Below are 57671 nucleotides of genomic sequence, written 5' to 3'. Positions count from 1 at the left end.
CTTGAGACGTTTGGTGACGAGGTCGAATGGTCTTCGATGACTATCGTCGTGCTGCCTTACGTGGCACTTACGGCTGAGATGGAAGAAGCCGTCAGCCTCTATGCCCAAGATGGAGCGCGTGTGATCCGCCCCACTCCGGGTCAGGGAGACTGGCCTACATCACTGCGCGGCACCGACGGCGAAGGCGATCGACTTAACAGTCTGTACCAAGAAATTTGCCGGGAGCTAGGATGGACAGGCGTAGCCTCGTTGGCACAACGCTTTGAAAGCTCGGCCAAGCGATGTAGCGACTACATCCTTGTGGGGGATGCACTCGAGCGGTGCGATGAGATCGACCCGTCGCGGCACAGCTTTGTAAAAACCTCTGCCGATCTTCTTGAAAAGTTCTGCAAAAAGAAGGGGCGCATTGAGATGAACCTGGAAGCTTTCTTCAAACAGATGAACATCGAGCTAGCTCAGTCTGGCGGAATCAATACCTGCGTGCGCCTGATGAAGGGTGCCAAGCAGATTGCGCGTTGCGACTCGAATATGCACCTTAAGCAAGGTGACGCAACGACACAAGCTGCTGCCGCACGGATCTATTTCCAGCACCTAGATAGGAGCGATCAGTTCAGGCTGTTCTTGCTGTATGTCGGCCCTCACCCAAGCAATGACATTGATCGGATGGTGGCATGGCATCACAACTAGCGGAGTCGCTCTAAACCAGCGCAGGCTTGGCACAGCAAGGCAATATCCGGCCTATTGCCGACATCATTGTGAATCGCCCAGGGTTCCGTAGACACCTCGCAGCCATAGACTATGGCTCGATGTCCCCCCGAGATTGAGTAGCGAAGCGGTTTGGAGTCCAATCCTCAATGACAAGGAGATTGGACGTGAAGAAGCGCTTTGACCAGACATTCGTCTGTTGAAGAGCCCGAAGAGCGGCCCGAAGAGCAGATCATCGGCTTCCTACGCGAAGCTGAGGCCGGCATGCCGATCAAGGACCTCTGCCGCCAGCATGGCTTCAGCGAGGCCTCGTATTACCTGTGGCGCAGCAAGTTCGGCGGCATGAGCGGGACTCTAAACCCGCCCACTACTCAAGCCGGGGGACGTCGGGCTACAGGACTTATCCAACGAGCACCCCGTACTGAACTTTCCCCTTGCTACGATTCAATCTTTTGAAGCGGCTCAGGAATCTGACGTTCGGCTACCAACGAGCTGATTGAAACCACAACCCACCTGGAGACGCGGCGGTCGGGATGCCGCCTGCGTGAGGTTCAGACAGGCCTTGCCAGCAAACCAGCCCGTAAATTGCCCTGACTACCAGTGAAGGTTTCAATGCGGGCCAAGCCGCCGATTGCTGAAGGCGGATCCGAATTCTCGATGACGATGATCTGTACGTGGTCTTTGAGGCTTGCAAGGTGCTTGTAAAAATGCTCTGCAAGCGCGGTTCCTTTGATCTCAGCCTCATCTTCTGATAAGTCGCCATGCCTTGAAGTTAACGGCTCGCGATACGTGAGCAGCGGCGTGTCGAGCACGAGAAAACCCGGATGCGGAAGGTTGTTCTCGATGCAATGAACGACCACTGCGACGTTAAACGCCGCGTGGAGAATTGCGCGCACTCCCTTGCCGTTAGCTGCTCGGGATTTCCCAGCGACGGTGATGTCATACGCCTTGCCATCGAACTGAACCTTGTTGGCGTCGGGGAACTTCCAAGCCTTCAACACCGTTTTCACCGTCTCACCGAAGTCGAAAATGGTCGTTGAGTCCGGACCTACAGGCGCTGGCTCGCCCTCACGCTTCGTAGAAACGGCTCCGATCTCGGCTCGTCGCGTGGCGAGCCTCTCGCGTCGTTGATAGAGGTCCAGCACTTTCGAGATGTCGCTGCGCATTGAGTTGTAGAGTTCGTAACTCTCTCGAAGCGAAGCTTCTCTTGGGCGAAGCTCCTTGATAGCAAAGTCAAGCTTCTCGGTATCAGTCTTGAGCTTGTCAATGGCATTAGTCAAACCGACTGACTCGGCCTCAAGCGAGCCGACCACTTGTACTAGCTCTCGCTGCTCACGCTCAATCTTGCGGGCCTCCGCGGCAGCGGCCGTATGCGCCATCAGGATTTCATCAGCCGCGTGATTGTGGTTCTGGGCGTCGGGTGGGGCACCACATACCAAGCAGTCACGCCCGGCCATGGTGGCCAGCACGTAGCCGCCTTCCTCGATGGAGTGCAGACGATCCAAGTCAGAGTTGTAGACAGCGCGCAACTTGGCGAAGCGTTGTAACGTCAGCTCCAGCTCGCCGTTGCGTTCCTGTAGCTCTCTTTCGTGGTGAATCATGATGCGTCGCTCAACCACCAGTCCGTCCAGCTGGTTTTGCGCGCTCTGCAACCGTGCCTCCAAACCATTGGCACTCTGCTCTAGACGCTCTAGCTGCTCCCGGGCCTGAGTTTCGCCCGGAGGATCCTCGCCAAGCTCAGCATCGAGCTGCGCAAGCAGTTCGTCAACCAGTTCGATCTTTGCGGCCTTGGCTGCCTTGCGCTCCGTCTCTTTTTGGACAGTAACGACGGCTGAATCGTCGTTGCCAGTCAGCAGGAGTTTGAAGAGATTCTGCTCGAAAGGCCGCTCCGATGGGCTGCCCGACAGATATACAGGACTGGTCTCGGACATCATGTCCTGCTCGCCCACCACGGCATACTTTGACAACAACCGGATCGAGAGCGAATCCTTTTTTCCATTACCGTCCCGGACAACCTGCTTGTTGGCAAGGCCAATTGCATCAAGCATCCGATGGGAAACGGTGTCGACGCGCGTCTGATCGTGAGCTTGGCGCAGCACTTCCCAATTGCCACTGGGCGCGCCTTTGCATAGGCCCTCGTAGAGTTTGAGATGACCGCCCCGTGTCGGCCGATAGAGCGTGAAGTCGCCCTGACCTGCCAAGGTGATGCCAAGCCAGACACCGTCGTAGACCGCAACTTCATGAGTCTCGGGCAGCTTCGTAGATGCTCCAATGGTGAAAAGGATGGCCTTAGAAGCAAATGATTTCCCGGTGTTAGATGCACCGTAGATGATGTTCAGGCCATCGTCGAACTCAAGCTCGGCAGGTTCGACGTTCGGACCAGTGAAAAGTAGATGACGCAGACGGATTCCGTTCATTTCAGTAGCCCCGTGGGCAGCTCTTCTGCCCGAAATTCCGCTGTCCAGCGTCCGATGCGCCCTTCGATCAGCGCTCGAATCTCAACTGTCTGCATGCCTGCGAATCGGTCCACTATCCATTCTGCGCGCTGCTTTAGGGCCAGGGAATACGGTGCTTGCAGTAAATCCAAGTAGCTGGGAGCATCCTCACCGGCGGCGAACGAGATACCATCCTCGGTTTCGAACACCTCAACCAGATGCATCTGCTGCATCAGGCGCAGGCTCTTTTCAACAAGTTGGCGGCGCACGAGCAGCTCGCCCGCTCGGTTGGGCAGATCTGGATGCAAGCTTTCCGGGACGTCCTGGCCGTCGAAATCCCCGGTGTGCACTACGAGGTGGTCGAGCCAGGTCATCTCAAGGAGATCGCAGCGTCGAGGATAGAAGGCCTCCAAGACCACCAACGCCCTAATGCCCGTCTCGAGCGTACTGTTGAACGGATGCGTGCCCGATTCATTGCGCTCTAGCGATCCCACGGCAGGAGTCCTTCGTTGGCAAACTGGTGGCAGGTCCCTTGCTTGACTTGGGGGCCCGCATGCTTGCCGAGCACCCCGGAAGGCTGCAGAACCGCTGCTTGCTGCATAACTTGGCTTAGCCGCATGAAGCGGCCATCGTGCATGCCGGCATGGACATCTACAACCCCGTGGTAAATCTCATCCTTGAAATTACGCAGGTAATCATCGGGTGTGGAATCCCGGTAGAAGCGATCAAAGGCGACGGAATCAAAGAAGCGAGTACGCTGGATACGCAGATGCGAACCAAATTCTGGGCAGGCGAGCGCCGCCGCGGCATCGGGATAAGGCCCTGGCCTCTTTTCATCGTAGATCTTGAGGAGCTGACCGATGTAGGCGGACTCGCTGGCCTGAATCTCGTTGGGCACCACGCCTCTTGGGCCAGGACCTGGATCAGCACCAAACCAGGCCACCAGCGCCGGTTTGCATGCCGGATCGTTAACAAGACGCACTGCATCGAGCCAGTTAACCTTCTTGAAGTCGAACGCCCGGATCATGGCCTCGATAGCGGGTGTCAACTTGACTGTCTGATTCTCTACGAGACGTTCTGCAACGTCGCTATCCCATTTGTCTAGGAAGGCCTGCCTAAACTGCTCGGGATGCGCGACAAAATGCTGCACTCGCCGGACAACACCTAGCGGCGCGACATAGGTGTAGGCGCGCGGCAGCGAGAACATGCCGTCGGCCGCATGCTTGAAGATCTTGCCGAGCTCGACAAAGGCCGCAAGCTCAGACAGCTTCGAACTGAGCTGCTTACACTGGAAGTTGTCCCATGGCCCCTCCATGCGCCGGTCGGTCACGTACCCGGTTGCGTCGCGCCCCATGTCGCCGGTTCCACGCCAAAGCTCGTGAGCGTGATAATCCTTGCAACGTTGCGCGAGCCAATCGGCGACAAATTCCTCTAGATCAGACGCTGAAAGCGCGCAGACCTGGGCAGCGTGGTTGATGCGCAAAGGATGGTCCCCCAAGTACCGTTCTGTGGTCCCAGTATGCTAACTGACGCGGCGGCTGTATACGAATCGAAAATAGCGGCCAGTCTCATAAGCTCGCTAGGCGGTACTCCGTTATGACTATTTAGCAGACTGACTCCCATTCCCAACCGGCGTTGCGCGATGCACCATACTCACATGTCTCGATGCTGGCACACTTGGGGGGAACGGACACCGGCAGCTGCACCAATCTGGCAGTGTGGCCAACTACAGATCCGCCACCAGCCACAGCACCACGGATCCGCGGGCAGGGCATTCCCGTAACCGGGGCCGGGGCCGGGGACGGGGACGGGGACGGGCAGCATGCTCGATGGTCGCGGAGCCGGCCATCTCGGCACTCGGGCAGCAGCAGGCGGAATCGGCAGAGGCACTGCATGCACGGGTTCACGCTAACGCCCAGCCCATCAGCAGTAGCCAGAAACGATGTCTGCGGGGACGGGCGGGCCACGCGCTCGCCTGCGGCAGCTGGCGTATAGGCTACGACGCCCAGCAGCTGCTGCACCAAGCCGGGCAATTTGGCCACCAGCAGATCTGCCACGCCAACCAGGTGCAATATCAGGGCAGCGCATTTCAGCCTTACCCGCAGCCTCTCCCCAGCAAAAGTTTACTAGACTAGGGCTAAGGTATACGCGTTGATCGCCGCGAGTAAATCTCGACGTGGATTGCAGGCTTTGTAGTTGTGTTCAGAGCATTCATCACTCTGAAGAATGGCAAGCGGCTTTATGCCGCCGCCATCGGCAAGAAGGCCTTCCCGATCTGGGTACCCGACAAAGGCGAGCGTAAGGAGAAGTGAAGCTAGGCGAGGGGACTAGTTAGCCCCCTCGCCGGTTTCCCCTGGATGGATAAGAGCCCAGACTGATGATCGCCAATGAAGTGGTCTGCCTTGATGCTCATTCACCTGTCCGCGCACTCAAGTTCTCTGCGGAGGGTCGCGATCGGGGACACACGGCAGCGGAACGGATTGTTCACTAGCTGAACTGCAGTGAATAGTTTAACTGCTACTATCGCATGCCACATGGATGAGGGATTGAAAATGCGGATTTCACGCGTCAGGCTATTCAATTTCGCCAACTTCTCTGACGTGGATGTCGAAACCGGCGACAGCATCGTCATCGTGGGCGAGAACAAGGTCGGCAAGAGCAACTTCATTCGTGCCTTGCAACTGATCCTCGATCCGGGATTGTCCGAGCGTGACCGGCAGTTGGGGCTTGAACACTTCTGGGATGGCCTCGGGGCAGACAAGCTCGGCGAAACCATCGAGGTATCGGTCGACCTGACAGACTTCACGGACGACCCGCGGCTGATGGCCCACCTCAACGACTGCGTCATCCATCCTGGGCCGCCCATGGTGGCGCGCCTGACCTATCGCTTTCAGCCTAAGGCCGGACTGACCGGGGTACCCGAATCGCTCAGGGACTACGAGTTCGTGATCTTCGGCGGCAACGACCCGGAGATGCGTATCGGCGGCTCACTCCGTCGCATGCTGCCGTTGGACGTCCAGGTTGCCCTACGTGATGCCGAGAAGGATCTCGCGAGCTGGCGACACTCGCCGTTGCGGCCGCTCATCGAAGACCTCGCGGCATCGCTCGACGAAGATGCCCGCGAGGAGATCCAGCAGCAGGTCGACGCAGCGCAGCAGGAACTTGCCAGCCATGATGAGGTGATCGAGGCGGCAGAACGGATCAGCGAGAGACTGGTTGCCCTCGCGGGTGAGCAGCACGCTGTACCACTGGACCTGGGGCTTGCACCGACCCGGGTCGATGCCCTCTTGCGCAGCCTGCGGCTGCTGATCGACAACGGGGCGCGCGGCATCGGCGACGCGAGTCTCGGGACGGCGAACCTGATCTTTCTGGCGCTCAAGAGCCTGGATCTCGACCGGCTGGTGTCGGATGGCGAGCGCGACCACACCTTCTTCGTGGTGGAAGAACCGGAGGCGCATCTGCATCCCCATGTGCAGCGGCTGGTGTACCGCTACTTCCTGGGCACCGGTGCACAGGGCGACGAGGATGTGCCTCCGCTGACGACGATCCTGACCACGCACTCGCCGCACATCGCCAGTGTTGCGCCGATACGGTCGATAGTCCTGCTGCGTCACGACGCGTCAGAGGGCAAGACCGTGGCGGTTTCTACGGCGAAGGCTCCCTTCACTGAGCGCGACGAGGAAGACCTGCAGCGCTACATCGATGTGACGCGCGGCGAAATTTTCTTCTCACGGGGCGTCATTCTTGTCGAGGGAGATGCTGAGCGCTTCCTCATTCCTGCATTCGCGGAAGCGCTTGGCATCCCGCTCGACATGCTGGGAATCACGGTGTGTTCAGTGGGTGGCACCAACTTCACGCCTTACGTGAAGTTGCTGGGGCCTCATGGCCTGGACATCCCGCACGTTATCTTGACCGACCGCGATCCCGTAGCTGGAAATCCGCCGCGCGTGCGTCGGCGACTCGCCAACGTCCTCGACGTGGTCGAGCCCGATGAAGACCACAAAGGGTGGGATGTGGACGATATTCTGGAGCGTGCCGGGCAACTCGGATACTTTGTCAACGAGAACACGCTGGAGCCTGAATTGTTCGCAGGGGGCTTGGCCGAGTCGATGCAGCAGGTAATCGAACGAGAGTTGCCTTTGAAGCAGGCGAGCTTGGACGACCTGCAGTCTTGGGTCGATGATCCCGATGATCTCGACGTAGAGCGTTTGCTGGGGATGATCGAGCGCATTGGTAAGGGGCGGTTTGCACAGGCGCTTGCGGCTTCGGTATCGGAAGAGAACTGCCCGGACTACATCCGCACTGCGCTCGAGTACATCCGTGATGCCGTCGTCTAGCGTCAGCTCGGCCTACTTGGCGCAGGCCGCGGACCTCGCTGGTAATCCCGGCCAGTTGGCCGCATACGAATCCCAGGGGCACTGCGTGGTGCTCGCCGGGCCGGGCAGCGGGAAGACTAAGACCCTGGTGCTGAAACTGGCACACATCCTGGCCGAAGATGTTCGTGCGCCCCGGGGAGCGGCATGCATCACCTACAGTCAGGAATGCGCCCGCGAACTGACCCGCCGCCTCGAAGGCCTGGGACTGCGAGAGGCTCCGAACTTGTTCATCGGCACGGTGCATGGCTTCTGCCTGAGGCATCTGTTGATGCCGTACGGGCGACTGGCTGGACTGCCGATTCCGTTTCCATTGGCGGTCGCGACGCAGCAAGTGAGCGACCGCCTGCTGCGGCAGTCGGGGGACGCGCTCTTCGGTCCGAGGCATCCCCACAAGGTCATCGATCTGGGTCGGCATCGGCGCTCGGTCCTCGATCGCAACAGTGCCGCCTGGCGTAGCGAGGAGGAACTCGCCGCATGGGCGATCGCCTACGAGGCGGTGTTGCACAACGAGGGACTGATCGACTACGACGACATGGTCATCCTCGGGGAGCGGTTAATTACCGAGCACGACTGGATATTGCCGCTGGTGCAGGCGAAGTTTCCAGTGCTCGCCGTCGATGAGTACCAAGACCTGGGCGTCGCGCTGCATCGGATCGTCAAGCGCTTGGCGTTCGACGGCGGGGTCCGCCTGTTCGCAGTCGGCGATGCGGATCAGTCGATCTATGGTTTCACGGGAGCCGACGGCGGCTTGCTCATGGAGTTGGCTGCACGGCGCGATATCGAGCGGGTCCAGCTCCAGTTGAACTACCGATCTGGCGCCAGAATCGTCGGCGCGTCGGAGCTAGCACTGGGAGAGGACCGCGGTTACCGGGCAAACGACCCGGGACGTCAGGCATCCATCGCGTTCGTGATGCGTCCTGGCGGATTGGCGGACCAGGCAGCCCATGCCATTGCCCAGATCATTCCGGCGGCGCTGTCCGCCAAGCCTGGTCGGACGCTCGGCGACATCGCCATTCTCTATACGGACTATCGCGCCGGGGATGTCGTCGCCGAGGCGGCGACGGCTGGCGGCCTCGACTACATCCGGGTCGACACCGCGGCTCCGTATCGCAAGGTGGGTCTGACGAGTTGGGTCGAGGACTGCGCGGCCTGGTGCGCCGGCGGCTGGCGCGTCGGCCGGCCTCAGCTGCGGGGTTTGATCGACCGCTACCTTGCCTTCCGCCGCGCGCATCTGGACGAGCGCGAGGCCAGACGCGAAGGCCAAGCGCTGACCGCGCTGTTGTGGTCGCTGCGCCAGGATGCTCAACCCGCGCGTGAGTTCGTTGCGGCGCTTCGGGCTGGCATCCTCGATGGCCTCCTGGCCGCGGAGACCGCGCTCGCCGACCAGAAGGAGCAGCTGGACCGCATGTCGGCGGCACTCGCCGAAGGCGGCGCACTGGCTTCGCTGGATATCGTGAGCCTTGGGGGGCGAGACGGGTCTCCAGCACACTTGAATCTGCTGACCTTGCACTCGGCCAAGGGCTGCGAGTACGACGTGGTCATCATGATAGGTCTCGATCTTGGGAGCCTGCCATGGAACAAGGCGACCGCCGAAAAGCTGCATGAGAGCCGGCGCCTCTTCTACGTGGGCCTGACCCGTGCGCGGGATGAGGTACACATGCTCTATTCGGGCTTCGTCGACACCCCCTATGGTGTTAAGCGGCATGGGCGTTCACCGTTTCTCAACGAGTTGGAGGAACGAATGCGTCTCGCGGGCCTCTAGCAATTCTCGTGACAAGCTAGGTTCCGCGTCCGGTCGGGGTGCACGATTCGCGCAGGAACATTTCGCCGCCTTACCATCGCGGACTAGTGCAAGTTGCCCCTTTCGCCCTGCGCAATCTGAATTCCGAGTGGATTTGAACTCGAACTCTCATGAGTAAAGGAGATTAGAACTCCGATGTTGTTCCCCGAAGAACCAACAGTTGCGTGGGCCTGCCACGAATGCCGCAGGTCCCAACCGCGTGTAATCTCTAACGCCTACGACATTTTCAGCGGCAATGAGCATTCCGGCTGGCGGCAATCTACAGCGGCTAGTGGCAGGGTCGATCGCGTGTAATCGCTAACGCCTCATCGGCATGCCAGTGTTGCTATCTGCGCCGCCCGGCCTGGAAATGATGGGTTGGTAGCTGATGCATGCCTGGGAAGCAACCAACTGTGCCTTGATCAGCAACGGTTGCATCTTCCCGACATCAAATCACGCCAGCAGCGTTAGCGTGCTTTTGACTGAAACAATGATGTGAGCGAGCCAAAGCTACTTACAACGGATCACGATCGGGAACGCACAGCAGCGGAACCACGGTGTACTCATCTTCCTGGTACTGCATGTCTTGGGCAGCGTCCTTTGCAGCTGCAGCCGTAGGCTCAAACGTTGTGTGGTCGATTCCCCCCAGAAGCCGCAAGGTGTACCCGGTCGGTTTCTCGACTGCAGCAGCAAGGGCGGTGAGCACAATCGCAAGGTTGGGGTCGGCGATCCCGGCTTGCAGTGCGTCCGCTGCAGCGCGAAGGTCGGTGGAAAGCGGGGTTGATTTGTTCATCGAACGTGCTCCTTGTTAGGCAGGTGGCTAAGGAACTGAGTGGCGTTCACTCTGACGTAGCTATCGAGTTTAAGGAGAAACAGCTTTCCAACTGGCTTCCTTCACTCATCGCGCAGTTTCCTTCTCGATAATTTTCGCTGAGCCCTGGTGGCGCCAGTGGCAAGCTTAGTCTCGAAGTCCATCATATGCTTCAGCAATCGTGTCCACAGGCCTTCGACCAAGTGGGCCTCCGCCCTCGCCATGCGCTCCTCACCTCGCAGATCTTCAATGTTGGCCGGCAGCTTTGTAGGCTGATGTCGCACGGTCAGTGGGCCAAGCAGCCATTGAGGAACCTGAGAGCTCCCACCCCAGGGTGCTTGCCCGTCATACGGAAATTGATTAAGCCAACGCGAGATGTCAGTGCTGGACATACGTGAGCGCGATGTGTTCCGAACCTGGCAGAGAGGAAACTCGGCATCGTCTGCCCTACGAAGGACTTCAACCAGATACGTGTACTGGTCGGCGACCTGAAGTTCAAGTATGAGGAAGTAGCGAGGTACCGGACCAGCGATCACAAACTGATCGACAGAGTTGTTAAACATCATCTCTGCTGTCCAACGCCAACCTGCTGGATGAGGGTTGTCGTGAACATACTGGATTATTGCTTGGTAAGCAGCGCGGCTTCGCTCGAAAAGCGCAGCGGGGTCCTCTGGAGGTTTGGCCGGCGCTGCCGGCGACTCGATGCCGACGGCTAAAATCGTCTTGTCAGGCTTGCCCTCCGTCACCAAAGACGCAGCCTCTAGAACTATGGTTGGATCAGGCAGAACCAGAGATTGCCCGATCACTTTGGAAGAAGGGCGTTCATCTATGCGTGTAGTCTCATTGACGTCTTCCGCGGTGTAGTCAATGAAGGTCATGCCGTTCATTCGAGGCCCACGACGCCTCCGCCCACCAGCCTGCCCGCTCACAAGAGGAAGAGGCTTGTCTGGATCAGGCACTGCAGGCCCATTTTGGGCTATGGTCGGCGGCAGGTTCTCGGTCGCTGGCTCGGCCGTTCGCTGACGAACCACCTCAAAGGTGTCGTACGGAAGCGGCAGGTGTGCCCCCATCAGATGAAGCAGTAGCCAACGGGGCTTGCCGTTAACCGTCTTCAACGGCTTCATTCGGAACGCCCACTTCGCCGGTACTGAATGAGGCGGACGCGGCATCGGAAGAAACTTTGACTTGGACTCCAGAAGCTTCTTCCAAATGTTCATTCCATAACTACGTGCCTGTTGATCAAAGAGCAGCCTGGAGAACTGCTTGGCAACCGGTACTGAGATGTGCTCAGGCAAGTGGTAGGTTACAGCCCTCTCCACACATGCCGTTCCAGGCAGCCATGGGACATCCGTACCATAGTCTTTGGTGACATCAAGCATGCCCGCTAGGACAGTAGCCATGACCTCGCGATCAAAGAGGTACCAAGCCTGCAATATTTGCCAGCCTGGCACCACCAGCTCAACACCCTCCGTCGTATCGAAAACCCAGCAGGAGGAAACCATGTAACGTGAGTAAAGCGGATATTCGGCCTCAGTGAACGGCGGATCCTCGCTCATCGTCGCGTAGCGGGCTGAGTCAGGTATCACCGTCAGATGGTGAACCGGAAAAGTCCTTTCGCTGTATCCCTGAAAGCGTCCATTCCTCCAGGAAGCCTGCGGTGCCAGCAATGGCAGCTCTTCGATCGGACGCTCATCCACCACCCACGGCCGGTAGGCCCGATGATCAACCGGATGTTTTAGGAAGATGGCCTCTACTCGGAGTGGTAATGCTGCATGCGCATCACGAATCAGACGCCCGAGCCACATCAACCGGTAGTCACCATCCTTGATCTTTTCAATGAAAACGGCTTGCGTCACTGCATCCTCAGCACTTTGATGGCCATGAACTCTTCATCCCGCAGCATCGCCGCAGTATGCCCAGTATCATTAGGCTGAAGTCTTAGCGCAAACGCGAGTGCCATCCCCTCCGGGCCGCGCACTGAACTGTGGCGCGCGTCAATATTCTGTAGCCCGACGGTTTGCCCAGCGAAGCTCGAGATTCGCGACAGGGCGCTCCAGACGGACCAAGGCCAACTCTAGCCATGCCGGATGCGACACGCGAGATCGTCCGTCGAAGTGACGTCTGTACATTCCCGCGCTGGTCGCGGACTGAACGAATGAATCAGGCCAGGCAAGTAGACTCCTACGTATCACGTCAAGAATGTACCGCCGTTCAGAGGCCCGACAATGCTCTATTCCCATTCCCATATTTATGGGGCGAGCCCGATAGACGTGCGATGGCATCAAGTCAACTAGCCCAACATCCCTGCGCGTAGTTGAGGCGCCACGCGCCATCGCGCGCAAACCCTCAAACACGTCGATAGATGACTCAAGGTTCCCGCACCATTGAACGGCGCCTGTCTTGTATGCACGCTCCAGTAGACGCTGGAATCTAACGACGGCTCTCGGGGCTGGTTGGCCAGCCGCAGCTAAATCCCTGCCACAGTGGCTACAAAGCAGCCCTCTCAGCGGATGGGAGCTAACACGATGTAGCGTGATCGGACTTTGGCAGTGGGGACAACAATCCCTCAGCCATACTTGGTGGCGAGTGCATACTGTTGCCCACGCAAATCGCCAGGCCAACAGCAACCAGGGTCCTGCCGTTCGTAGACACTCAGGACAGTACTGCTGTCCAAAGGCCGTTCGCTTTCTAGCGCGAATTCCCTGTGGCAACACCCATTGCAGCTCCCCGCGCATGCGATATTCTGGAAACACCACGCCCTCAGCTGCGGACAGTACACCTAGCCGCAGGCGATCGAGCGGCTCCCCTGTAATGGAAGCCACCAGCTCCAGTAGTGCGTCATCCGTGAAGCGATCCAAGTCCCTGTTCCACCCAGCACGGCCTCCCAGCACGTGACGGCAGAACGTGTGATCGGCCATTCCATTGGCCTGGGCGAATCTGTGAAGCCACGACGAAAGCGCCTCTCCCTGATGGATATGGGGGTGGGCCAGCCAGTAGCTTCGGCCAACCTGATTCATCACGCAACCACAGGACGCCGATGTTGCCGTCGCTGGGAAGGGGGAACGTAGTCGAGTCCTCGTAGAAGCTGCTCGTCCACCCGCTCGACACCGCTCCGCATTGCCTCCTCAACGGCCTTGCAGAGCAGCAAGTTCATCTCGCCAAGCAGACCCTCAGTCAGTTCCAAGATCAAAGCCGCGACACGCCGGTCTTGAAGCGGTGACTTCTCACGGAGTGGTAGCGTGGCTTGAAAAGCGGCCATCAGCCGACGGTACTCAGAGTCAAGCCTCCACATAGGCATCCAGACTGGATGCAGTCGATTGGCCAGCTGCTCATCCTTACTGATGGCTACGTGTGCTTCAGCTGTTCCGATAGCTACTATGGGAACCTGTAGCGTATTACTCAAGTGCTTCACAACCTCCAGAACTAGTCTCCGGCGATCGTTCCTCGTGCTTAGCACCGCCTGGAACTCATCGAAAACGAGCATACGGGTACCCACAGTAACCAGGACGGCCTTCACTTGCTTGGCCTTTGCGCTAACCGAGTCCTTCGACCGAGCTGGCTGCAGGAGCGCCGCCAAGATCTCATCATAGATGCGCGCCTCATCAGGATTTGGCGGGATCTCGATTCGAAGTACGGGAACTATGGCAGCGTCGCCTTCAGGATTTGGATCCATTGGATGACGACTAATGAACTCCAATCCTAGCGATGTCTTTCCACTATTGGAGTCACCGAGAAGCAATAGGCCCGGCATTCGATGTGTCGGAGGGTGATCCAACAGCGTCTCCATCCTCTGAAGGATCGCCTCGCCCGCAGCGTAGTTGAACCATTTGGAGCGCTGCATCTGCCGCAGGCGAATGGAAGCCGGCTCATCAATGACGGCTCGAATCTCCGGCAAAAGGTGGTCTAAGTCGGTCATGGAGCCAGCTTGATCCCATAGGGTGATAGCTCCTCCTCCTCGCCCCACTCATCATCCAGCGGAATCGATTGCGCTGGCTTACGGCAAACTATCCCGTCCTGAGCGTCCTCAAGCATCTTCCGGCGACCACGCTCGCGTCGTTTCTGCATCGCCATTCTCGCACTGACCGTGCTGGTCTGGGCGTCCTGCTTTAGCTTATTGAGTCGCTCGTACGTTGCGAAGATCATTTCCTCATCAACCTCAGCCTGACCCTCACGCTTGAGCTGTGCCCGCACCTCGCGCAATTCCCACAAAGTCATGTGTGGATGCGACAAATTGCGATATGGGACGGGATAATACTGATCCGTGTCTGGATCAAGAAACCAAATAACGCTAATGTCGCGTGGATCCCGGCGGATCAGGAAGCTGCGGGGCTTGGCGGTTTTTGGGTCCCGCCGTCCAACCCATGGATCGAGAACAGGATCGTAGTAGCGGACACCATCTAATGCGATCCCGTAGGCCTGAACGGTTCGTTTGATGACAGGCATGAAGTCCAAGCGCAGCCGCTTGGGATCAGCCATTGGTGCCGGCAATCCGCGTGCAGGAGTAGTCCCGTCACCAAGAATTCCAGCCTCCAGCTGCTTCAGTGGTGGCCGACTCAGACCTGAGTGGACCACTTGATGGTAGACGCCGCAGATGTACTCCGCCAAGTAGCGCTCGCACTCAGCGAACGTCATGATTGCCTCTTCATGAGGCTTGTACTTGCCACGCGCAGCCACATTGGCAAACGTCGTTCCAGGTACCGTTTGAATCTCAGCGTTGGCAGTTCCAATTAGGCGCTCGATGTGGCCACCCCAATGAGGTGTAGCTACCATGCGCCACTCTAGCCGGAAGCCGTAGGCGCCTGCAGCGCGCTCGAGCATCTCCCCATGAAACTCCTTCCCATTGTCCGCGTGAACGGTGTCTGGGCGACCATACGTTGGCCAAGGCGCGGGAATGCCCATTTTCGCCAACCAGCCCTCCTTGTTTAGCATGGCATGGACAAGGCACATGCCCACGGACACCTCGCTTGGCTTGTCCAGTGACAGATAGAAGCCCGTCACGCAGCGCGAATAGACATCAATGGCGACTGTCAGCCACGGCCTTCCGATGTGTCGGCGATAGACATCATCGACGATCACCACGTCTAGAGGCGTGTGATCAATCTGCCAAACTGCATTAGGCCAATCCGCACCCTCAAAGCGGCCAGGACGGGCATCGAACCTGTCTTTTGCCGCCTTGCGGCCGACGCGAGTTGCCACAACTTGTCGCTCTGACAGCGCCGATATGCGCCTGCGCAGGGTACTTTCGTTGGGAGGAGCCAGATTCATCCTTCGACAGCGCATGCGCACATCCTGCATGAGACGGGAAGGCCTGATCTTCTGTTGTGTAAGAAATAGCTCTTGGATGCTCTGCGAAAGAACGGCTTCTGCCTCTGGCTTCAGTCGACTCTTCCCACGCCCCCCACTTGGAGTTCGGGGCGCAAGGGCGCTGACTTGCCCGCTCGCTTTCCATCTCTTCAACCAACGGTAGACCGTTACGACATCCACGCCCAGCTCAGTTCCAACCTGCTGTACCAGAACCTTGCTCGGTCGATCCATGCTGACCAATGGTGCCAGCATGGAAGCACGCCGCTGGGCCTCAGCCCATGCGTCCACACTGAGGTTTTCAAACCGCGAGCTTTCCAGAGCTTCGGGATCAACGGCTGCATCCGGCTCGCGCATAGCGGCCAGGAGCTTCCCAACCTCTAACCGGACAAGCTGGCCGTCTACAGCTTCAGCCAAAACTGTTGCCAAATCGATGAAATGGCGGATGAGATAGCGCGCTCCGTCCAGCTCCACCGTTGAGCCTATCTTTAGCGGCACTAACTGCTTAGTCGACATACCAGATCACCGAATTCATCGTCAGCTTGCTAGTAAGGTCCGCCCCGACGGTACGACCCGCAACCATTCGCCACAGGCTTGTCACCAATCTGCCTTGGACCCATGGATCCTGAGTGCAAGCTCTGAGAAGTTCTGCTGGGGTCGTTTCTATCAGAAGCCCAAGCGCATGCAGCAGCTGCAACATGTCCTGCTCATTAGGTGCATCGCTTAGGTATGGCAAGAGAAATTTCGCGTTGTAGAGTGCCGAGGTACGAATACGATCATCGGTCATTAGCCGGAATCGCCAACCTCGCTCCCTCGCATGCCTTGACGCCGCTCTGAAGCGGGGAAGTAGCTCGCTCCAGTTCTCACGCAACTCCTCTCGATATTTGATCTCATAGAGGACGGATTCGGTGGAATCTAAGGTGCGGCTCGGGCCTATCCAGTGCACCAGAACGTCCGGCACATAGGGGCGACCACCCGGGACCGGTATTTGCACCGGTTGCGGATCCCAACCCAGAACGTCATTGCTGAACTCTAGCAACGCATAAAAATCGCGCTCCAACGAGGACTCGAAGCGTGCGGACGCCCCTTCCGAGAGCTTCTTGCTAGGGATGAGACCGGTCAGTGCACGGCGGCCGAGGCCAATTTTTCGAGCGGGGGGCAAACGGCGTGGGAACCCAGTTGCGTCACTAGGGGAGAATTCGAAGGTAGTGTCATCGACTTTGAGCCACGGTTGCAAGAGCTTCGCCATACTTCTCCACGCACATGCTTGTTCGCCGACGCAGACAGTTGCAAAGACTCTGCCGTTTGTCATGGGCGGTGGCTCGCATCCGCGCCCCGGCGAAATCTCGCTCGCGCACAACGGCGTTCTTTTCCTCGACGAACTGCCCGAGTGGAGCCGCCATGCGCTGGAAGTGCTGCGCGAGCCGCTGGAATCCGGGCACGTGGTGGTCACCCGGGCCGCACGCAGCGAGACGTTTCCTGCCCGTTTCCAGCTGATCGCCGCGATGAATCCCTGCCCCTGCGGCTGGGCCGGGGACCGCAGTGGCCGCTGTCGCTGCAGCGCCGATGCCATCGCCCGCTATCGCGGCCGCGTTTCCGGCCCGCTGCTGGACCGCATCGACCTGCACGTGGATGTGCCACGACTGGAACCCCGCGCGATGCGCGACGACGCGCCGGCCGGCGAAGACAGCGCCAGCGTGCGTGCGCGCGTGATCGCCGCACGCGCCGTGCAGCTCGCGCGCGGCGGCATGCCCAACGCACAACTGCCACCGGCATTGCTCGCCATCCACTGCCGGCTGGACAGCAGGGAGCAGGATCTGCTCGAAGACGCCGTCGAGCGCCTGCAGCTCTCGGCACGCTCAATGCATCGCATCCTGCGCGTGGCGCGCACTCTCGCCGATCTGGAGGGCAGCGCCGCCATCGGCCGCGCGCACCTGGCCGAGGCTATCGGCTACCGGCAGCTTGATCGGCAGGGGACGGGCACGTGACCACCGCGTTGGCGCCGGAGTCACAGTTCTCGGCCAATGCCAGGCGCTTGCCCACCCAGTAGCCGCCGACGACCAGACACCACGCGAGAGCTGCCACGCCCACCACAACGTACTGTTGTCTGTTCTTCATCCGATGAATTCTCCTGTGTCCTGCGACCGAGAATAACGCCATTCTCCTCGTGAACGTGAGACAGGGGGGCGCGAATCCAGGTGGCGCTCACCGATGGCCTGCCCCATGCCGGCCGCCGGACCGCCAGGGCGCGTGTGTGATGCGGCGCGCTCAGGCGAATGCGCGCGTCGGCAGCGCGTACGCAACCAGCGCCACCAGCAGTGCCGGCATCGTGAGCAGCGAGGCGACCGACCAGCGCAATGCCTTGCGCGACGATGCATTGGCCCGCTCGACGTTGCCGGCCAGAAACTGCGACGACACGCGGCATGCATGGATGGATGGTTGCCACGATACCGGGCGGGAAGAAGATCACAATGATGCCGAGGACGGCCCGCTATCCCACAAACCGCATCAGCCGATGCAGATCCTTCTGGTGCACCGTCAGCGCATCCAGGAACAGGTTCGCCACGGCACGGGTATCGCGCCCGCGCGCGATGGCCTCGCGCTGCAGCGTGCGCGCCACGGCACGCACCTCGGCAGGCACCCGCGCGGTGTCCTGCGCGGCGATGCGCGTACCGGCCACCAGCCACCCGGCCACGTGCGTCGCCCATGCCGCGTTCAACCCGGCAACGATGCCGGGGTGCCGCGCCTCGTTGCCCAGCCCGAGGTTGAACACGGCCACGCCGTCTTCCCCTTCGGGCAGCGGCACCCACGAATCCGACCGTCCCAGATGCATCGAACTGGGAGCCAGGCCATTGGCGTGCAGGAACGTGCTGCAGCCGAAGCACGACGCCAGCTTGTGCGTGTTCCTGCCCAGCCCCAGTTCGAACGGACGCCCATCGGGGAAGTTGCACCGCACCTGGGCCACCGCCCAGACCATGCCGTGGCAGTAGCCGCAGACGTGTCCGCTGCCGTCCCACGTGGCGATGCGCGCCGCGGTTTCGGTCGAGCCGGCCTGCTTGGGCAGTTGCCTGGCCTGTTCCAGCGTCCATGCCGGGTCGTCGTAGTGGATCAGGCCATGCCCGGGCACGCGACGGTTCCAGCGACCGCCTTCATCCGCATACGGAATCAACCGGCGTACCGAGCTGATCACCAAGGGGTTGGTGTTGTCGGGATGATCGACGATGCCGTAGTACGCCCCGAACTCGGCGTCGAGGTTCTGTTCCATCAGCGGATCGTTGTCCAGCAGCTCGGTGATGCGCTGTTCCACCTCGGGCGTCCACTGGATCTGGCGCCGGGCCTGCCGCGCTGCATCGTCGCCGTGCGGGCGCGAGACGGCCGCGATCGCGATCTGGCGGCGGGCCGGCTCGTAGCGCGGACTCTGGCCGACGCGCACCGTATCGGTGTGGATGCCGGTCAGTGCCACCAGCCGCTCCAGCACCGCCTGCAGTGCCTGGATGCCCTGCTCCACCTGCGCGGGCGGATCGGCCGGGTCCACATCCCAGCACAGCACCACGCCCTGTCGCAGCGCGTCATGCACGAAGCCGAGAAACACGCAGCCGAAGATCACGTCCGATTCCAGCCGCGCCTGCGCGGCGTCCTCCGCCGCCAGGCCCAGCGGCCTGCCATCGATGATGCCCATCCTGCTCCCTCCTCCGTGGACAAGGCAGGTCGCGCGGCATCCTCAAGGGGTGGGGAGACCGCGCGCCTGCACCGCACTGCGCAACGCAGGCACGGCAGGCACAGCGTGGCAGCACAGGGCAGGCGTCACGGTGCAGCCTGTTGCAATGACTTGACCGCCGGTAGCCGCCTGCGCTGGACAGGCGCGCAACGCGGTCGCACCCTGTCCGCATGCGCATCCAACATCTCCTGCTGCCGGTATCCGACCCCGGCTCCGTCGCCCGCTACTTCAGCACCGTACTGGAGCTGGACACCGACGCGGACCAGGTCCGCATCGGCTGGAGCACGCTCCAGCTCGAACCCGCCGGGGATCGCCCGGTGGGCGGCGTGCATCTGGCCTTCACCGTGCCGCACAACCGCTTCGTCGCGGCCACCGCTTGGCTGGACGCGCGCGCGCAGCGGCAGCGCGACGCCGAGGGGCGCGAGCACTTCGACTTCGGTGGCAGCTGGGATGCCGAGTCGATCTATTTCACCGGCCCGGACGGGCTGATTCTGGAACTGATCGCGCGCCGCCGCCTGCCCGCATCGGCGCGGACCGGCATCTTCCACGGCAGCGAAATGACCTGCATCAGCGAGGTCGGCCTGCCGGCGCTGAGCGTGGAGGCCATGCAGGCCCAGGTGGAGGCCACGTTCGGTCTTGCACCGTTCTCTACGCCTACACCGCACTTCGCGCCGATGGGCGATGACGAAGGCCTGTTGATCATTGTCGATGCCACGCGCCGCTGGTTCCCTGAACAGCGCGCGCTGCCCAATGCGGATGGCATCCAGGTGCATCTGGGCGGGATCACACCCGGCGCGACGCTGGGTGACGCGGCGCTCGGCTGGCAGCTCCGCAGCGAGTGACGGCGCGCTGAAACATGAAGCCCCGCGTCATGCGGGGCTTCGCAGGCGAGCATGGCCGGAGGCCATCACTCTTCTTCGTCCTGCCCACCCTGCTGTTGGTTCTGATTGCGCTGCTGCTGTTCCTGCTGTTGCTGCTGCTGTTGATTGCGCCCGCGTTCCTGGTCCTGCTGCGGGGTCTGATTGCGCTGCTGTGCCATGTCCGGTCTCCGGGTGCCGCAGGCGGAATGCCGCGGTCGGGACCATGCTGTGCAGAGGGAGGTTAACGGTGCGTGGCCGTTTTCATACAACGGCGTCAATTCGCCTGCCTGCGCGCCACGAAACGCGAAGAACCCTTGCGCCACAAGGCGTGTCCACGGCTGATCACCCCTTGCCATGTCGTCATGCCCGGCGACCGCACACGTGCTGAACAGGGCCGCGGTCTCCGATCCGCACCGGCGTGAGGGACCAGCCGTTGCGCAGTCGGGTCATTTCAATTGATGCCGCATTGGGTGAAGCACAGATCAAGAGATGAAACTGTTGAAAATCACGCCCCGTTCCTGCGAGCTTCATCGCACTTCCAAGGCTCGAGTGGCTACAACTCTGCACCATTCGAAAGGCTGCACTTTCACGTGTTGACGCTATCGAACGCGCCACGCGATGGTGCACGACATGCACGCCGTCACCGCTCCCCACCCGCTCGGCACTCTCGCCACCATCCGCCAGGGACATCCCTTCCGCGGCGCCATCCGTGCCATTGCGGAAGGCGACGTGCAGGTGATCCAGTTGAAGGACCTCACCGTGGATGCACTGCGTCCCGGCGTTCCGCTTCTGCGCACCGTAGTGCGCGCCCGCAAGACACCGGACTGGGTGCGCGATCAGGACATCCTGATTGCCGGTCGAGGCAATCATCCGCTGGCCATGCTGCTGCGTGATCCTCCTCCTGCCACGCTGTGCAGCCCCCATCTGTACGTGCTCCGGGTCGAGCAACCGCAGCAGGTGCTGCCGGCGTTCCTGGCCTGGCAGCTCAACCAGCCGCCGGCTCAACAGTATCTGCGCCGGCAGTCGGCAGGGTCGCGGCAGCGGAGCATCCGCCGCAGCGTGCTGGACCAGTTGCCGGTGCAGGTGCCGCCCTTGCCCCAGCAACAACGGATCATTGCTCTGGCGCGCCGTGTACGCGATGAACAGGCGTGTCTGGAAGCCCTGATCCGCAACCGTCAGCAACAGTTCGCCGCCGTCGCCGCGGACGTGCTGACCGGCGTGATCGCGTGAACGCGATCCCCGCTGCCCGTGGTGCAGGTCCCCATGCCACGCTTGCCGCCCTGACCTCGGCCTGCGACACGCTTGCCGACGCCCGGGACAGGCAGGCCACGGTTCACCTGGTGCTGGCCCTGCTGATGCTCAAGATCGCCAGCGACAACCAGGCACTGGCGAGCACTCCGGTCGCCAGTGCGCTGTCACCGCTCGACTGGAGCCCACTGGCGCCCGGTGCCCAGCAGCTCGACGTGCCCGCGAACGCGCGCTTCGAACGCCTGCATCGGCAACGGTTCGTGGCCGGTAACCGCCAGCGGCTGTTTGCTGCCCTGCAGGACCTGGCAACCGCCAATCCAGCTGCGCTGGCCGGCGTCCTTACCCCACTGCGGCTGGAGGCCGCGCTGCCGCCCGGTCAGGATCACCAGGAGGCGGCCCTGTCACACCTGCTGGGTCGCATGGCGGTGCCGGCGCTGGACTTCCGATGCCTGCGCGGTGGCCATCGCCGCGATATCGGCGCAGCGGTGGATCGCCTTCTGGACCGCACCGCCAGTTCGCCTGCCGAGACGTCCGACGGGCACGTACCCGACCCGCTGGCGCACCTGATGGCCGCATTGCTGGACCCTTGCGAGGACGACACGATCTGCGATCCCGGCAGCCGCAGCGGCGCACTGCTGCTGGCCTGCGCACAGTGGGCGCGCACGCACCACGGCGCCTGTCGGCACGTGGTGTACGGGCGGGAGCGCGACCAGGTCCAGTGGGCCCGCGCCCGCATGCGGCTGATGCTGCACGGAGAAGACACTCACGGCCTCATCCGCGGCGAGCCGCTGGAGCAACCGCTGGCCGGCGACGGTGGTCCGCAACGTGTCCAGGTCTGCCTGTCGCGGCCGGCCTTCGACCTTTCTTGGAACCCGACGATCGCGGCGCGCGACCCGCACGGACGATTCGCCTTCGGCCTTCCGCCACGTCAGCGCGGCCACCTGGCCTGGATCCAGCACATGCTGCACGCGCTGGACCCGCAGCAGGGACGCATGGCGATCGTCGTCCCGCATGGCGTGCTGTTCCGCAGTGGCGAAGAAGCCGCCATCCGCCAGCGCCTGCTCGACGCCCACCTGCTGGAGACGGTGATCGGTCTTCCCGACCGCCTGTTCGCCGGGCAGCCGGTGGCCACGGCGCTGCTGGTGCTGCGCCGAACGCGCGACGACACCGATGTCCTGTTCATCGACGCACGTGGGGCCGCGTGCCGCGGCCGGCGTGGCCCGAAGCTGCCGGCCGACCTTGTGGCACGGGTCATCAGCACCTGCCAGCAGCGGGTATCGCTGCCGGGATTCTCCCACCGTGCAACGCCCGACGAACTGGCCCGGCACGAGGGCTCGCTGAGCATCGCCCGCTACCTCGCCGACGCCCAGGACACCGCACCGGCCGACACGGCTGCCCTGCGCGACGAGCGCAGGGCACTGTGCCGCACCCTGTCGCAGATCGGCCAGCATATCGACGCGGACCTGCGTGGGCTTGCACCTGACCGGCCGTGACACCGTTGCGTGGGCGCGGTGGCAAAGGGGCGCGTGCCGGCGGTGAGGGGGTATGGATTGATGCATGCAATCAAGATGCGAAGATCAATCTGGAACCAGTTCGAACCGGCGCGATGCGACGGCAGGAATCGGAATGATGCACACAACAGGCATGGCGCAGCGTCGTCCACACTGCGTCAATGCCGCCTTCTTCCCACTCCCTCGACACGCTGGTGCAGCGCTCCGCATTGGGCTGGATGCTGCACCTTGGCTGGCGCTATCTGCCGCACGATCGCCGGCATCGGCAGGACGGCAGCGTGCTGACGCACCGGCTGCGCCGCTACCTGCAGGTGTTCCGCTTCATCCACGGCGCGGGTGACCGGTCGTTGTCGGAGGCCGCCATCGAGCAGGTCGTGGCGGCGGTGCTGGTCGCCGCCACGGGCGACATGCCGAGGCTCCTGCATGGCCTCACCGTGGAGGACACGCTTGCAGATGGTGAGCGCATCAACGTCGCCGTGCCCCTCGTGAACTGGGAGGATGTCACCGCCAACTGCTTCGATGTCCGTGCCAACGTGCCGCTCGGCTCGTCACCGTCAGGTGCCCCCCGGTCACTGGACCTGGTGGCCTACATCAATGGCGTGCCGGTGGCGCTGATGGCCTGCAGTGGGCGCGATGCCGTGGGGCGATGGGCGCGCGATGACGACGCCATCGCACGCCACCTGGGCGTCCAGCGGGGGGCCACCACCCGGGCGCTGTACGACGTCGCGCAGGTGCTGCTTGCACTGGATCGGCGTGGCGGCCGTTATGCCGCCGCGGGAACGCCGGCAACCGGTTGGCGGCGCTGGCAGGAACGCCCCGCGCGGCCATTGCGTACAGGGCGGTTGGTGGTGCGCCCGAGCGTGCAGGCGGCGCTCGCGCGCGATGGCCTGCACGGCATCGGTGATCCGGTGCTGCGAGGCGCCCATGCGGGGCTGCTGCGCGGGCTGATGGCCCCAGCCCGGCTGCTGGCGCTGTTGCGGTGCTTCACGCACATCGGGCCTGACGGGCAGCGGCATATCGCCCACGCCGGCCAGTTCGGCGCCGTGCAGGCGGTCCTCTCACAGCTGCGCACCCACGATGCGGGCGGGCGCCGCAACGGTGGCCAGGTCTGTCTGTCCAGCGGCAGCGGCCTGCGCTTGACCGCGCACTGGCTGCTGGACGCACTGAGGCAGGACCCACAGTTGCGTGGGTGCCGGGTACTGCATGTGGCCACCGGCCCTGCGGTGCGCATCGACCGGCACCGAAGCGCCGCCTGGCCGGTGCCACCTCGGGTGGGCTCGGCCACCCTGGCGCGGTTCCTGCTGGGCGATGAATCCGGTCCGGTCAGTGCCAGCCTGCATCAGGTGCTGCGGGTGCAGCGCGAACTGCCCGCCGACGATGGCGGCCACGCGATCGTGCTGTGGATGGACTCCGGTTTCTGGTCGGCAACAGCGGCAGCGCGCGCGCGGTTGCGCGCCGCACTGCCGCGTTCGGCCTGGGTGACACTGGCGTCTTTGCCCGTGGCGGCATCCGTGGGCGGCGACACCTCGGACCAGCTGCTGTACGTCTACAGCGCTGCCGACGCAGTGGATGACGGGGTAACCGTGCCGGTGTTCCATGCGTCGCGCGCCGATGCGTGGCCGGAAACAGCGGGCGACAGCGCTGCGGCAGGCACCGCACGCGTCGTTGGCATTGCCAACGACATTGCCCGGCACCATGCCGAACAGACTCGCTGGGCCGAGCGCGATCTGCTGGCGCGCGTGATCGTGCGCGATGAACAGCGGTCGGCGTACCAGGCCGCGCTGCGGCGCGCCGTGCACGTGCGCGGCATCGTGCCCGACACCCGCCCCCGTTCCGTGGGAGAGGCCGGGGTGGAGCTGGTGGCCGCGCACATGCCCACCGTGCCGGCGCGGGCCAGACAGGCGCTGCTGTATGTGGATGCGATGCTGTCGGCGCAGGCGCTCGCCGCTGCGATCTCCACCATCAATGCGCCGCATGCGGACAAGCACCACGCGGTGGTGATCGACTATCAAGGCGTGCCGAAGGACGCCGAACCGCTGGTCGCGGCAGCCACGTCCCTGGGGGTATGGCCCCTGCAGTCCACCAACACCGCCAGCGCCGGCCTGCCCCGGCTGCACGCCCGCATGTGCGCGCCAGTGGCAGGCGACAACGGCCGCGACTTCCATGCCGCGCGCCGCCGTCTGGCGCCCTCACCTGCCGGTGCGCCACCCGTCCCGGCCGTCGCGCGGTCACGGCGTCTGTTCCACGAACGCGTGACCCGGTTCGGCGAATCGCTGCAGGCCGCGCAGAGCACGTCTGCCCCTCGTCCGCGTGGCGATGCCGATGGCGTCGACGATACCGGTGCGCAGCCCTACGCACGCGACCTGCACTTCTGCTCGGTGCTGCGCGACGCCGTCAACGCCGCGGCTGCCGACGATGCCGGCTACACACCAGCGGACATCCGCATCCGGCATTGGGCGCGCCACCACGTACCGGAAATCCGCGAACCCTTGATGGACTACGCCACCCTGCGCGAGCTGGAGCAGGCGGCCACGCCGCCCGAGGCGGAGCGCGACGCCGTGGCCACCCTGTATCAGCGGCTGCTCCGCGAGGGCGACGTCGCACTGGCCGGCGATCCCTTCGCGCGCCGTCAGTGGGATGCGGCGTTGGCGACGGCGCTGTCGGGTCCTTCGGCCTATGGTGAGCTGTTGGCCGTCGCCGCGGCCTGGGCGCAGAACGAGCGCCCCGATCTGCCCGCAGCGCTGTCACCCGCGCGCGGGGTCCGTGCCTGCTATGGCGTGCTGAGGCTGGCCCTGGAAGAGTCCATCGCCGATCCGGAAGCCGCCCCGCTGCTGGCGCTGGCCGAAGAACTGGACGCCGTGGTGCAGAAGGTCCGCCGTGAGTTGCCGCGCCTGCCGCACCTGTTCCGGGTGGCGCTGCACCGGTGCCTGCATGCGCGCGTGACCTATCTGGTCGGCCCGGTCGGGGCGGACGCCGTGCTGGCAGGCCTGATCGAGGTGGCCCTCACCCTGCCGGCCGACGCGGCGCCATGACCGGCCTGCCGGCCTGGCTCACGGCATGACCGGCGGCACGTAGGTCAGGGTCATGCCCAGCAACCACAGCAGGCCCAGTACCAGCGGAATGTGCACCAGCAGCTGGATGAAGGTGAAGCCGACGATGTCGCGTGCCTTCAGGCCCAGCACGCCCAGCAGCGGCAACATCCAGAACGGATTGATCAGGTTCGGCAGCGCCTCGGCCGCGTTGTAGACCTGCACCGCCCAGCCCAGATGCGCCTTCAGCTCATTGGCGGCCTGCATCACGTACGGCGCCTCGATGATCCACTTGCCGCCGCCGGAGGGGACGAAGAAGCCCAGCACCGCCGAGTACACGCCCATTACCAGCGCGAACGTATCGGTGGTGGCCACGTGCACGAACAGGCTGGAAAGCCGATGCGCCAGGGTTTCATCGCCATGCCCGGTGGCATGGGTGAGGATCATCGCGATGCCGCCGTAGAGGGGAAACTGGATGAGCACGCCAGTGGTGCTCGGAACCGCCTTGGCCACTGCATTGAGGAAGCTGCGCGGCCGCCAGTGCAGCAGCAGGCCCAGCGAAATGAACAGGAAGTTGTAGGTATTGAGGTTGGCGATCGCGGTGACCAGCGGCTTGCTGGCGAATTCGCCGAACAGCCAGCCGAAGGCGAGCAGCGACAGCAGCACCGTCAGCAGCGGGCTGTACTCCAGCCATTCGCCCGGACGCGTGCGCGGTTGCATCGGCACCGCCTCGGCCTGGGCGGCGCCCTCGAATTCCTTTGCGGTGCGGGCCGTCGCCGCACCGGGGGCGGTCAGCCACGCGATCAGCAGGGAGACCAGGATCAGCGCGGCGGTCAGCACGATCGACTGCCACAGGAAGATGGTGTCGGTGAACGGCAGCACGCCGGTGATCTCCACCAGCCCCGGCGGCATCGAGGCCGGGTTGGCCTGCAGCTGCGCGGCCGACGAGCTCAGCCCCATCGCCCACACCGCGCCGAGTCCGAGGTAGGCCGAGGCACCGGCGGCGCGGTAGTCCATCGTCAGGTCGTCGCGGCGCGCCAGCGCGCGCACCAGCAGACCGCCAAACACCAGCGAGAAGCCCCAGCTGAGCAGCGAGGCCAGCATGCTGATCAAGCCGACATACACCACCGCCCCCCGACCGGTGCGCGGCACCCGGGCCAGCAGGTCGATGAAGCGCGCCACCACCGGCGCGGTCGCCAGCGCATAGCCGCCGATCACCACGAAGGCCATCTGCATGGTGAACGGGATGAGGCTCCAGAAGCCGTCGCCGAAAGCGCGGGCGGTGGCCTGCGGGGTGGCGCCGAAACCGATCGCGGCGGCGGCCACGATGACCACGCCGAGCACGGCGAACACATAGGCATCGGGGAACCACTTCTCGGCCCATGCGGCCGACCGCAGCGCCGCGCGCGCCATCCACCCATCCTGCACTGTCGTCGAGGTACCCATCGTTACCCTCCCAGGTCTCAATGGCACCGATTCTGGGCGCTGCCGGCGATGCTGTCAGTCGCCTATTGGTCTTAGGCCGGTGGGGCTTCAGCCCAGCGCCAACGCCGCAGCGATACCGGCAAACAGGGCCGCGCCGACCCAGTTGTTGTGCAGGAAGGCCTTGAAGCAAGGCTCCCGCTCGCGCTTGCGGGCGATCCAGAATTCGTACGCGATCAGCCCGGCCGCCACTGCCACGCCTGCCCAGTAGGCCACCCCCAGCCCGGCACGTACGCCGACCAGCGCCATCGCGCCCAGGAACAGCGCGTACAGGATGCCCTGGATGACCAGATCGAGATCGCCGAACAGGATCGCGGTGGAATGCGACCCCATCTTCAGGTCGTCGTCGCGGTCGACCATCGCATACCAGGTGTCGTACGCGGTGGACCACAGGATGTTGGCGCCATACAGCAGCCAGCCGATCACCGGAATTTCGCCCTGCACGGCGGCGAAGGCCATCGGAATGCCCCAACCGAAGGCCATGCCCAGATAGACCTGCGGCAGGTGGGTGTAACGCTTCAGATAGGGGTAGCTGGCGGCCAGAAAGACGCCGATGAAACTCAGCCCGATGGTCAGCGCGTTCAGGGTCAGCACCAGCGCGAAGGCCACCAGCATCAGTACGGCGAACAGCACCAGCGCCGCGCGCCCGGACACGGCGCCACTGGCCAGGGGACGGTCCTTGGTGCGTTTGACGTGCGGGTCCAGCCACCGGTCGGCGTAGTCGTTGATGACGCAGCCGGCCGAACGCGTCAGCCAGACGCCGGCAGTGAACACGAACAGGGTCCACAGCGGCGGCAGGCCACCAGCGGCCAGCCACAGCGCCCACCAGGTGGGCCACAGCAGCAGCAGGGTGCCGATCGGGCGATCGGCGCGCATCAGTTTCCAGTAGTGCCGCCAGCGCGGCGGTGCCGCCTGCCCGGGCGTTTCAAAACGTTCGTAAGCCATCGGTAAAGGATACCGCCTGGGCCCGCCCGGAGCGCTGCCGGACGGCGTAATCGCAGAGGGGGGAGACCTGCGCCGCATTTACCGCTAGAATGCGACTCCCGCGCCGTCTCGACGGTCCGGTCGCCCGCAACGGGCTGCCCGGCGGGAAGCAGCAGACAACGCGCTCGTAGCTCAGCCGGATAGAGTAGTGGCTTCCGAAGCCATTGGTCGGGGGTTCGAATCCCTCCGGGCGCACCATCTGAACGTCTACACCATCCCATGAAGGCCGAACTTTCCTTTCACATCAAGGATTTCGGCTTTTTTTGTGTCTGTTTGCGTCCAATCCTGATGTAGCTAACCGCCGCCGCTCAACGGCGGCTGCTTGGCAGCCGATGGGCAGCCTCCACCACGCCGGGCAACAGTAACGAGAGAGCCGTTACTTCCAAAGCCCACGGTCCTTCGTTTCCTTCACGATGTCCAGCATGATCTGAGGCTCTCCAAGCTGGGCCAGGAACATCAGGTGTTCGACGGCCTTGACCTTCTTCAAATGATCGAGGCGGCACGGCCCGCCCATCCCAAGAGCGGGGACGAAACCATACATTTCGTCGTGCCCCAGCGGACCCAACTCCTTTAGTGCGCGATCAAACAGTGGCTTATCGCCTTCATCGTTCTGCTCAAGGAGAGATCGCTGCATGCCCCCTATCCAGTTGCCCAGCAAGAGGTCGCCCTTGCCCTCACTCATCCAGCGGGATTTATCAGAAGGAAAGATCATTCCCCGCACCGAATGAATTGTCAGGCTTGGTCCGGTCTTTGCGCCCCAAACGATCAGTTCGCCGAATGCAGTGCGGCCAATCACATAGAACTTGTCCGTCGCGTGGAGCCGGGTCGGGTAAAGCCAAGCGCTGAGAACGTCAGCATATTCATCCGGATCGGTCATCCAGATCAGGCCGTTGCCGTATCCCCCGAATCCGTAGGCATCCCAGTACTCCAGAAGCTTGTTGGGCAATCTTCCTTGGTAATACTCAATTTTTGCACGCGGAACAGGTCGCGAATCAATGGCAGGGCCAAAGCCCTTCTCTTGATAGAAATACTGAAAGTTCTCATCGACCATCTTGATCATTTGCAACGCTCCAATCCGCCGTTCATCTTCGTCTTGCTTCTTTCGCCCACAGGGACGTTAGCCGCGGCCTCATCCAACTCACCTATTCGGGACTTCTTCCCATTCTTGGCATTCTTCCACTGCCACCCGATGGTCGAATTCACCCGGCCGTCGCCAAAGTCGGCAATCTTGTCGTTACCTCCAGCAACCAGGTCCGGGTTGTGCAGCGCGTGCATCACCTTCATTGTGGATTCGGCGTGGGCCGAGGCTTGTTTTTCGGCTTCCTTGATGGAAAGTCCTTGATTCGTGAGCTCATCCAGTTTTTCCGCATAGACCTTACTACTGAACTTCGCTCTGGCGTCTGCTGCCACTGACCTGTCCCGATTCTTTGGGTCAAAGGCCTCGCGAGCCTTGATGTACTCCTCAACGCTCATATCATTCAGTCCCTGCTCCTGCCCCTTCAACTGCCGATCCATCTCCGGGTACTTAGATGCTGGCAGTTTATGAGGTGTAAAGCAGGGTAGATCCTTGCGTGGCATCCGCTTGGGTAGCCGCTTGACCTCCACCGTCCTCTTGCCATCCGGTGTGCGGTTCCCATCCCCCTGCCGGCGCTTGCGCGTGCGCAGTGCCTTGGCCAAGCCCTTGAATGCTTCTTCCACGTCTTCCATCAGGTGCAGAAGCCGCTTGCCGATGCGGGCGGCGGTGTTGCCTGCCTTGGCCGCAGCATAGCCAAATCCACCTGCGCCTCCCAGCTCCACCGTCACTGCCGCCAGCAGGATGGAGACCACTACATCGGTCATGATCTGCGAGCTGAAACGCGCCTGTATGCGCCCCTGTTCATCTGGCGGTACGGCCTCCCACCAGGCCTTGCCAAAGGCGGGCAGCTGCAGGGTGATGGCCGGGTCTTCGATCAGCAGGTTGAACAGCTCCTTGGCCTCGCTGGCCACCGCCATCACCTTGCCGCCGGCAGCGCGCATCGCGGCGATCTTGCGGTCCAGTCCATCGCGGTCGCCGGTGAGCAGCAGCTGGGTCCATTCCTTGATCTCGCGGTCGGTCTTGTACATGAGCACGGCGAGGTCCACCGCCGTCTCCACTGTTCCCGCCACGTAGTCCCACGCGCCCTGTCCGGTGCCCAGCGCCTGGTTGCCACGCTGCAGCCCCCAGCGTTTGGCCGTACCGGCGTCGTCCCATTGCCGCCACTCCGAGGCCATGTCGGTGCGGGTCTGGGCGACAATGGCATCCAATGCAACCTTGAGTCGCTCGCGGGCCGCCAGGATGGGAGCATCGTCATCGTCGCTCACATCGGGCTGGAACAGCACCTGCACCATCTGCGCGGGACCGACCGTCACCTGGGGAATGAGTGCGCGGCCCTCATCATCCAGGCGACCGGTCACCACGCTGTCGTCCGGCAGCATCACCTGGTAGCCCACGCCCCGCACGGGGGTGCGGTCGAGGTCGCCATAGTGGTAGTACAGGCTGATGTCCTGCTTGAGTGGAGGCGCGGCGGCAGATTTCTGCGGGGTAGTGCCTTGGGGCACAAACCCTGGCGGTGGTGCCGCGCTGGCAGCTGCGGCAACTGCACCACGGGGCGCGCCACTGCCGCCGGATTCCACCGATACGGTGCTTTGCTTGACCGCCAGCACCTGGCAGCCGCAGGCAAGGTAGTCGCCGTGCCGGGCCAAGGGGTTGCCATCGACAATGAAGGTCGGATCGCCCGTGATAATCGGGAAAGCCCCCTTGTGCTTGGGGCAGAAAGCCTTGTCACCGACGCGGGCGACCGCCATTCCATTGATATCGGTGAAGGGCGAGCCGGTGAGGACGGTGCCCCCGCTGCTGGCGCTGTCGCCTACGACAATTGCAATCCGCGCCACGCCAGATCCTTAGCTTTGGTCATGCAGGACAGGCTAGCAATGGTTTCGGGGTATTTCCTGACGACCAACACAAGATGCGCGTGATCCTGGTCAAGGATATAGACCATTCGGAATTTTCCTACCAAACAGCACGGGATTCACGAAGGCACTCAAACAGCAAAAATGGAGTAATCGCGGCACCACGCCGTTTGGCAGCAGCCAGAAGCGGAGCTGCGTGAAATCAGGGCTCCTGCGATGTGATACAAGGCATATGCTCGCCCATGCTGGGCTGGTCGCCGTTGTAGTAGGCACCTCATGTTTGGATGGTTCAAGCGCAAGAATACATTCGGGCTCAAGAAGCCTAGGGCCATCCCACGTTGCCGAGGCGACCGCACAACTGCTCCTTCTGGAGTTGATCATTTGCCGGAGTATTGAAGATTTCCCCGGGCACTTGGCGAGCCCCAAGGTACGCGGTTACTTGGTGGGGTTCTTCGATGCCGCCGCCCAACAGGCCTTCACCGCTGCATCCCTGCTGACCCAAAGCATGCCTGAATTCATCGAAGGTCAGGGGATGGGCGGCCGAGAGTATTTTCGATGGACGCAGAATCGTGGGGGGACGTCGGCTCCTTCCCGATCACCGCTTTCAGCTGTCCGCCTGGCACTTGGTTGGCATCCTCGGTGACGCCTTGGGCACAGGGATTCCCAAGTAGGTGAATGCCCCTGCAGTGTCATCGATAGCGTTGCTGCGTCGGCACTGCGGTGTTTGCAGATGGTGCACAGAAGACTCCATGAAGAACGCAGGCGTGGCGGGGAAGCGAGTGCGCGCGCCGGGTGCAGATCCTTCGCAGGCAACTGGGGTACGGCGCAATGTTCTTGATGCCATTTCGCCCGGCTGAATCGCCCCAGGACGGTTGCCATGCTCGTCGCCAGCCGCAGACGCGGGCGCATGCCCCGTATGCCGTCAGGCGCTGGTAGATTGCCCCCTATGGAACACCTGATATTCGCGCTCATCGCGCTCCTGCTGCTTGCGACGGTAGGCGTCACGCTTGTATGGGGACTCAGCGTCCTGTGCCGCTTCCTCGCCGTCTTGGTCGAGCAGTTCTCCACGTCACCAAGGCCGCGCTGATGCTGACTCAACCTACCTAGCGCCTGTACCGTGGTGGCAACTATGGCGGTAATACGGGTAGCCGCTGACCTTCAGTCCCTTTAATGCCAATGGATTTCGAGGATTATGTAACTTCCTCCGGGCGCACCATCTGAACGTCTACACCATCCCATGAAGGCCGAACTTTCCTTTCACATCAAGGATTTCGGCTTTTTTTGTCTGTTTGCGTCCAATCCTGATGTAGCTAACCGCCGCCGCTCAACGGCGGCTGCTTGGCAGCCGATGGGCAGCCTCCACCACGCCGGGCAACAGTAACGAGAGAGCCGTTACTTCCAAAGCCCACGGTCCTTCGTTTCCTTCACGATGTCCAGCATGATCTGAGGCTCTCCAAGCTGGGCCAGGAACATCAGGTGTTCGACGGCCTTGACCTTCTTCAAATGATCGAGGCGGCACGGCCCGCCCATCGCAAGTGCGGGGACGAAGCCATACATTTCGTCGTGGGCCAGCGGGCCCAGCAGCTTCTCTGCTCGATCAAAGAGAGGTGCATCCTTCTCGTCAGTCTGATCCAGGCTGTGGGCCTGCATCCCGGACAGCCATGTTGAAATCAGGAAGTCCCCTTTGCCTTGATTCATCCATCGGGATTGGTCGGCGGGATAGATCATTCCCCAGGCACAGTTTATGGTGATGCATGGGCCTGTTTTCGCTCCCCATACCTCGAGCTTTCCAAAGGCGCTTCGACCAATCACGTAAAAGTGGTCCTTGCCGTAGAACTCGGTTTCGTAGAGCCAGGCGTTGAGCACCTCGGAATAATCGTCAGGATCCGTCAGCCAGAGCAAGCCATTGCCATAGCCGGCGAAGCCGTACGCCTGCCAATACTCAAGCAGCTTCTCCGGCAACTTTCCTCTGTAATGGTCCAGCTTGGAATTCGACACTGGCCGAGCGTCAACCGCCGGTCCAAAGTCCTTGTCCAAGTAGAAGTACTCGAAATCTTCATCGACCATCTTGATCATTTGCACCGCTCCAGTCCGCCGTTCATTTTCGCTGTTCGCCGCTCACTCACCGGCACCTTGCTTGCTGCCTCATCAAGGTCTTGGATCCGCGTCGTCTGGCCCTTCTTTCACCACCTGCAGAGTGACGCAGATCCAGGAGGCTGATTGACAGGGTCCCACGTGCATGAGAGACAGGAAGCGCGCTCTTTGAATTGAATCAGATCGTGAACAGATTAGGGATACTGATTTTTCCTTTGGCGGCGACGTTGTGGCTTGCCTCTGGATGCAAACAGGAACGTCCGCAACACACCGATGCGCCGGCGCAGACGTTGCTGGCCGCAGAGCCGGAGAGCGACTCCGCAGTCCGCAACGCTTCCGCCCGCGCCTCGCCTGCCAACAGGAACGTGACGATTCAACCCCTGTCGGGGCGCGCCTTTGCAGTCCGGGATTTCGGATCCGCCCCCAATGGGCCGGTGAACGAAGTACTTGCCCAGCTGAAAACTCAGGCCCTGGCCGGTGACGGCGCGGCATCCTACGCAATCTTCCTCAAGTTGTTCGAATGCAACACCCTCAACATGCGCGCTGCAAAGGGCTTGCCGATTCGCGACAACGACGCGGCTGAGCAATGCGAAGCGCTTTCGGCCGCCGAAGGAATCACATCTACAGAATGGCTGAGCCTGGCCGCTGAGCAGGGAAATATCGGAGCGCAGCTTTTTTATTCGATGGATCCTGCATCCGCCTTGGGCGGAGAAGCGGCGATGCTTCGCGACCCAGACGCCACGCTGGAGTACAAGCGAAAGGCCACAGGCTACCTGGAAGGCCTGGCTTCGCAAGGGAGTGCGGACGCGCTGTTGCAACTTGGCAATGCTTATCAGGCCGGCGTTCTGGTGAACGAGGACCTTGTTGCAAGCAGGGCCTGTTTCAAGGCCGTGCGACTGTCCGATCCATCGTTGGTACCGGTCCAGCAGATCAAAGGCCTTGAAAAGGAGATGAGTTCACAGCAGCTTTCACTCGCCCTAAGGAAAGGAGCGGTGATATATGGATCATGCTGCAGGTAGGCGTTTTTCCGAATCAGCCCGAACAAAGCAACGGACGCTCGTTTCCAACCCCGCTCCAGTGGGAGCGTCCGCGCGGACACGGTGGGCCGGTCGCTGGGGCAGAATGCGCCAATGAGAACCTCACACGCCTGGCAGCAGCACGGCACGACCGCGTTGTGGCGCTACACCGGTCATCAGCGCAACTTCCCCGGCTGGCACCTCAGTTGTGATGCGGCCGGCTGCGCGTCGTTGCAGGGGCTGATCGATGCGTTGCTGGCCGATGGCACCGGCGCGGCGCGCACGGTGCGGGTGACGCCGCCGTCCCCGCCGCTGCTCGCCGTCCCCAACAACCGCCGTGCCGCGTGGGAAGCACCCGTCTCGGTCCGGATCGGACACGACGCCACTGTGGACGGCTGGGGGTGGCAGCACGAGGGCGACCGGGCTCATCTGCGTCTGAACGCCGGTGCCCTGGCCCTGCTCAGGCAGGGCGTGAACGACATCGCCGCCGGCCGGGGCGACCATGCAATGGGCACCGGCGCGGCAGCGCTGTGGTTCTGGTGGTGGCCGTCGCGGTGACGGCGCGGGCTCAGTAGGTGCCGTCGAAGGCGAAGATCGGCTTGCGCTGCTTCCACAGGCCGGCGGTGAAGTCCGGGAACTCCAGTGTCTGGAAGCTGTTGGCGATGGACTGCTCGGACAGCGGGGTGATCGCGCTCCAGGTGATGGCATCGTAGATGTCGATCGGCATCGGCGCCTTGGCTTTGAGCGCCTCGACGAAGGCGTGGATCACAAACCAGTCCATGCCGCCGTGGCCGGCGCTGGCGGCAGTAGCGGCGTGCTGCTTCCACAGCGGGTGTTCGTACTGGTCCTGGTAGGCCTGGATCGGCTCCCACTTGTGTGGCGGGCTGCGGCCTTCGATGTGGATGGACTGGTTGACGTCCATCCACAGGCCCTTGGTGCCCTGCACGCGGAAGCCCATCGAGTAGGGACGCGGCAGTGAGGTGTCGTGCTGCAGCAGGATAGTCTCGCCGTTCTCGCAGGCCAGCGTGGTGGTGACGATGTCGCCCAGCTTGAACGCCACCTTGGTGCTGGGATGGGTGGTGCCGCCACTCTTGGCCACGGTGTATTCGTGCAGCCCGCGTGCCTTGCTGGCGAACGCATTGATGTGGGTGAAGCGGTTGCCACGGTTGATGCCGGTGTACATCGCGCACGGGCCAATGCCGTGGCTGGGGTAGAGCTCACCGTTGCGCTGCACGGAATGCTCGGTACGCCAGCGCGCCTCGGACCAGCCCTTGGCGCCGAACTCCACACCACTGTCGTAAGGCTGGGACGGATCGCCGGAGTTGAACTTCACCCCGCGCAGGTCGTGCTGGTAGCCACCCTGCAGGTGCACCAGTTCGCCGAACAGGCCGGCGCGCACCATCTGCAGCACCGCCATCACATCGCGGCGGTAACACACGTTCTCCAGCAGCATGTACGGCGTGCCGGTGTCGAGCTGGGTCTTGAGCACGTCCCAGTGGTCCTTCAGGGTGATGCCGGCGACCACTTCGCAGCCGACCGCGACCTTGGCCTGCATCGCGGCGATGGCCATCGGCGCGTGGTACTCCCACGGGGTCGCGATGATCACACCGTCCAGGCCACGCTGTTCCAGCAGACGCTTCCAGGCGTTCACGTCGCCGTTCTGGCCGTAGGTTTTCGGCGCAGGCTTGCCTGCCTTCGCCACCATCTCCACGGCACGGCCGAGCATGATCGGTTCGATGTCGCACAGCGCGACCACCTCCACGTCGTCGCGGCGCACCAGTTCCTTCAGCAGGACCTGACCGCGCATGCCGGTGCCGATCACCCCCAGGCGTACCTTGCGACCGCGCGCCCATGCCGGCGTCTGCGGCAGCAGGCTGGTGGCCGCCACGGCGGCACTGGCCAGAATGAATTCCCTACGTTGCATGAAAAACCCTCCTCGAAAGACCGCGCCGGCAGGCACCGGCGCGGTGGAAACGTCAGAACTTGTAGCCGACGGTGAGACTGTAGCCACGGCCGTAGATGGTGGCGTAATCGCTGGAGTCGCCCAGGAAGCTGTTCGGATCGTAGAACGGAATGCGATCGAACAGGTTCTTGACCGTGAAGCCGATGTTCCAGTGCGCGTCGGGACGCCAGGCCACGCTCAGGTTGGCGGTCCACCACGACGGCACGCCGTCGCACTGGGCCGGATTGAGTGCCAGGTAGCCACCGGTGCAGGTCTCGGGATTGTTGTCCTCGGCATCGATACGGTCCCACGCCCACTTGGTGCCGCCGACATAGTTGATGAAGAAGCTGGTGGTGAAGGCCTGGTAGTTCCAGTCGGCGTTCAACGTCGCGCGCAGGCGCGGGTTGCCGTAGTAGCCGATGGTGTTGCCGTAGTACCAGCCGAGCTCGTCGTCGGTGTAGGTCTCCTTGCGACGCTGGATGGTGGCGGCAACACCGACGTTCAGGGTGCCCCAGTCACCCAGCGTGAAGCGGGTGCGCGCGTCGATGTCGAAGCCGTCGATCAGGGTGCGGCCGCGGTTCTTGTACTGGCCGACCACGCTGAGCACGTTGCCTGCACTGTAGCCCGGCAGGGTGGCCGGGCATGCCACGCCGCTGGCCGGGTCGGCGCACATGGCCGCCAGCGCCGCCTGGTTGGCCAGGTCGGCCTCGGTGATTGGCGAGCGCGTCATCGACTGGATGTCTTCAGCCTTGCTGTAGTCCGGTGCGGCGATCTCGTTGCGGCGGTAGATGAACCAGTAGTCGGCCGACACCGACAGCCACTGGGTCGGTTCGAACACGACGCCGGCGGTGGCGATCTTGGCCTTTTCCGGTTTGAGGTCCTGGTTGGGCTGGGTCATGCGGGCGACGTTGCGGCTGCAGTCGCTGTTGAGCAGTGAATTGCCCAGGTCCACATCGCCGGGGCGCGCGGACCGGCGCAGCAGGTTGGCGATCGCGTTGGTTTCGTTGCAGCGCAGTTCGTCGCGGTAGCCGCCGATCTGCGCGAACACGCCGCCGGTACCCGCTTCGGCCAGGCTCGGCGCGCGGAAGCCTTCGGAATAGGTGCCGCGCAGCATCAGCTGGTCGAACATCTGGTAGGTCAGGCCGAGCTTCGGGGCGAGGTTGGCGCTGAAGTCGGGGTACTTGTCCACGCGCAGCGCGGCTTCCAGTTCCAGCTTGTCGGTCAGCGGCGCCACGGTTTCGGCGAACAGCGCGTACGTGTTGCGCCTGCCGTCGAACCACGAGCCGCCCTGCTGGGTGATCAGGCCATTGGCCGCGTCGGGGTTGCCCGGCGTGTAGAACGTTTCGCGGGTGGCGTTGAAGCCGAAGGCCGCGCGCACTTCACCGGCCGGGAGGGTGAACAGCGGGCCTTCGATCTTGCCGTCCAGCGTGTGCAGGCGGGTCCAGGACTCGATGTCGAAGGTGGGGAAGGCCTCGCGGATCAGTGCGGCGTTGGCGTCGCTGATCTCACCGAATTTGTAGGCGGGATGGTCGGAGATGATCACCCGGCCGGTACCCGGATCGATGGTGTAAGGGCCGAAGGCCTTCTGGAACCCGGCCAGGTTGACGTTGGTGGTCTGGTAGGTCACCGAATGGGAACCGGCGGTGGCGAAAGCGGTTTCCCAGTTCCAGTCGCCGGCGGTTCCGCGCAGGCCCGTGACCACGCGGTAGCTCTGGTCGGTATTGCGCTGGCCAAAGTGGTTGGCGCCCACGTCCTGCAGCAGGTACTGCAGGCCCACCACGCCGCCCATCAATGCCTTCAGCTCGGGGCTGGCATGGTTGTACTCGTTGTTGGGCCCCAGGTACGGGTACAGGAACTGGTTGACCGTGGTGCCGGTGTTGCGGGAGAACCAGCTGGTGGGGTTGCCGGTGGTGGTGCCATAGGCGCGCGGCGTGCCGCCGTTGGCGGTCAGGTCGATGTCGGTGTAGGTCGCTTCGGCGAAGGCTTCGGTGCTGTCGCCGATCAGGAAGTGCGCGTTGACGTAGGCGGTGTTGCGTTCGGACTTGGCGCCGGCGTCGATCTCGTTGTTCATCCAGGTTTCCCAGATGCACCGCGAGCCGGCCGCTTCGGTGGTGAGCACGTTGTTGCAGCCCGGTGCGGCTTCCTGCACGCGCCGGCCGGTGACCGGGTCGAAGGCGAAGTAGCTGCCCGGATTGAACTCGCCCGGCTTGCTGCCGGTGCCCAGTCGCAGGTTGGGAATGTAGTTCGGGTTGTTGACGTAATACTGCGGCGGCCGCTTGTTGTAGAAGTCACTCAGCGGAATCGCGTCACGCCGGTACAGGTTGACCGAGGCGTAGACGTTGTAGCGGTCCTCGTCCAGGTCGCCGAAACCGGCGGTGATGCTGCCCTGGTGTTCGCCATAGGAATCGATGCGCGAAGAGGTATCGGTGGTGAGGCTGACTTCCGCCCCCTGATAGTTGCGCTTGGTGATCACGTTGATCACGCCGGCCACCGCGTCGGTACCGTACACGGCCGAGGCGCCGTCGGTGAGCACTTCCATGCGTTCGATCGCCGCCGCCGGGATCGCATCGATGTTGACGAACTGGGTCTGGAAACCCGCCGGTGCGCCGTAGTACGACAGGCGTCGGCCGTTCAGCAGTACCAGCGTGCCCTGTGCCCCCAGGCCACGCAGGTTGGCCTGCGAGGCACCGTCGGAGCCGGTGAACAGCGAGCGCGAATCCTGCTGGCCCGGCCGCGCGGCCGGCAGGTTGTCGAGCACCTGCAACAGGGTGCGCGCGCCCATGTTCTCGATGTCCTGTTTGCTGATCACCTGCACGGGCGAGGCGGTTTCCACATCGCTGCGGCGGATGTTGGAGCCGGTGACTTCGATCCGCGACAGCTCGGTGGCCGTGGGATCGGGCGTGGCATCCTGCGCAGCGGCGCTGCCGGCGGCGGCCAGGGCCAGGCCCAGTGCGATGGACAAGGGCGTGGCGGGGATGCAGCGATGGCGATGGCGTTCGGTCAACATCTGTGTCTCCTTGTTCGATCCGCAGCGTGGGGCTGGCGGTGGATGGGTGGATGTCAGGCAAACGTCCCCCGTGCCGCGGCCGGAGGGCCGCAGACGGGAAACGGAGAGAGCAGTTCAGAAACGGGTGGGTCGCGCGCGGGGTGCGGCGTCAGGGCGACACGATGCTGGCGGTATCGCCCTCCTGTCCGATCAGGGCCGCGTTGGCCCAGTTGCCACAGACCTGCGCAGGCATGTCGCCCTGCGCCCCGAGCGTGCGCAGGCTCAGCCGTTGCAGGCCGCGCACGTCCAGCTCCGGTTTGACCACACCAGGCGCTTTCACCAGACCGCTGTCGTAGAGCAGCCGACCGTCGCCCCAGACCTGGAACTGCATGCCGCCGGCGGCGCGGCACTGGTCGTCGATGCCCAGGTCGGCGCGCAGCAGGCGCCAGTTGCCCTTGAGCTGCAGGTCGATCCGGCTGGCCGCACCCACGCCCAGACCGCGGCGGAAGTGCAGGCCGTTCATGCGCATGTCGACCTGGCCACCGAAGGCGTGGTCGCTTGCGACCTGCGACGCCAGTCTGGCCGGCAGCGGCAATGCGGACAGATACAGCTGCTGCGCGGGCTTCTCCATCTGCTGATGTTCCAGCACGCGGAAGGTGGACAGCACGATCGGGCCGACATCGCGGGGCTGCAGCGCATCGACCGCGCGCGCCACACTGCCTTGCGCGGCGGTGACCATCGGGTCGGCCCCGCTGGCGCCGTCGCCGTCCGGGTTCTGCGTGCCCAGCACGCGGAAGCGCAGCAGGCGGCCGGCATGGGCAGGGAAGTCGATCTGCTGCGTGCCCTGCTGCAGGGTCAGGCGGCCGCGCTTGATCGGCTCGCCCCACTCACCATTGCTGTCACCCAGGTAGATCTCGTAGTCGCGCACCTGGCCGTGCTTCCAGTGTTGGTCGTTGCGCGGCGCCAGTTGGATGCCGTCGATCAGCTTGCGTTCGCCGAAGCCGATCACCCATTCGTGCGCACCGGTCTTCACCGCCTGATTGCGCACCGTGCGGAACCAGGTGGCCGGATCGTCGTCGAACGCCTTCTCCAGCTCGTAGCCGGGTTCCTCGGCCGGACGGTTGACCACCAGCAGGCTGTCGGAGGGCAGCGCGCGGCCCAGTGCCGGGGCGGCCGGGAAGGCATCGTCGGCGGCTGCGGCGGTGGCGGGCAGATCCAGCTGCAGCGCAAGCGCCTGGCGGATGTCGACCGGCGCGGTGCGCACATGCAGGGTGCCGCGGCGTTCGGCCGCGTCGTAATACCAGCCCTCGCCCGCTGCCTGCCAGGCGGCCAGGTCTGCCAGCCTCGGCAGCGCACGACCGTCCAGCGTGACCGCGGCCGGTCGCTGACGGCTGAGCACGCGCAGCGCATAGCGGCGCTGCGGCAACTGGCCGGCATAGCGCCCCTGCACCGGATCGATGCGCACCTGCACCGGCCCGCTGCCCTGCGCCGGGGCCTGCACCGTGATCGCCTGCGTGCTCGACTCCCCCGTTTCATAGCGACGGGTGGCACCGTCGTCCTCGTACAGCGTGTACTGCGAGGTGCCCTGTGGATACAGATCGAAGGTCACTTCATCGAGTGGCTTCTGCCCGTCGTAGAGCATCTCCGGGTACATCGGAATGATCGCGCCGGCACGCACGAACACCGGGATGGTGGCCAGATCGACCGGGCGGTCCAGCGAACGGCCCTGCGCACCGGCCAGCAGCTGGCGGCCATCCCAGTAGTCGATCCAGCGACCCGGCGGCAGGTGGATGTCGCGGCGCCAGCCACGACTGGCCGCCTGGCTTCGGTAGACAGGCGCGATCAGCAGCTCACGGCCGAGCAGGAACTGGTATTTGTGCGCTTCGGTGTAGGCCTGCGGGTCCTCGGGGTAGTCCCACATCAGCGCGCGCAGCAGCGGGGCGCCGGTGGTCGCCGCATCGTGCGCCAGCCCGTACATGTACGGGGTCATGCGCATTTTCAGCTTGAGGTAGTCGCGGTTGACGCTGCGGTAGGGCTCATCGAACCACCACGGATGCTTGCGCGCGTTGCCCGACCAGCCGGACATGCCCATCAGCACCGGCGTGAAGCTCTTCCACTGCAGGTCGCGGGTGAAGGTTTCGGCGCTGCCGCCGAAGATCGCATCGACGTCGCCGCTGGCGTAGGCCATGCCGGACAGGCCCGAGCCGATCAGGGTCGGGATGTGCCAGCGGATGTAGTCCCAGCTGCTGCTCTGGTCGCCGGTCCAGGCCACGGCATAACGCTGGATGCCGCCCCAGCCCATCACCGTCCACAGGAACGGGCGGGAGTCGGAATTGTGCAGGATGCCGTTGAACGCGGACTGGTTGGCGTCCATTGCAAACTGGTAGCCCTTGCCGGTCCAGGCCACGTCCAGCTTCTGCACGCGGCTGCCGGCGGTGCCCACTTCCCAGGCGATCTTGTCGACACCGTTTTCGGTCCACAGGCCGGTCCTGAAGCCGTACTTCGCCAGGCCCTGCACGGTTTCGGGCAGCTTCGTGTAGCCGCAGCCGTAACCATCATTGGGCAGGATCCAGCCGCCGGGCATGTCGTGCTCGCGGTACTGCCGGGCCACGCTGTCCACCACGTCCGGCGTGGTGCCGGTCGAGCCGTCGCTCCAGCCGTCGGGCACGCTGCCGGGCTTCCTGCGGTTGTCGCCGTCGTTGTAGCAGTCGGCATCGCCATACGAAAACGCCCAGCGCGGCAGCAGCGCGGCGCGGCCGGTCAGCGCGGTGTAGCGGTCCAGCAGCGTGTGCAGGTCAGGCCCGACGAAGTAGTACGCGTCGAAGCGGTCTTCGCGGTGCAGCAGGGTGGCCTGGTCGGCCTGGCGCAGGTCGTAGGTGCCATCGCTCCAAGTGTTGCGCAGCATGCCCCAGCCACGCGCGCTGAGCAGCATCGGCGCCGGGTTGGGCCGGTCGCCCTCTTCCCAGCCCCCGGAGTAGGACACCTCCAGCTCGCGCCCCTTGAACTCGAAGCGCCCGTTCTGCTGGCCGCCGCCGTAGAAGTGCTCGCCGGCTTCGCTGGAGAGCACCTGCACGCTCTGTGCGGTGTCCAGGTCCAGCGGCTGCAGCTCGCGCCATAGCGCTACGTCGCGATCGCCGTCACGTCGATCCAGCGCCAGCCGCAGCGGCTGCCGCTGGATATGCAGCACCAGGGCGTCGGTGCGGATGCGCACTTCGTTGCCATCTTCTTCCAGCTTGAAGGCGACGTTCGCAGCCGGTTGCGGCACCACGATCGGTGCGGCCTTGTCGCCCGCCGGGCGCAGCGTGCCGTTGCGACCGGCCTGCACGCGCAGCAGATCCGTGCGCAGCAGGTCCACGCGCAGCGTCGCGCCGGTATCGGTGCGGATCTCCCAGCCGGGGCTGCCGTCCCGGGCGGGGGCGGCGGCGATCGTACGCAGATTGCCCAGCGGCTCGGCGATGGCCGGCGCGGCGGCCAGCGCCAAGGCAGCGACCACAGCCACCGACAGACCGGCATGACGTATACGGGTTTCCACCTTGCCCCCAAGCCCGCGTTCGGCGGGTATCCGAAACCATTGCGGCCGACTCTAGGGCAGGGCCTCGAAAGATGTCAATAAATTGCAAAGAAAAATGAAGGATATTTTCTCATAAACGAAAGATGATGCAAAGCAACACTTTCCAAACACCACCTGAATACTGGGTTTGTATCGCCTGAAACCTTGATGCAGTGCGCCATCTGCGCCAAGTTTCAACCGATTCCGATCGAAAATTGTGACGAACCCTGCTTTTCTTTTTCTTTCGATATTTGACATTTCGAAAGAAAGCGCAGAAGGTGCGGTCGCCCAACAGGAATTGCGAATGGACGCTTCTCTGCTCCCTGACTTGCCCGCCTGGCAGCGCCTCGGCGGCGCCCACACGGCGGAAGAAATCGCCCAGCAGCCCGGCCTGTGGGCCGCGCTGGCCGATCTGCTCGATCGCCGCCAGACCGACATCGATGCCTTCCTTGGCGAACGCCTGGGCCATGCCGATCAGCGGGTGATCTTCACCGGCGCCGGCAGCTCGGGTTTCATCGCCGAGATGGTGGCCGACCAGCTCAACGCGCAGTGGCCGGCGGAGATCCGCGCGATCCATACCACCAGCCTGCTCACCCATCCGGCGCTGTACCTGCGCCGCGACCGCCCGACACTGCTGGTGTCGTTCGGGCGCAGCGGTTCCAGCCCGGAAAGCGTAGCGGTGGTGGACCTGGTGCGCGGCCAGGTGGACGAGGCGCGCTTTCTGGACATCACCTGCAACGCCGATGGCGAACTGGCCCGGCGCGGCCAGGGCCGCAGCGACACCCTGTCGCTGCTGATGCCGCCGGCCAGTTGCGACCGTGCATTTGCCATGACCAGCAGCCTGACCTGCATGCTGCTGGCCGCCCTCAGTGCGTTCGATCGCGCGCCGTGGCCGCAGCGGCTGCAGCGCCTGCAGCAGCTGTCCGCGCACGGCGGACAGGCCCTGCACGCGTGGGACGCCGCTGTGGGAGCACTGGCACAGGCACCGTATACCCGTGTGATCTACCTCGGCAGCGGCCCGCTGGAAGCCACCGCGCGCGAAGCCGCGCTGAAGGTGCTCGAACTCACCGCCGGGCGCGTGCTGGCCCTGGCCAACACACCGCTGGGGTTCCGCCACGGTCCCAAGTCCACCCTCAACGCTGACACGCTGGTGGTGATGCTGCGCAGCGCACAGCCGTTGTCGCGCCGTTACGAGCAGGACCTGCTGAACGAGCTGCGCCGCGACGGCATTGCCGGCCGGGTGATCTCGATCGGACCGGACGGCGACGACCGCGCCGAGGGCGACTTCGTGCTCGACGTCGCCGACCTGCCCGATCCGTGGCTGGCGCCCCTGTGGCTGCTGGTGCCGCAGTGTTACGCGCTGCAACGTTCCGCCGCGCTCGGCCTGACCCCGGACAATCCGTTCCCGGACGGCACCGTGAACCGGGTCGTGCAGGGCGTGACCATCCACTCCCACGGCTGAGCACGCATGCACACCTGGTACGGCATCGACATCGGGGGCACCAAGATCGAACTGGTGGCGTGCGACGCCACGCTGGCCGTGCAGCACCGCCAGCGCGTGGCCACGCCGACCCAGGATTACCCTGCGTTCCTGCAGGCGGTGGACGACCTGGTCACGGCCGCCGATGCGGCGCTCGGCCGGCCCGGCGTGGCCGTCGGCATCGGCCTGCCCGGCGTGCGCGACCGCGACAGCGGCCGCCAGCTCAGTGCCAACGTGCCGGGCCTGACCGGGCGCACCGTTGGCGTGGACCTGCAGGCGCGCCTGCAGCGGCCGCTGGTGCTCGGCAACGACCTGCAGTGCTTCGCGCTGTCCGAAGCACATGACGGCGCCGCCGCGGGCTACCGCAGCATGTTCGGGGTGATCCTCGGCACCGGCGCGGGCGGTGGCTACTGCCTGGACGGGCATCTGGTCGCCGGCAGCAACGGCATTGCCGGCGAGTGGGGCCACTGGAGCCTCCCGGCCACGCTGCAGCATCGCCATGACCTGCCACTGCTGGACTGCGGCTGCGGCCTGCGTGGCTGCCTGGAGCGGTACGTCTCCGGCAGCGGCCTGGCGATGATCCATGCGCGCTGCGGCGGGGACGACCTCGACGCCAGCGCGGTGGTCGCGTCCGCGCAGACCGGCGATGCCGTCGCGCAGAAGGCGCTGGCGATCCACCGCGACCTGCTTGGTTACAGCTTCGCCAGCCTGATCCTGGCACTGGATCCGCACGTGATCGTGCTGGGCGGCGGGCTGTCGAAGCTGGAGCAGCTCTATCGGGACCTGCCCGCCGCCATTGCCCCGTACCTGTTCGCCGGGGTGCGCGTGCCCCCGATCCTGCCGCCGGCCTTCGGCGATGCCGGCGGCGCGCGTGGCGCGGCCCTGCTCGCCCGCCAGCACCACCCTTCCCCCTGAATACCGCCTCCGGAGTTGCCATGTCCGCCGTCCAATCGCTGATCGCCGCCCACCGCCAGGGCCACCCCGTCGGGCTGTACAGCGTTTGCTGCAGCAACGAACAGGTGCTGCTGGCCGCGATGCAGGTCGCGCAGCGCCACGACACCCTGCTGCTGATCGAAGCGACCTCCAACCAGGTCGACCAGTTCGGTGGCTACACCGGGATGACCCCGCCGCAGTACCGCGATTACGTGCTTGCCCTGGCCGCCCGCGCAGGCTTCCCCGCCGCGCGCCTGATCCTCGGCGGCGACCACCTCGGCCCGAATGCCTGGCAGAAGGGCCCGGCCGAGACCGCGATGGCCCATGCCCGCGCGCTGATTGCCGCGTACGTGGCGGCCGGCTTCCACAAGATCCATCTGGACTGCAGCATGTCCTGCGCCGATGACCCGGTGCCGCTGCCGGACGCGATCGTGGCGGCGCGCTCGGCCGAGCTGGCGCGCATCGCCGAGCGCACCGCAGCCGAGCACGGCCTGCCACCGCCCGTCTACGTGATCGGCACCGAAGTGCCGGTCCCCGGCGGCGAAGCGTCGCTGGCCGGCGGCCTGCAGGTCACCACGCCGGCCGCAGCGGCCACCACGCTGGCGATCCACCGCGAGGCCTTCGCCGCGCCGGACCTGCTGCCGGCATGGGAGCGGGTGATCGCGATGGTGGTGCAGCCAGGCGTGGATTTCGACCACAGCAGCGTGCACTACTACGATCCGGCCGCCGCCGCGGACCTGTCGGCCTTCGTCGAGCAGCAGCCGCGCATCGTGTTTGAAGCCCACTCCACCGACTACCAGACCGAGGCGGGATTGCACGCGCTGGTGCGCGACCACTTCGCCATCCTCAAAGTCGGCCCGGCTGCCACCTATGCGTTCCGCGAGGCCGTGTTCGCACTGGCGATGATCGAGGACGCACTGCTGCCGCCCGCACAGCGTTCGAACCTGATCGAGGTGCTCGACCGCTGCATGGTCGACAAGCCCGCCAGCTGGCGCAGCTACTACCACGGCGACGAACACGAACTGCGTCTGCTGCGCGCGTATTCGCTGAGCGACCGCAGCCGCTACTACTGGGGAGAACCGGCGGTCCAGGCCGCGCTGGACACGCTGGTGACCAACCTGACCGCACACGTGCCGCCGCAGACCCTGCTCAGCCAGTTCCTGCCGGAACAGCAGAAGGCGATCGAAGCCGGCGCCCTGCGCGCCGAGCCGCTGGCGTTGATCCAGCACAAGGTTGCGTTGCGTCTGGCCGAGTACGCCCGGGCCTGCAATCGCAACAAGGCGCTTTCGGAACGGTAAGCTTCGGCTTTCCTTTCCGGACGGAACCGCCCCCATGCGAAACACACGCCAGCGCCGCCAACAGATCCTGCAGTTGCTGGTCGACCACGGCAACGTGCAGGTCAGCGAGCTGGTGGGCCGCTTTGGCGTGTCGGCGGTGACCATCCGTGCCGACCTGACCCACATCGAATCGCAGGGGTTGGCCACGCGCACGCATGGCGGTGCCACGCTGGTGCGCACGCCGCCGCAGGAGCAGGACATCCACGAGAAGGATGCGCTCAACCTGCCGCTGAAGGACAGCATCGGCGTACACGCCGCGCGGCTGGTCAAACCGGGCGACAACATCATCATCGACTCCGGCTCGACCACCATGACGCTGGCGCGCCACCTGCGCGGGCACCGCGACGTCACGGTGATGACCAACGGACTGAACATCGCCTGGGAGCTGGCCAATGCGCCGGGCGTGGAGCTGCTGCTGACCGGCGGACTGCTGCGCAAGCAGTCGCTGTCGCTGCAGGGCAGCCAGGCCGAGGCCAGTCTGAACACCTACAGTTTCGACACCCTGTTCCTCGGTGTGGATGGCCTGGACCTGCAGTTCGGCCTGACCACCCACCACGAGGCCGAAGCCAGCCTCAACCACCGCATGGTCGAGCGCGCGCGCCGCATCGTGGTGCTGACCGACGCCTCCAAGTTCGGCCGCGTCAGCCTGCACCGCATCGCGCGGCTGGACCAGGTCCACACCATCATCACCGACGCCAGCATCGACAGCGAGTACCTGGACGGGCTGCAGCGGCTGGGCGTCGAAGTGATCATCGCCGAGTCGCCCCCTTGACCGACCCCCGCACCCTGCACGGCCGCATGCTCACCGACACCGGTTGGGTGCGTGGCGACCTCCACATCGACCAGCGTGTACGCGCCATCGACACCGCGCACCGCGATCCGCGCGATGACGACGAGGTTCCGCTGATCCTGCCCGGCTTCATCGACCTGCACGTGCATGGCGGCGCCGGAGTGGACATCATGCAGGGCGGCGACAGCGCCTGCACCGTCGCGCGGGCGCATGCCCGCCACGGCACCACGGCGATGCTGGGCACCACCATGACCGCGCACGAGGACGACATCGTGCAGGCGCTGCAGGGCCTGGCCGGTGCGATCGGCACGCGGGCACCGGGCATGGCACGGGTCCTGGGCGTGCATCTGGAGGGCCCCTTCATCAGTGCCGAGCGGCTCGGCGCGCAACCGCCCCTGGTGGTCGAAGCCACGCTGCAGGACGTGCGCCGCCTGCATGCGATTGCCCCCATCCACGTGCTCACCCTCGCCCCGGAGATCGGCCAGCATCTCGCGCTGATTCCTGCGCTGAACGCGCTCGGCATCCGCGTGCAGCTCGGCCACAGTGCCGGCAGCTATGCCGATGGCGTGGCCGCACTGGAGGCGGGCGCGGCCGGCTTCACCCATCTGTTCAACGGCATGACCGGCGTGGACCACTATCAGCCCGGCATCGCCACCGCCGCCCTGGCGCATGCGCAGTACGCCGAGCTGATCCCCGACCTGCAGCACGTGCATCCCGGCGCGATCCGTACCGCGCTGCGCGCGATTCCGCGCCTGTATTGCGTGACCGACGCCACGGCGGCCACCGGCATGCCCGACGGCGAGTACGCGCTGGGCGTACAGCGCGTGCACAAGTGCCTGGGCTGCGTGCGATTGTCCACCGGTTCGCTGGCCGGCAGTGCGCTGACGATGGACCAGGCGCTGCGCAATCTGGTGTCACTGGGGCTGGACCTTGCCGACGCCTCCAACCGGGTATCGCGCTACCCGGCCGACTATCTCGGCCTCACCGATCGTGGCCGCATCGCCGTCGGCGCCTGGGCCGACCTGGTGATCCTCGACCGCGACCTGCGCGTGCGCGCCGTGACGGTGGAAGGCCAAGACATCGCGCTCGACTGAGCGCCGACCCCGCGCCGTCGCGGCGCATGCAACGCAGGACAGGACCGGCCCGATGAACGACGTTTCCGCAGCCCAGCCCGTGTACGCCGACGCCCCGCGCTGGCCGATACGCTATCTGTTGTTCATCGGCGGCATGGGCGGCCTGCTCTACGGCATCGACATCGGCATCATCGCCGGCGCCCTGCCGTATCTGGAAGCCACCGCGACCGCGAGCTGGCACCTGACCACCCAGCAGCTGGGCTTCGTGGTGGCCGCCGTGCTGCTGGGCAGCGTGCTGTCCTCGCTGTTCGCCGGCATGGTCGCCGACCTGATCGGGCGGCGCGGGGCGATGTTCCTGGCCGGCCTGCTGTTCACCGCCAGCATTCCGGTGATGGCGCTGTCGGACGGGTATGCAGCGCTGCTGATGGGCCGCCTGCTGCAGGGCATCAGCGGCGGCCTGATCGGCGTGGTGGTGCCGCTGTACCTGGCCGAGGTGCTCAGCCCGGAGCGACGCGGGCGCGGCGCGGCGATGTTCCAGCTGCTGCTGACCGTCGGCCTGGTGCTGGCGGCGGTGATCGGCCTGTACCACGCGCATTCGGTGGACGCAGCGGCCGCGGCCGTGCGCCACCTGCCAGGCGAGGAACAGCAGCGGCTGCTGTTCGATGTCAAGGACCATGCCTGGCGCACCATCTTCTGGAGCTGCCTGCTGCCCGGGCTGGTGTTCACCGCCGGCGTGCTGCTGATCAGCGAATCGCCGCGCTGGCTGGTGCGCCGCGGGCGTGTCGACGCGGCGCGGCGCGCGCTGCAGCGTACCGTTGCCGCCGCCGAGGTCGAACCGACCCTGCAGCGCATGCAGGCCCCGGAGGCCGTGCGCAGCCGTGGCACCGGCGCGCGCGACCCGCTGCTGAGCCGCCGTTACGTGTGGCCGTTCGTGCTGGCCTGCCTGGTGCTGGCCTTCACCCAGGCCACCGGCATCAACTCGGTGCTGGCCTACGCGGTGAACATCCTCAACCAGGCCGGCCTGCCCGGCGCGGTGGCCAACTGGGCCGACGTGGCGATCAAACTGCTCAACGCGGTGATGACCGTGGTCGCCCTCGTGCTGGTGGACCGCAAGGGCCGCAAGTTCCTGCTGATGCTGGGCAGCGGCGGCATCACCGTGGCGCTGCTGGCCGCCGCACTGCTGTTCGTGCAGAGCGAACGCGGCCGCCTGGATGTGCAGCCGCTGCTGCAGCAGCAGGTGGCAGGCAGTACCTTGTCGCTGCCGCTGGATGCCGCACAGTGGCAGCGCCTGGAGGGCGGCGCCGCTGCTGGCCCGCAGCAGCTCACCGTGTCCTACGCCTACGGCGGCTTCAGCAACGTGCGCGCGCTGCGCAGCGACAACCCGATCGATGCGACGCTGGAGATCCGTCGCAACGACGCGGTGTCGGACGACAGTGTGATCGGCGCGTTCTTCCGCCGGCTGCACCTCAATCCGTTCCCGGACCCCGCCCAGGCCGCGCAGGCACCGCTGGTGATCGAACGCGCCATGATTGGCCCGGTGCCCTCGCCCACCCACGGCTGGCTGGTCGCCAGCTGCATCCTGCTGTTCGTGGCGTTCTTCGCGGTGGGCCCCGGCGTGTGTGTGTGGCTGGCTCTGTCCGAGCTGATGCCGACCCGCATCCGCTCCAACGGCATGAGCATCGCGCTGTTGATCAACCAGTTCGTGTCCACGGTGATCGCGGCCATCTTCCTGCCCACCGTCGGCCACCACGGCTATGCCAGCATGTTCTTCTTCTGGGCCGGCTGCACCCTGCTGTACTTCCTGATCGCCGCCTTCTGGCTACCGGAAACCAAGGGCAAGTCGCTGGAACAGATCGAGGCCAACTTCCGCTGATCGCAGCACGTCGCCACACCCGGTCAGGGTGTGGCCGGCGTGCCGGTCATGCGTTCCACCAGGCGTGCGGCATCGTCCGGCGCCAGGCCGGTGGTCTGCATGTACTTGCCGAACGGCGCGCTCACATGCGCCACGCTGACGATGTCACCGTCCACGCTCACCGCCATCACGCGTCCGACCAGGCGCTCGGACGCGCGCTGGATGCGCGGTTCGGCCGCGTCGGTGAAAGTGTAGTAAAGCGTGGCCAGGCCATTGGGTCCGACCTCCTGGCGCACACTGGCAATGGCCGACGCGGTGATGACCGGCGGTCCAACCAGATGGATGGGGGTGCCATCCAGCGTCCGCGCGGGCACGCTGCCCGCCTGCGCCACGGTATCGGCCTCGCGCATTTCAATGCGCACCCCGCTGCGTGGCGGGGCGCCCGGCCGGGTGAACGTCCCGTCGGACGACGGCGCTTGGCTGCACCCCGACATCACCAGCGCGCCCAACAACAGCCCCCAACGCCATCCCTTGCGCATCGCCATTCCCTCGAGGTTGTTGGCGCATTGTGGCCCGGATGCAGGCTCAGCGCAGCCGTCGCAAGCGGAAGGCCACCACGATCTGCAGCACGCCGTAGATCAGGCTGCCGATGCCGATCCACAGCGTGGTGACAGCCACGCCCGCGATGGGATTGGCCACCATGAGCGCGCCCAGCACGATGGCCAGCAGCCCACTGAGGATCAGCAGCCACTCGCCCCGGATGTGCCTGCGCACGCGGATGGCGAACACGATGCGGTACAGCCCGGCCACGATCAGCCAGACCGCCAGCAGCAGGATCAGCACACTGGCGGTGGCCAGCGGATTGAGCACCGCCAGCACGCCGAAGCCGAGCGATACCACCGCATAGAGCAGCAGCCAGCCACGCGGAACGCCGCTGTTGCCGAACACCGCGAACAGGCTGATCAGGCCCTCCACCAGCGCCATCACGCCTATCGCCCATGCCAGCGCGGTCGCGGCCGACAGGGGCTGCAGGATCGCGATCAGTCCGAACACCACGGCCACCACGCCGTACAGCAGCACGATCCACCAGCTGCGGCCCACCAGCGACAGCACCGGCGAAAGAGGGGTAGTCATCGGCAGCGCACTCCGTGTGAAGGGTGAATGGGCATCTTAGCGCCGGGTCATGAAAGCCCTGCTCACGGCACGCGTGCGCATACCCAGACCCGCAGCTGCGTGCCGCCGGCGCCCTGCAGCGCGCTGGCGGCCGCATCCAGCGTGGCGCCGGTGGTCATTACGTCGTCAACGAGGGTCAACCGTGCCGGCGCGGGCCCGGTCACGCCGAAGGCGTTCCGCAGATTGCGGCGGCGGGCATCGGCCTCCAGGTCCGATTGCGGGGCGGTCAGGCGGGTGCGCTGCACGCCCTGCCACAGCGGCAGATCCAACGCGCGCGCCAGCGGTCGCGCCAGTTCCAGCGCCTGGTCGTAGCCGCGTGCGCGCAACCGCTGCCGATGCAGCGGCACCGGCGCCAGCGGGCCGTCCACGAACGCCGGTACACGCTGCAGCATCAGCTGCGACAGCAGCCTGCCGGCCGCCAGGTCATGGTGGAACTTGAAACGGCGCAGCAGTCCATCCACCGGGGCGGCGTACAAAAACGTAGCGGCAGCGCCATGCTGGCGCGGGGGCGTGCGCAGGCAGGCGCCGCAGCGCGCGGTGCATTCGCCGTCCGGCAAGGGCAGCGCGCACAGCGGGCAGGCAGCATCGTTCCAGGGCAGGCCGGCATGGCAGGCCGCGCAAAGATCCAGCCCATCCGCACCGGGCGCCTCGCACAGCAGGCAGCGCAGGGGCAGGAGCTGATGGCCCAGCCACGCCCATGCTCCGTAAACTTTTCTAATGTCCATGTAGTTGACAGTTGCCGGTCCGCTCACCAGACTGCCGCCCTTTCGTTCCACTATCTGTCAGGACTTGCCCATGCCTTCCGTCATCCGCCACGACTGGCACCGCGACGAACTGCTGGCCCTGTTCGCCCTGCCGCTGCCCGCGTTGCTGCACCAGGCCGCCAGCGTGCACCGCGCGCACTTTGATCCGGCTGAAGTCCAGGTCTCCACGCTGCTCTCGGTCAAGACCGGCGGCTGCCCGGAAGACTGCGCCTACTGCCCGCAGGCGCAGCGTTACAGCACGGGGGTGGATGCGCAGAAGCTGATGGCCACCGAGGACGTGGTTGCCAGGGCCCGGCAGGCCAAAGCCGCCGGCGCCTCGCGCTTCTGCATGGGCGCCGCGTGGCGCTCGCCCAAGGCGCGCGACATTCCCAAGGTGGCGGCGATGATCCGCGAGGTGAAGGCGCTGGGCCTGGAGACCTGCGCCACCCTGGGCATGCTCAGCGGCGACCAGGCGGCCGCCCTGCGCGACGCCGGGCTGGACTATTACAACCACAATCTGGACACCGCGCCGGACTTCTATGATTCGATCATCCACACGCGCCAGTACCAGGACCGCCTGGACACGCTGGAGCACGTGCGCGAGGCCGGGCTGAAGACCTGCTGCGGCGGCATTGTCGGCATGGGCGAATCCCGCGAGCACCGCGCCGGCCTGCTGCTGGCGCTGGCCAACCTGCCGGCGCACCCGGACTCGGTGCCGATCAACCGGCTGGTGCAGGTGGCCGGCACGCCGCTGCATGGCACCGCCGAACTGGACCCGTTCGAGTTCGTGCGGATGATTGCCGTGGCCCGCATCGCCATGCCGCGCGCGATGGTGCGGCTGTCGGCCGGGCGCGAGGCGATGAGCGATGAGCTGCAGGCGCTGTGTTTCCTGGCCGGAGCCAACTCGATCTTCTACGGCGAGAAGCTGCTGACCACCGGCAATCCCGATACTGAGCGGGACTTGGCCCTGTTCGAGCGGCTGGGCCTGCGCCCGATGCCGGTCCGGGTGGACGCCGCCGACCACGATCGCCCGGGCACGGTCCATGCCGGGATCACCACGTCCGGCGGCTGCGGGCGGGCCGCCTGAGCCGGCCGATCGGCCGCCCGGCCGGGCCAGGCAGCGCCAGGCCCGGCAACCGGGTACGCTACGGATCTTCCCAGCCGCCCATGCCCACCACGCTCATGGCCCGTCCCGACCTGCACGACCGCATCCAGGCCCAGCGCAAGCTCCGCGACGCCCAGGGACGCATCCGCGTGCGTCGCACGGTGACCCGGCGCGACGGCGTGCGGCTGGAGATCGATGGCCAGTGGCTCACCGGCTTCTGCAGCAACGACTACCTGGGCCTGTCCCAGCAGTTCGGCGTGGTCAGCGCGCTGCAGGACGCCGCTGCGCGCGAGGGTGCCGGCGCCACCGCCTCGCACCTGGTCTGTGGCCACCACGCACTGCATGACGCGCTCGAACGCGAGATGGCCGAGTGGCTGGGCTACCCGCGCGCGCTGCTGTTTGGCAGCGGTTTCGCCGCCAACCTGGCCGTGCAGCAGGCGCTGCTCAGCGAAGAAGACGATGTCTGCGTGCAGGACCGGTTGAACCATGCCAGCCTGCTCGATGCGACGCGCCTGGCCGGCTGCCGCCTGCGCCGCTACCCGCACCTGGATGCCGAAGGCGCGATGCGCCAGCTCAAACATGCGCCGGAAGGCGCGGCGATGCTGGCCACCGATGGCGTGTTCAGCATGGATGGCGACCTTGCCCCGCTGCGCTCCCTCTCGCTGGTGGCACGGATGCAGGGCGCAATGCTGTACGTGGACGATGCGCACGGCGTGGGCGTGATCGGTCAACACGGCCGCGGCTGCGTGGCCGAGGCCGGGTTGGGCGTGGACGATGTGCCGCTGCAGCTGGCCACGTTCGGCAAGGCGCTGGGCGGCAGCGGTGCGGTGGTGCTCGGCGACGAGGCGATGATCCAGCACCTGGCCGAAACCGCGCGTCCTTACATCTACACCACGGCCGTCCCGCCGGCGCAGGCGGCCGCCACGCTGGCCGCGGTGAAGCTGGCCCGTCGTGACGACTGGCGCCGCGAGAAGCTGGCCGAACTGGTGGGCGTGTTCCGCGCCGGCGCGCGCCAGCACGGGCTGGACCTGATGGCCTCCGATACGCCGATCCAGCCGTTGCTGTGCGGTGCCGAGGCCACCGTGATGGCGATGTCGGCCGCCTTGGAGACCTCCGGTTTCCTGGTCACCGCGATCCGCCCGCCGACGGTGCCCGAAGGCAAGGCGCGGCTGCGCGTGACGTTGTCGGCACTGCACACCCCGGCCCAGGTGCGCGCGCTGATCGACGCCATCGCCCATGCACGCGACAGCGTTCTGCACCAGCAGGCCCTGTCGGCATGAGGCAGAGGCGGTAAGCATGCAGATCGAGGTGGTGGGACAGGGACCGGCACTGGTGCTGATCCACGGCTGGGCCCTTCATGGTGGCGTGTTCGCGCCGCTGGTCGAGCGGCTCGCCGACCGCTTCCAGCTGCATCTGGTCGACCTTCCCGGCCACGGCGCCAGCCGCGACGACGCCACGCCCCTGCGGCTGCCCTACGTGGTCAACGCGATCGCTGCCGCCACGCCGCCGGCAGTGTGGTGCGGATGGTCGCTCGGCGGTCTGTTTGCGCTGCATGCGGCGGCCACGCTGCCGCAGGTGCGCGCGCTGGTGATGATCGCCGCGACGCCGTGCTTCGTGCGCGCGGTGGACTGGCCCGACGCCGTCGAGGCGAGCGTGTTCGAACAGTTCGGCCAGGACCTGGCCCGCGACTATCGTGGCACCCTGGAACGCTTCCTGGCCCTGGATGCAATGGGCTCCGAGCATGCCCGGCAGGAACTGCGCACGCTGCGCGAGATGCTGGTGGCACGTGGCGAACCCGCGCCGCACGCGCTGAACGACGGCCTGCGGCTGCTGGAAGCCAGTGACCTGCGCGGCGCCCTGCCGACCCTGCGCACGCCCAGCCTGTGGCTGGCCGGGCAACGCGACCGGCTGGTGGCGGCGCGCACGATGCAGGCAGCGGCCGCGCTGACGCCGGCGGCAGAGATGCACACCATCGCCCACGGCGGCCATGCCCCGTTCCTGGGCCATGCCGACGAGGTTGCCCGCCACCTGCAACACTTTGTTTCCGGCCTGGGCTGAGCCATCACCGCCACGCATCGCCGAAAATGCCTTTCCGCCCTTTCCCGCGAGACTGACGATGGATCTTGGAATAGCCGGCCGCTGGGCCCTGGTCTGCGCCGCGAGCAAAGGCCTCGGGCTGGGCTGCGCGCGGGCCCTGGTGCGCGAAGGCGTCAACGTGGTGATCGCCGCGCGCGGTGAGGCTGCGCTGGAACGGGCGCGTCTGGAACTGCTGGCCCTGCCCGGCGCACGCCAGGTGGTGGCCGTGGTCGCCGACATCACCACACCCGAAGGTCGCCAGGCCGCGTTGGCGGCCTGCCCGCAGGTGGACATCCTGGTCAACAACGCCGGCGGACCGCCCGCCGGCGATTTCCGCCAGTTCGCCCGCGAGGACTGGCTGGCCGCGCTGGACGCCAACATGCTGGCGCCCATCGACCTGATCCGCCTGACCGTGGATGGCATGATCGAGCGCGGCTTCGGGCGCATCGTCAACATCACCTCCTCCTCGGTGAAGGCGCCCATCGACGTGCTGGGCCTGTCCAACGGTGCCCGCTCGGGGCTGACCGGTGTCGTGGCCGGCATCGCGCGCCGCACCGTCGCCCACGGCGTCACGATCAACAACCTGCTGCCAGGCCAGTTCGACACCGATCGCCTGCGCGGCAACTTCGCCTACCTGGCACAGCAGCAGGGCATCGATGCCGGCCAGCTGGCCGAGCGCAAGCGTACCCATATTCCCGCCGGACGCTTCGGCAGCGCCGACGAGTTCGGCGCCACCTGCGCCTTCCTGTGCAGCGCGCATGCCGGCTACATCACCGGGCAGAACCTGCTCATCGATGGCGGTGCCTACCCCGGCACCTTCTGACTTCCGTCCCACCCCCGTTTATGCAGTGAGCCTTCCATGACGTCCAGTTTCGATCCCCACCACGTCCGCCGCGCGTTCTCGCGTGCCGCCAGCCGCTACGACGCCGCCGCAGCGTTGCAGCGCGAGGTGGCCAAGCGCCTGCTGGAATCGCTGGATTACCTGGGCGAGCGCCAGCCTCAGGTGGTGCTGGACATCGGCAGCGGGACCGGCCATGCCAGCGCGACGATGAAGAAGCGCTGGCCCAAGGCGCAGGTGATTGCACTGGATCTGGCCGAGCCGATGCTGCGCGAAGCGAAGAAGCAGGCGGGTTGGTGGAAGCCGTTCGCACGCGTCTGCGCCGATGCGCAGGCGCTGCCGCTGCAGGACCAGAGCGTGGACCTGATCTACAGCAACCTGTGCCTGCAGTGGGTGGACGATCTGCCGGCGGTATTCGCCGGGTTCCGCCGCGTACTCAAGCCTGGTGGACTGCTGGTGTGCTCCACATTCGGCCCGGAGACCCTGATCGAGCTGCGCGACGCGTTCGCGCAGGCCGATGCGGTGCCGCATGTCAGCCGGTTCGCGCCCATTGCCCAGTTCGGCGATGCGCTGATGATGGCCGGTTTCCGCGATCCGGTGCTGGACCGCGATCTGTTCACCCTGACCTATGACGACCTGCCCGCGCTGATGCGCGAACTGCAGGCGATCGGCGCCACCAACGCACGCCACGACCGCCGCCACACCTTGACCGGGCGGGGCCGCTTCGATGCCGCCCGCGCCGCCTATGAGCCGCTGCGGCGCGAGGATGGCAAGCTCCCCAGCAGCTGGGAAGTGATCTACGCCCATGCCTGGGCACCCGACCCGGGCGCGCCGATCCGCGAGCGCGGGCACGACATCGCCAGCGTGCCGGTGTCGGCGATCCCGATCCGCCGCAGGCCCACCTGACCGCAGGCTCGGCCCCACCGGCGCGGGTGCGCGTTACGACGGGAACAGGTCGCGGTGGAAGAAATAGATTTCCTGCGCCAGGAAGCGCCAGCTGGTGTGGAAGCTGCGGAAACGGGTGCTCGGAGTGGAGGACGCCAGCGCATCAATGCCCAGTTCCTTGCACAGCCGCAGCGCGCGCGCCATGTGCAGCGGATCGCTGACGATGATGACCCGGTGCAGCTTGCGTTGCTGCATCAGGCGGCGGGCCTCGATCAGGTTCTGGCGGGTGGTCCGCGAGGCGGTTTCGATCAGGATCACCTCGTCCGGCACCCCCTGCTTGAGCGCATAGCGGCGTGCCACCTGCGACTCGGAGAAGCGCGCGCCGCTGCCGCCGTAGCCGCCGGTGAAGATCAGCAGTGGCGCGTACCCCTTCTGGTACAGGTCCAGGCCGTGGCGGATGCGCTCTTCAAACACCGGTGACGGCTTGGCGTCGTACGCCGCCGCACCCAGCACGATGATGGCGTCGGCCTGCGCGGCCTGGTCACGCTCACCGATCCAGACGATCCAGGCCGTCACCCCAAGCAGCCAGGCCACCAGCAGGATGCACAGGCGCCACAGCCAGCCCAGGAT

Annotated in this window: 45 protein-coding genes, 1 tRNA gene and 1 pseudogene; 24 read left to right on the top strand and 23 right to left on the bottom strand. The window is 64.9% G+C overall.

Translation table 11 applies throughout. The annotated features are described in order from the left end of the window. Positions 1 to 36: 36 nt before the first annotated feature. Both OC534_RS16060 and OC534_RS16055 read left to right on the top strand, forming a co-directional pair. Positions 37 to 687, top strand: coding sequence for a hypothetical protein (locus OC534_RS16060; protein WP_262072162.1), 651 nt, complete (start codon positions 37 to 39; stop codon positions 685 to 687). 167 nt (positions 688 to 854) lie between these two features. Next, positions 855 to 1053, top strand: a pseudogene (locus OC534_RS16055) (transposase); the annotation flags it as partial. A gap of 203 nt (positions 1054 to 1256) precedes the next feature. Here the strand turns inward: OC534_RS16055 and OC534_RS16050 are convergent. From OC534_RS16050 to OC534_RS16040, 3 genes are read right to left on the bottom strand one after another with little or no spacing between them, the layout of a single operon-like run. Next, positions 1257 to 3122, bottom strand: a complete 1866-nt coding sequence (locus tag OC534_RS16050; RefSeq protein ID WP_262072161.1) for a hypothetical protein — start codon at positions 3120 to 3122, stop codon at positions 1257 to 1259. Further along, on the bottom strand, positions 3119 to 3634 hold the full coding sequence (locus OC534_RS16045) for an ABC-three component system middle component 2 (RefSeq protein ID WP_316044090.1): 516 nt from the start codon (positions 3632 to 3634) through the stop codon (positions 3119 to 3121). Before OC534_RS16045 ends, OC534_RS16050 begins: the two co-directional genes overlap by 4 nt. Further along, entirely contained in the window at positions 3622 to 4623 is a 1002-nt protein-coding gene (locus tag OC534_RS16040; protein ID WP_262072159.1) for an ABC-three component system protein, read from the bottom strand. Before OC534_RS16040 ends, OC534_RS16045 begins: the two co-directional genes overlap by 13 nt. A gap of 1069 nt (positions 4624 to 5692) precedes the next feature. On the opposite strand from OC534_RS16040, the gene OC534_RS16035 reads away from it, so the two are divergent. Both OC534_RS16035 and OC534_RS16030 read left to right on the top strand, forming a co-directional pair. Continuing rightward, positions 5693 to 7477, top strand: a complete 1785-nt coding sequence (locus OC534_RS16035; RefSeq protein WP_316044091.1) for an AAA family ATPase — start codon at positions 5693 to 5695, stop codon at positions 7475 to 7477. Continuing rightward, a complete protein-coding gene (locus OC534_RS16030) occupies positions 7464 to 9278 on the top strand; it encodes an ATP-dependent helicase (protein ID WP_262072165.1) in 1815 nt (604 codons plus the stop codon). Before OC534_RS16035 ends, OC534_RS16030 begins: the two co-directional genes overlap by 14 nt. Positions 9279 to 9810: 532 nt before the next feature. Here OC534_RS16030 and OC534_RS16025 read toward each other — a convergent pair. The 5 genes from OC534_RS16025 to OC534_RS16005 form a co-directional block, all read right to left on the bottom strand. Then, on the bottom strand, positions 9811 to 10089 hold the full coding sequence (locus OC534_RS16025; RefSeq protein ID WP_262072157.1) for a hypothetical protein: 279 nt from the start codon (positions 10087 to 10089) through the stop codon (positions 9811 to 9813). A 101-nt stretch (positions 10090 to 10190) separates the two neighbouring features. Further along, on the bottom strand, positions 10191 to 11963 hold the full coding sequence (locus OC534_RS16020; protein WP_262072156.1) for a hypothetical protein: 1773 nt from the start codon (positions 11961 to 11963) through the stop codon (positions 10191 to 10193). Positions 11964 to 13123: 1160 nt separating this feature from the next. Continuing rightward, positions 13124 to 14023, bottom strand: a complete 900-nt coding sequence (locus OC534_RS16015; RefSeq protein ID WP_262072155.1) for a TniB family NTP-binding protein — start codon at positions 14021 to 14023, stop codon at positions 13124 to 13126. Continuing rightward, the gene (locus OC534_RS16010) at positions 14020 to 15924 is read right to left on the bottom strand and encodes a Mu transposase C-terminal domain-containing protein (RefSeq protein ID WP_262072154.1); all 1905 of its coding nucleotides are present in this window, start codon (positions 15922 to 15924) and stop codon (positions 14020 to 14022) included. Before OC534_RS16010 ends, OC534_RS16015 begins: the two co-directional genes overlap by 4 nt. After that, a complete protein-coding gene (locus OC534_RS16005; protein ID WP_262072153.1) occupies positions 15914 to 16657 on the bottom strand; it encodes a Tn7 transposase TnsA N-terminal domain-containing protein in 744 nt (247 codons plus the stop codon). Before OC534_RS16005 ends, OC534_RS16010 begins: the two co-directional genes overlap by 11 nt. Between OC534_RS16005 and OC534_RS16000 the strand changes: the two genes are divergently transcribed. Then, positions 16617 to 17396, top strand: coding sequence for an ATP-binding protein (locus tag OC534_RS16000; RefSeq protein ID WP_262072152.1), 780 nt, complete (start codon positions 16617 to 16619; stop codon positions 17394 to 17396). The two genes, OC534_RS16005 and OC534_RS16000, sit on opposite strands and share 41 nt — an antisense overlap. Before the next feature lie 280 nt (positions 17397 to 17676). Here the strand turns inward: OC534_RS16000 and OC534_RS15995 are convergent, their stop codons facing one another. Next, positions 17677 to 17826 (bottom strand): hypothetical protein, encoded by a 150-nt coding sequence (locus OC534_RS15995; RefSeq protein ID WP_262072151.1) that lies wholly within the window; start codon positions 17824 to 17826, stop codon positions 17677 to 17679. Between the two features lie 73 nt (positions 17827 to 17899). After that, positions 17900 to 19087, bottom strand: coding sequence for a hypothetical protein (locus tag OC534_RS15990; RefSeq protein ID WP_262072150.1), 1188 nt, complete (start codon positions 19085 to 19087; stop codon positions 17900 to 17902). Between the two features lie 209 nt (positions 19088 to 19296). Here OC534_RS15990 and OC534_RS15985 point away from each other — a divergent pair, with 209 nt between their 5' ends. After that, entirely contained in the window at positions 19297 to 19968 is a 672-nt protein-coding gene (locus tag OC534_RS15985; RefSeq protein ID WP_017355717.1) for a hypothetical protein, read from the top strand. Between the two features lie 65 nt (positions 19969 to 20033). Here the strand turns inward: OC534_RS15985 and OC534_RS15980 are convergent, their stop codons facing one another. After that, positions 20034 to 20165: a hypothetical protein gene (locus OC534_RS15980; RefSeq protein WP_017355718.1), complete on the bottom strand. Its 132-nt coding sequence runs from the start codon at positions 20163 to 20165 to the stop codon at positions 20034 to 20036. Positions 20166 to 20616: 451 nt separating this feature from the next. Here OC534_RS15980 and OC534_RS15975 point away from each other — a divergent pair, with 451 nt between their 5' ends. The 3 genes from OC534_RS15975 to OC534_RS15965 all read left to right on the top strand — a co-directional run bounded on the left by OC534_RS15975 (position 20617) and on the right by OC534_RS15965 (position 25777). After that, entirely contained in the window at positions 20617 to 21216 is a 600-nt protein-coding gene (locus OC534_RS15975) for a restriction endonuclease subunit S (RefSeq protein ID WP_136004659.1), read from the top strand. Beyond that, on the top strand, positions 21213 to 22727 hold the full coding sequence (locus OC534_RS15970; RefSeq protein WP_262072149.1) for an SAM-dependent methyltransferase: 1515 nt from the start codon (positions 21213 to 21215) through the stop codon (positions 22725 to 22727). Before OC534_RS15975 ends, OC534_RS15970 begins: the two co-directional genes overlap by 4 nt. Before the next feature lie 179 nt (positions 22728 to 22906). After that, the gene (locus tag OC534_RS15965; protein ID WP_262072148.1) at positions 22907 to 25777 is read left to right on the top strand and encodes a type I restriction endonuclease; all 2871 of its coding nucleotides are present in this window, start codon (positions 22907 to 22909) and stop codon (positions 25775 to 25777) included. Positions 25778 to 25795: 18 nt separating this feature from the next. On the opposite strand, the gene OC534_RS15960 is transcribed toward OC534_RS15965, so the two are convergent. Together OC534_RS15960 and ubiA are read right to left on the bottom strand one after the other, a co-directional pair. Next, a complete protein-coding gene (locus OC534_RS15960) occupies positions 25796 to 27220 on the bottom strand; it encodes a TIGR00366 family protein (protein ID WP_262072147.1) in 1425 nt (474 codons plus the stop codon). 87 nt (positions 27221 to 27307) lie between these two features. Beyond that, complete coding sequence (ubiA, locus tag OC534_RS15955) at positions 27308 to 28201, bottom strand: 4-hydroxybenzoate octaprenyltransferase (RefSeq protein ID WP_017355723.1); 894 nt, start codon at positions 28199 to 28201, stop codon at positions 27308 to 27310. Between the two features lie 160 nt (positions 28202 to 28361). On the opposite strand from ubiA, the gene OC534_RS15950 reads away from it, so the two are divergent. After that, positions 28362 to 28438, top strand: a tRNA-Arg gene (locus tag OC534_RS15950). 178 nt (positions 28439 to 28616) lie between these two features. Here the strand turns inward: OC534_RS15950 and OC534_RS15945 are convergent. Then, on the bottom strand, positions 28617 to 29300 hold the full coding sequence (locus tag OC534_RS15945) for a GAD-like domain-containing protein (RefSeq protein WP_136004666.1): 684 nt from the start codon (positions 29298 to 29300) through the stop codon (positions 28617 to 28619). Next, on the bottom strand, positions 29297 to 31150 hold the full coding sequence (locus OC534_RS15940) for a polymorphic toxin type 15 domain-containing protein (RefSeq protein WP_262072146.1): 1854 nt from the start codon (positions 31148 to 31150) through the stop codon (positions 29297 to 29299). The genes OC534_RS15945 and OC534_RS15940 overlap by 4 nt, the downstream gene beginning before the upstream one ends. Positions 31151 to 32405: 1255 nt before the next feature. Between OC534_RS15940 and OC534_RS15935 the strand changes: the two genes are divergently transcribed. Beyond that, complete coding sequence (locus OC534_RS15935; RefSeq protein ID WP_262072145.1) at positions 32406 to 32549, top strand: hypothetical protein; 144 nt, start codon at positions 32406 to 32408, stop codon at positions 32547 to 32549. Positions 32550 to 32560: 11 nt separating this feature from the next. Here OC534_RS15935 and OC534_RS15930 read toward each other — a convergent pair whose 3' ends face one another. Beyond that, positions 32561 to 33244 carry a GAD-like domain-containing protein gene (locus tag OC534_RS15930; RefSeq protein ID WP_262072144.1) on the bottom strand — a complete coding sequence of 228 codons (684 nt, stop codon included), beginning with the start codon at positions 33242 to 33244 and terminating at the stop codon, positions 32561 to 32563. Between the two features lie 191 nt (positions 33245 to 33435). On the opposite strand from OC534_RS15930, the gene OC534_RS15925 reads away from it, so the two are divergent. Both OC534_RS15925 and OC534_RS15920 read left to right on the top strand, forming a co-directional pair. Next, positions 33436 to 34281, top strand: coding sequence for a hypothetical protein (locus OC534_RS15925; protein WP_262072143.1), 846 nt, complete (start codon positions 33436 to 33438; stop codon positions 34279 to 34281). A gap of 111 nt (positions 34282 to 34392) precedes the next feature. Beyond that, positions 34393 to 34836, top strand: coding sequence for a hypothetical protein (locus OC534_RS15920; protein ID WP_136005973.1), 444 nt, complete (start codon positions 34393 to 34395; stop codon positions 34834 to 34836). A 10-nt stretch (positions 34837 to 34846) separates the two neighbouring features. Here the strand turns inward: OC534_RS15920 and OC534_RS15915 are convergent, their stop codons facing one another. The 3 genes from OC534_RS15915 to OC534_RS15905 all read right to left on the bottom strand — a co-directional run bounded on the left by OC534_RS15915 (position 34847) and on the right by OC534_RS15905 (position 42738). Then, positions 34847 to 36202 (bottom strand): Gfo/Idh/MocA family oxidoreductase, encoded by a 1356-nt coding sequence (locus OC534_RS15915; protein WP_262072141.1) that lies wholly within the window; start codon positions 36200 to 36202, stop codon positions 34847 to 34849. Positions 36203 to 36254: 52 nt separating this feature from the next. Beyond that, on the bottom strand, positions 36255 to 39227 hold the full coding sequence (locus OC534_RS15910; RefSeq protein ID WP_262072139.1) for a TonB-dependent receptor: 2973 nt from the start codon (positions 39225 to 39227) through the stop codon (positions 36255 to 36257). A gap of 148 nt (positions 39228 to 39375) precedes the next feature. Further along, positions 39376 to 42738 (bottom strand): TIM-barrel domain-containing protein, encoded by a 3363-nt coding sequence (locus OC534_RS15905; protein WP_262072138.1) that lies wholly within the window; start codon positions 42736 to 42738, stop codon positions 39376 to 39378. A gap of 322 nt (positions 42739 to 43060) precedes the next feature. Here OC534_RS15905 and OC534_RS15900 point away from each other — a divergent pair, with 322 nt between their 5' ends. The 6 genes from OC534_RS15900 to OC534_RS15875 are packed head-to-tail and all read left to right on the top strand — an operon-like array spanning position 43061 to position 50242. Further along, on the top strand, positions 43061 to 44218 hold the full coding sequence (locus tag OC534_RS15900; protein WP_153165073.1) for an SIS domain-containing protein: 1158 nt from the start codon (positions 43061 to 43063) through the stop codon (positions 44216 to 44218). 6 nt (positions 44219 to 44224) lie between these two features. Next, positions 44225 to 45151 carry an ROK family protein gene (locus tag OC534_RS15895; RefSeq protein ID WP_262072137.1) on the top strand — a complete coding sequence of 309 codons (927 nt, stop codon included), beginning with the start codon at positions 44225 to 44227 and terminating at the stop codon, positions 45149 to 45151. A gap of 20 nt (positions 45152 to 45171) precedes the next feature. Then, on the top strand, positions 45172 to 46467 hold the full coding sequence (locus tag OC534_RS15890; RefSeq protein WP_262072135.1) for a D-tagatose-bisphosphate aldolase, class II, non-catalytic subunit: 1296 nt from the start codon (positions 45172 to 45174) through the stop codon (positions 46465 to 46467). Between the two features lie 34 nt (positions 46468 to 46501). Beyond that, a complete protein-coding gene (locus tag OC534_RS15885) occupies positions 46502 to 47278 on the top strand; it encodes a DeoR family transcriptional regulator (protein WP_017355734.1) in 777 nt (258 codons plus the stop codon). Beyond that, positions 47275 to 48390, top strand: coding sequence for an N-acetylglucosamine-6-phosphate deacetylase (locus OC534_RS15880; RefSeq protein WP_017355735.1), 1116 nt, complete (start codon positions 47275 to 47277; stop codon positions 48388 to 48390). Before OC534_RS15885 ends, OC534_RS15880 begins: the two co-directional genes overlap by 4 nt. Before the next feature lie 52 nt (positions 48391 to 48442). Then, on the top strand, positions 48443 to 50242 hold the full coding sequence (locus OC534_RS15875; protein WP_017355736.1) for an MFS transporter: 1800 nt from the start codon (positions 48443 to 48445) through the stop codon (positions 50240 to 50242). Between the two features lie 23 nt (positions 50243 to 50265). Here OC534_RS15875 and OC534_RS15870 read toward each other — a convergent pair whose 3' ends face one another. The 3 genes from OC534_RS15870 to OC534_RS15860 form a co-directional block, all read right to left on the bottom strand. Next, positions 50266 to 50760 (bottom strand): hypothetical protein, encoded by a 495-nt coding sequence (locus tag OC534_RS15870; protein ID WP_136005996.1) that lies wholly within the window; start codon positions 50758 to 50760, stop codon positions 50266 to 50268. Positions 50761 to 50806: 46 nt separating this feature from the next. Beyond that, positions 50807 to 51355, bottom strand: a complete 549-nt coding sequence (locus OC534_RS15865; RefSeq protein WP_017355738.1) for an HdeD family acid-resistance protein — start codon at positions 51353 to 51355, stop codon at positions 50807 to 50809. Between the two features lie 62 nt (positions 51356 to 51417). Further along, positions 51418 to 52119, bottom strand: a complete 702-nt coding sequence (locus tag OC534_RS15860; protein WP_136005999.1) for a ComF family protein — start codon at positions 52117 to 52119, stop codon at positions 51418 to 51420. Positions 52120 to 52189: 70 nt separating this feature from the next. Between OC534_RS15860 and bioB the strand changes: the two genes are divergently transcribed. The 5 genes from bioB (at position 52190) to bioC (ending at position 57062) form a co-directional block, all read left to right on the top strand. After that, positions 52190 to 53224 carry a biotin synthase BioB gene (gene bioB / locus OC534_RS15855; protein ID WP_166473550.1) on the top strand — a complete coding sequence of 345 codons (1035 nt, stop codon included), beginning with the start codon at positions 52190 to 52192 and terminating at the stop codon, positions 53222 to 53224. Between the two features lie 95 nt (positions 53225 to 53319). Then, entirely contained in the window at positions 53320 to 54522 is a 1203-nt protein-coding gene (gene bioF, locus OC534_RS15850; protein WP_017355741.1) for an 8-amino-7-oxononanoate synthase, read from the top strand. A 16-nt stretch (positions 54523 to 54538) separates the two neighbouring features. Then, a complete protein-coding gene (gene bioH / locus OC534_RS15845) occupies positions 54539 to 55300 on the top strand; it encodes a pimeloyl-ACP methyl ester esterase BioH (RefSeq protein WP_017355742.1) in 762 nt (253 codons plus the stop codon). Positions 55301 to 55358: 58 nt separating this feature from the next. Further along, positions 55359 to 56141 carry an SDR family oxidoreductase gene (locus OC534_RS15840; RefSeq protein ID WP_017355743.1) on the top strand — a complete coding sequence of 261 codons (783 nt, stop codon included), beginning with the start codon at positions 55359 to 55361 and terminating at the stop codon, positions 56139 to 56141. 36 nt (positions 56142 to 56177) lie between these two features. Beyond that, on the top strand, positions 56178 to 57062 hold the full coding sequence (bioC, locus tag OC534_RS15835) for a malonyl-ACP O-methyltransferase BioC (protein ID WP_166473551.1): 885 nt from the start codon (positions 56178 to 56180) through the stop codon (positions 57060 to 57062). Positions 57063 to 57095: 33 nt separating this feature from the next. Here the strand turns inward: bioC and OC534_RS15830 are convergent. Beyond that, positions 57096 to 57671 (bottom strand): YdcF family protein (locus tag OC534_RS15830; protein WP_262072134.1); only part of this gene is annotated, 576 nt, incomplete at its 5' end.

The organism is Stenotrophomonas sp. Marseille-Q5258, assembly GCF_946900935.1.
Lineage (GTDB): Bacteria > Pseudomonadota > Gammaproteobacteria > Xanthomonadales > Xanthomonadaceae > Stenotrophomonas > Stenotrophomonas nematodicola.
The sequence above is the reverse complement of the archived record's forward strand: the minus strand, read 5'-3'. Positions and strand labels throughout refer to the sequence as shown.

Excerpts from the sequence above, each read along its gene's own strand:
- OC534_RS16025 (WP_262072157.1), bottom strand. The coding sequence starts at position 10,089 with ATGAACAAATCAACCCCGCTTTCCACCGACCTTCGCGCTGCAGCGGAC.
- OC534_RS15975 (WP_136004659.1), top strand. The coding sequence starts at position 20,617 with ATGCACGCCGTCACCGCTCCCCACCCGCTCGGCACTCTCGCCACCATC.
- OC534_RS15875 (WP_017355736.1), top strand. The coding sequence starts at position 48,443 with ATGAACGACGTTTCCGCAGCCCAGCCCGTGTACGCCGACGCCCCGCGC.
- OC534_RS16015 (WP_262072155.1), bottom strand. The coding sequence starts at position 14,023 with ATGACCGACTTAGACCACCTTTTGCCGGAGATTCGAGCCGTCATTGAT.
- OC534_RS15910 (WP_262072139.1), bottom strand. The coding sequence starts at position 39,227 with ATGTTGACCGAACGCCATCGCCATCGCTGCATCCCCGCCACGCCCTTG.
- ubiA (WP_017355723.1), bottom strand. The coding sequence starts at position 28,201 with ATGGCTTACGAACGTTTTGAAACGCCCGGGCAGGCGGCACCGCCGCGC.
- OC534_RS16060 (WP_262072162.1), top strand. The coding sequence starts at position 37 with ATGACTATCGTCGTGCTGCCTTACGTGGCACTTACGGCTGAGATGGAA.
- bioH (WP_017355742.1), top strand. The coding sequence starts at position 54,539 with ATGCAGATCGAGGTGGTGGGACAGGGACCGGCACTGGTGCTGATCCAC.
- OC534_RS15935 (WP_262072145.1), top strand. The coding sequence starts at position 32,406 with ATGAAGGCCGAACTTTCCTTTCACATCAAGGATTTCGGCTTTTTTTGT.
- OC534_RS15885 (WP_017355734.1), top strand. The coding sequence starts at position 46,502 with ATGCGAAACACACGCCAGCGCCGCCAACAGATCCTGCAGTTGCTGGTC.
- OC534_RS15920 (WP_136005973.1), top strand. The coding sequence starts at position 34,393 with ATGAGAACCTCACACGCCTGGCAGCAGCACGGCACGACCGCGTTGTGG.
- OC534_RS15980 (WP_017355718.1), bottom strand. The coding sequence starts at position 20,165 with ATGGCACAGCAGCGCAATCAGACCCCGCAGCAGGACCAGGAACGCGGG.
- OC534_RS15840 (WP_017355743.1), top strand. The coding sequence starts at position 55,359 with ATGGATCTTGGAATAGCCGGCCGCTGGGCCCTGGTCTGCGCCGCGAGC.
- OC534_RS16035 (WP_316044091.1), top strand. The coding sequence starts at position 5,693 with ATGCGGATTTCACGCGTCAGGCTATTCAATTTCGCCAACTTCTCTGAC.
- bioF (WP_017355741.1), top strand. The coding sequence starts at position 53,320 with ATGGCCCGTCCCGACCTGCACGACCGCATCCAGGCCCAGCGCAAGCTC.
- OC534_RS15890 (WP_262072135.1), top strand. The coding sequence starts at position 45,172 with ATGTCCGCCGTCCAATCGCTGATCGCCGCCCACCGCCAGGGCCACCCC.
- OC534_RS15985 (WP_017355717.1), top strand. The coding sequence starts at position 19,297 with ATGCGCATCCAACATCTCCTGCTGCCGGTATCCGACCCCGGCTCCGTC.
- OC534_RS15945 (WP_136004666.1), bottom strand. The coding sequence starts at position 29,300 with ATGATCAAGATGGTCGATGAGAACTTTCAGTATTTCTATCAAGAGAAG.
- OC534_RS15900 (WP_153165073.1), top strand. The coding sequence starts at position 43,061 with ATGGACGCTTCTCTGCTCCCTGACTTGCCCGCCTGGCAGCGCCTCGGC.
- OC534_RS15965 (WP_262072148.1), top strand. The coding sequence starts at position 22,907 with ATGCCGCCTTCTTCCCACTCCCTCGACACGCTGGTGCAGCGCTCCGCA.
- OC534_RS15860 (WP_136005999.1), bottom strand. The coding sequence starts at position 52,119 with ATGGACATTAGAAAAGTTTACGGAGCATGGGCGTGGCTGGGCCATCAG.
- OC534_RS16050 (WP_262072161.1), bottom strand. The coding sequence starts at position 3,122 with ATGAACGGAATCCGTCTGCGTCATCTACTTTTCACTGGTCCGAACGTC.
- OC534_RS16010 (WP_262072154.1), bottom strand. The coding sequence starts at position 15,924 with ATGTCGACTAAGCAGTTAGTGCCGCTAAAGATAGGCTCAACGGTGGAG.
- OC534_RS15930 (WP_262072144.1), bottom strand. The coding sequence starts at position 33,244 with ATGATCAAGATGGTCGATGAAGATTTCGAGTACTTCTACTTGGACAAG.
- OC534_RS15990 (WP_262072150.1), bottom strand. The coding sequence starts at position 19,087 with ATGGGCATCATCGATGGCAGGCCGCTGGGCCTGGCGGCGGAGGACGCC.
- bioB (WP_166473550.1), top strand. The coding sequence starts at position 52,190 with ATGCCTTCCGTCATCCGCCACGACTGGCACCGCGACGAACTGCTGGCC.
- OC534_RS15895 (WP_262072137.1), top strand. The coding sequence starts at position 44,225 with ATGCACACCTGGTACGGCATCGACATCGGGGGCACCAAGATCGAACTG.
- OC534_RS16030 (WP_262072165.1), top strand. The coding sequence starts at position 7,464 with ATGCCGTCGTCTAGCGTCAGCTCGGCCTACTTGGCGCAGGCCGCGGAC.
- OC534_RS15915 (WP_262072141.1), bottom strand. The coding sequence starts at position 36,202 with ATGCAACGTAGGGAATTCATTCTGGCCAGTGCCGCCGTGGCGGCCACC.
- OC534_RS15865 (WP_017355738.1), bottom strand. The coding sequence starts at position 51,355 with ATGACTACCCCTCTTTCGCCGGTGCTGTCGCTGGTGGGCCGCAGCTGG.
- OC534_RS15870 (WP_136005996.1), bottom strand. The coding sequence starts at position 50,760 with ATGCGCAAGGGATGGCGTTGGGGGCTGTTGTTGGGCGCGCTGGTGATG.
- OC534_RS15960 (WP_262072147.1), bottom strand. The coding sequence starts at position 27,220 with ATGGGTACCTCGACGACAGTGCAGGATGGGTGGATGGCGCGCGCGGCG.
- bioC (WP_166473551.1), top strand. The coding sequence starts at position 56,178 with ATGACGTCCAGTTTCGATCCCCACCACGTCCGCCGCGCGTTCTCGCGT.
- OC534_RS16005 (WP_262072153.1), bottom strand. The coding sequence starts at position 16,657 with ATGGCGAAGCTCTTGCAACCGTGGCTCAAAGTCGATGACACTACCTTC.